53 protein-coding genes and 3 pseudogenes (1 of these 56 running past the window's edge) are annotated in these 55715 nt (G+C 73.3%); 30 read left to right on the top strand and 26 right to left on the bottom strand.

All coding sequences use genetic code 11. The annotated features are described in order from the left end of the window. Together ABD832_RS19155 and ABD832_RS19150 are read right to left on the bottom strand one after the other, a co-directional pair. Window positions 1-154, bottom strand: the 5' end (the start) of a protein-coding gene (locus ABD832_RS19155; protein ID WP_344896981.1) for a LacI family DNA-binding transcriptional regulator. The gene continues 878 nt to the left of window position 1, outside the view; only the first 154 of its 1032 coding nucleotides appear in the window; the start codon lies at window positions 152-154; its stop codon lies off the left edge, out of view. A gap of 413 nt (window positions 155-567) precedes the next feature. Then, the gene (locus tag ABD832_RS19150) at window positions 568-1173 is read right to left on the bottom strand and encodes a TetR/AcrR family transcriptional regulator (protein WP_344896978.1); all 606 of its coding nucleotides are present in this window, start codon (window positions 1171-1173) and stop codon (window positions 568-570) included. Window positions 1174-1258: 85 nt separating this feature from the next. Here ABD832_RS19150 and ABD832_RS19145 point away from each other — a divergent pair, with 85 nt between their 5' ends. The 4 genes from ABD832_RS19145 (at window position 1259) to ABD832_RS19130 (ending at window position 4758) form a co-directional block, all read left to right on the top strand. Further along, on the top strand, window positions 1259-1900 hold the full coding sequence (locus ABD832_RS19145; protein WP_344896975.1) for an NAD(P)-dependent oxidoreductase: 642 nt from the start codon (window positions 1259-1261) through the stop codon (window positions 1898-1900). Window positions 1901-2046: 146 nt separating this feature from the next. After that, window positions 2047-3564, top strand: a complete 1518-nt coding sequence (locus tag ABD832_RS19140; RefSeq protein ID WP_344896971.1) for an FAD-dependent oxidoreductase — start codon at window positions 2047-2049, stop codon at window positions 3562-3564. Between the two features lie 218 nt (window positions 3565-3782). Continuing rightward, the gene (locus ABD832_RS19135; RefSeq protein ID WP_344896968.1) at window positions 3783-4058 is read left to right on the top strand and encodes a DUF2795 domain-containing protein; all 276 of its coding nucleotides are present in this window, start codon (window positions 3783-3785) and stop codon (window positions 4056-4058) included. Window positions 4059-4173: 115 nt separating this feature from the next. Continuing rightward, window positions 4174-4758, top strand: coding sequence for a hemerythrin domain-containing protein (locus ABD832_RS19130; protein ID WP_344896965.1), 585 nt, complete (start codon window positions 4174-4176; stop codon window positions 4756-4758). A 262-nt stretch (window positions 4759-5020) separates the two neighbouring features. On the opposite strand, the gene ABD832_RS19125 is transcribed toward ABD832_RS19130, so the two are convergent. The 6 genes from ABD832_RS19125 to ABD832_RS19100 form a co-directional block, all read right to left on the bottom strand. Next, the gene (locus tag ABD832_RS19125) at window positions 5021-6196 is read right to left on the bottom strand and encodes a zinc-dependent alcohol dehydrogenase (RefSeq protein WP_344896962.1); all 1176 of its coding nucleotides are present in this window, start codon (window positions 6194-6196) and stop codon (window positions 5021-5023) included. After that, the gene (locus tag ABD832_RS19120; RefSeq protein ID WP_344896959.1) at window positions 6193-6600 is read right to left on the bottom strand and encodes a hypothetical protein; all 408 of its coding nucleotides are present in this window, start codon (window positions 6598-6600) and stop codon (window positions 6193-6195) included. Before ABD832_RS19120 ends, ABD832_RS19125 begins: the two co-directional genes overlap by 4 nt. 152 nt (window positions 6601-6752) lie before the next feature. After that, complete coding sequence (locus ABD832_RS19115) at window positions 6753-7193, bottom strand: DUF4383 domain-containing protein (RefSeq protein ID WP_344896956.1); 441 nt, start codon at window positions 7191-7193, stop codon at window positions 6753-6755. Window positions 7194-7857: 664 nt separating this feature from the next. Continuing rightward, on the bottom strand, window positions 7858-9012 hold the full coding sequence (locus ABD832_RS19110) for a class I SAM-dependent methyltransferase (RefSeq protein WP_344896953.1): 1155 nt from the start codon (window positions 9010-9012) through the stop codon (window positions 7858-7860). A gap of 392 nt (window positions 9013-9404) precedes the next feature. Continuing rightward, entirely contained in the window at window positions 9405-10577 is a 1173-nt protein-coding gene (locus ABD832_RS19105) for a UDP-N-acetylglucosamine--N-acetylmuramyl-(pentapeptide) pyrophosphoryl-undecaprenol N-acetylglucosamine transferase (protein WP_344896949.1), read from the bottom strand. A 657-nt stretch (window positions 10578-11234) separates the two neighbouring features. Beyond that, on the bottom strand, window positions 11235-11357 hold the full coding sequence (locus ABD832_RS19100; protein ID WP_344896946.1) for a hypothetical protein: 123 nt from the start codon (window positions 11355-11357) through the stop codon (window positions 11235-11237). A 104-nt stretch (window positions 11358-11461) separates the two neighbouring features. Here ABD832_RS19100 and ABD832_RS19095 point away from each other — a divergent pair, with 104 nt between their 5' ends. From ABD832_RS19095 to ABD832_RS42190, 4 genes and pseudogenes are all read left to right on the top strand, one after another. Beyond that, window positions 11462-12031, top strand: a complete 570-nt coding sequence (locus tag ABD832_RS19095; protein ID WP_344896943.1) for a leucine-rich repeat domain-containing protein — start codon at window positions 11462-11464, stop codon at window positions 12029-12031. A 235-nt stretch (window positions 12032-12266) separates the two neighbouring features. Beyond that, window positions 12267-13112, top strand: a complete 846-nt coding sequence (locus tag ABD832_RS19090) for an NAD(P)H-binding protein (RefSeq protein WP_344896940.1) — start codon at window positions 12267-12269, stop codon at window positions 13110-13112. A gap of 114 nt (window positions 13113-13226) precedes the next feature. After that, window positions 13227-14048, top strand: coding sequence for an aminoglycoside 3'-phosphotransferase (locus ABD832_RS19085; RefSeq protein WP_344896938.1), 822 nt, complete (start codon window positions 13227-13229; stop codon window positions 14046-14048). 199 nt (window positions 14049-14247) lie between these two features. Next, window positions 14248-14709, top strand: a pseudogene (locus ABD832_RS42190) (ketopantoate reductase family protein); the annotation flags it as partial. A gap of 11 nt (window positions 14710-14720) precedes the next feature. On the opposite strand, the gene ABD832_RS19080 reads toward ABD832_RS42190, so the two are convergent. Next, the gene (locus tag ABD832_RS19080; RefSeq protein ID WP_344896936.1) at window positions 14721-14960 is read right to left on the bottom strand and encodes a hypothetical protein; all 240 of its coding nucleotides are present in this window, start codon (window positions 14958-14960) and stop codon (window positions 14721-14723) included. A gap of 2 nt (window positions 14961-14962) precedes the next feature. Between ABD832_RS19080 and ABD832_RS19075 the strand changes: the two genes are divergently transcribed. Beyond that, window positions 14963-15262: a ketopantoate reductase C-terminal domain-containing protein gene (locus ABD832_RS19075; RefSeq protein WP_344896934.1), complete on the top strand. Its 300-nt coding sequence runs from the start codon at window positions 14963-14965 to the stop codon at window positions 15260-15262. 128 nt (window positions 15263-15390) lie between these two features. Here ABD832_RS19075 and ABD832_RS42185 read toward each other — a convergent pair whose 3' ends face one another. The 5 genes and pseudogenes from ABD832_RS42185 to ABD832_RS19055 form a co-directional block, all read right to left on the bottom strand. Continuing rightward, the gene (locus ABD832_RS42185) at window positions 15391-15969 is read right to left on the bottom strand and encodes a winged helix DNA-binding domain-containing protein (RefSeq protein ID WP_425582613.1); all 579 of its coding nucleotides are present in this window, start codon (window positions 15967-15969) and stop codon (window positions 15391-15393) included. A gap of 88 nt (window positions 15970-16057) precedes the next feature. Then, a pseudogene (locus tag ABD832_RS42180) lies at window positions 16058-16372 on the bottom strand (DNA glycosylase AlkZ-like family protein); the annotation flags it as partial. Window positions 16373-16659: 287 nt separating this feature from the next. Further along, window positions 16660-17391 (bottom strand): GNAT family N-acetyltransferase, encoded by a 732-nt coding sequence (locus ABD832_RS19065; RefSeq protein WP_344896931.1) that lies wholly within the window; start codon window positions 17389-17391, stop codon window positions 16660-16662. Window positions 17392-17732: 341 nt separating this feature from the next. Then, a complete protein-coding gene (locus ABD832_RS19060; RefSeq protein ID WP_344896928.1) occupies window positions 17733-18278 on the bottom strand; it encodes an MOSC domain-containing protein in 546 nt (181 codons plus the stop codon). A 306-nt stretch (window positions 18279-18584) separates the two neighbouring features. After that, the gene (locus ABD832_RS19055) at window positions 18585-18881 is read right to left on the bottom strand and encodes a hypothetical protein (protein WP_344896925.1); all 297 of its coding nucleotides are present in this window, start codon (window positions 18879-18881) and stop codon (window positions 18585-18587) included. Between ABD832_RS19055 and ABD832_RS19050 the strand changes: the two are divergent. The 3 genes and pseudogenes from ABD832_RS19050 to ABD832_RS19040 all read left to right on the top strand — a co-directional run. Further along, a pseudogene (locus ABD832_RS19050) lies at window positions 18793-19044 on the top strand (tyrosine-type recombinase/integrase); the annotation flags it as partial. The gene ABD832_RS19055 and the pseudogene ABD832_RS19050 overlap by 89 nt on opposite strands. A 187-nt stretch (window positions 19045-19231) precedes the next feature. Further along, the gene (locus tag ABD832_RS19045; protein WP_344896922.1) at window positions 19232-19366 is read left to right on the top strand and encodes a hypothetical protein; all 135 of its coding nucleotides are present in this window, start codon (window positions 19232-19234) and stop codon (window positions 19364-19366) included. A 168-nt stretch (window positions 19367-19534) separates the two neighbouring features. Next, a complete protein-coding gene (locus ABD832_RS19040; RefSeq protein WP_344896920.1) occupies window positions 19535-20236 on the top strand; it encodes a hypothetical protein in 702 nt (233 codons plus the stop codon). Between the two features lie 219 nt (window positions 20237-20455). Here ABD832_RS19040 and ABD832_RS19035 read toward each other — a convergent pair whose 3' ends face one another. The 3 genes from ABD832_RS19035 to ABD832_RS19025 form a co-directional block, all read right to left on the bottom strand. After that, window positions 20456-21565, bottom strand: coding sequence for an ABC transporter permease (locus tag ABD832_RS19035; protein WP_344896917.1), 1110 nt, complete (start codon window positions 21563-21565; stop codon window positions 20456-20458). Then, entirely contained in the window at window positions 21555-22577 is a 1023-nt protein-coding gene (locus tag ABD832_RS19030; protein WP_344896914.1) for an ABC transporter permease, read from the bottom strand. The genes ABD832_RS19035 and ABD832_RS19030 overlap by 11 nt, the downstream gene beginning before the upstream one ends. 162 nt (window positions 22578-22739) lie before the next feature. Continuing rightward, window positions 22740-24245 carry a sugar ABC transporter ATP-binding protein gene (locus tag ABD832_RS19025; RefSeq protein ID WP_344897803.1) on the bottom strand — a complete coding sequence of 502 codons (1506 nt, stop codon included), beginning with the start codon at window positions 24243-24245 and terminating at the stop codon, window positions 22740-22742. 293 nt (window positions 24246-24538) lie between these two features. Between ABD832_RS19025 and ABD832_RS19020 the strand changes: the two genes are divergently transcribed. The 3 genes from ABD832_RS19020 to ABD832_RS19010 all read left to right on the top strand — a co-directional run bounded on the left by ABD832_RS19020 (window position 24539) and on the right by ABD832_RS19010 (window position 28010). After that, the gene (locus ABD832_RS19020; protein ID WP_344897800.1) at window positions 24539-25156 is read left to right on the top strand and encodes an NUDIX hydrolase; all 618 of its coding nucleotides are present in this window, start codon (window positions 24539-24541) and stop codon (window positions 25154-25156) included. A gap of 491 nt (window positions 25157-25647) precedes the next feature. Further along, window positions 25648-26298: a lysophospholipid acyltransferase family protein gene (locus tag ABD832_RS19015; RefSeq protein ID WP_344896911.1), complete on the top strand. Its 651-nt coding sequence runs from the start codon at window positions 25648-25650 to the stop codon at window positions 26296-26298. Between the two features lie 239 nt (window positions 26299-26537). Next, a complete protein-coding gene (locus tag ABD832_RS19010) occupies window positions 26538-28010 on the top strand; it encodes a penicillin-binding transpeptidase domain-containing protein (RefSeq protein WP_344896908.1) in 1473 nt (490 codons plus the stop codon). A 58-nt stretch (window positions 28011-28068) separates the two neighbouring features. Here ABD832_RS19010 and ABD832_RS19005 read toward each other — a convergent pair whose 3' ends face one another. Together ABD832_RS19005 and tuf are read right to left on the bottom strand one after the other, a co-directional pair. Further along, the gene (locus ABD832_RS19005; RefSeq protein ID WP_344896905.1) at window positions 28069-28353 is read right to left on the bottom strand and encodes a DUF3040 domain-containing protein; all 285 of its coding nucleotides are present in this window, start codon (window positions 28351-28353) and stop codon (window positions 28069-28071) included. 412 nt (window positions 28354-28765) lie between these two features. Then, window positions 28766-29938, bottom strand: a complete 1173-nt coding sequence (gene tuf / locus ABD832_RS19000) for an elongation factor Tu (protein ID WP_344896902.1) — start codon at window positions 29936-29938, stop codon at window positions 28766-28768. A 454-nt stretch (window positions 29939-30392) separates the two neighbouring features. Here tuf and ABD832_RS18995 point away from each other — a divergent pair, with 454 nt between their 5' ends. Both ABD832_RS18995 and ABD832_RS18990 read left to right on the top strand, forming a co-directional pair. Then, entirely contained in the window at window positions 30393-30584 is a 192-nt protein-coding gene (locus ABD832_RS18995; protein ID WP_344896899.1) for a hypothetical protein, read from the top strand. Window positions 30585-30639: 55 nt separating this feature from the next. After that, on the top strand, window positions 30640-34002 hold the full coding sequence (locus ABD832_RS18990; protein WP_344896897.1) for a S41 family peptidase: 3363 nt from the start codon (window positions 30640-30642) through the stop codon (window positions 34000-34002). A gap of 62 nt (window positions 34003-34064) precedes the next feature. Here the strand turns inward: ABD832_RS18990 and ABD832_RS18985 are convergent, their stop codons facing one another. Beyond that, window positions 34065-34523: a winged helix-turn-helix transcriptional regulator gene (locus tag ABD832_RS18985; RefSeq protein WP_344896894.1), complete on the bottom strand. Its 459-nt coding sequence runs from the start codon at window positions 34521-34523 to the stop codon at window positions 34065-34067. Window positions 34524-34654: 131 nt separating this feature from the next. Here ABD832_RS18985 and ABD832_RS18980 point away from each other — a divergent pair, with 131 nt between their 5' ends. Further along, entirely contained in the window at window positions 34655-35590 is a 936-nt protein-coding gene (locus ABD832_RS18980) for an NADP-dependent oxidoreductase (protein ID WP_344896891.1), read from the top strand. A gap of 264 nt (window positions 35591-35854) precedes the next feature. Next, window positions 35855-37291 carry a serine hydrolase domain-containing protein gene (locus ABD832_RS18975; protein WP_344896888.1) on the top strand — a complete coding sequence of 479 codons (1437 nt, stop codon included), beginning with the start codon at window positions 35855-35857 and terminating at the stop codon, window positions 37289-37291. 15 nt (window positions 37292-37306) lie between these two features. On the opposite strand, the gene ABD832_RS18970 is transcribed toward ABD832_RS18975, so the two are convergent. Further along, window positions 37307-38299, bottom strand: a complete 993-nt coding sequence (locus ABD832_RS18970; RefSeq protein ID WP_344896885.1) for a helix-turn-helix transcriptional regulator — start codon at window positions 38297-38299, stop codon at window positions 37307-37309. A gap of 73 nt (window positions 38300-38372) precedes the next feature. Between ABD832_RS18970 and ABD832_RS18965 the strand changes: the two genes are divergently transcribed. The 5 genes from ABD832_RS18965 (at window position 38373) to ABD832_RS18945 (ending at window position 42783) form a co-directional block, all read left to right on the top strand. Beyond that, complete coding sequence (locus ABD832_RS18965) at window positions 38373-39119, top strand: alpha/beta fold hydrolase (protein WP_344896882.1); 747 nt, start codon at window positions 38373-38375, stop codon at window positions 39117-39119. A 122-nt stretch (window positions 39120-39241) separates the two neighbouring features. Beyond that, complete coding sequence (locus tag ABD832_RS18960) at window positions 39242-40183, top strand: ABC transporter ATP-binding protein (protein WP_344896879.1); 942 nt, start codon at window positions 39242-39244, stop codon at window positions 40181-40183. After that, on the top strand, window positions 40183-40908 hold the full coding sequence (locus ABD832_RS18955) for an ABC transporter permease (protein ID WP_344896876.1): 726 nt from the start codon (window positions 40183-40185) through the stop codon (window positions 40906-40908). Before ABD832_RS18960 ends, ABD832_RS18955 begins: the two co-directional genes overlap by 1 nt. Before the next feature lie 269 nt (window positions 40909-41177). After that, complete coding sequence (locus ABD832_RS18950) at window positions 41178-42146, top strand: sensor histidine kinase (protein WP_344896874.1); 969 nt, start codon at window positions 41178-41180, stop codon at window positions 42144-42146. 31 nt (window positions 42147-42177) lie between these two features. Continuing rightward, complete coding sequence (locus ABD832_RS18945; protein ID WP_344896871.1) at window positions 42178-42783, top strand: response regulator transcription factor; 606 nt, start codon at window positions 42178-42180, stop codon at window positions 42781-42783. Window positions 42784-42830: 47 nt separating this feature from the next. Here ABD832_RS18945 and ABD832_RS18940 read toward each other — a convergent pair whose 3' ends face one another. Further along, window positions 42831-43466: a GDSL-type esterase/lipase family protein gene (locus tag ABD832_RS18940; protein ID WP_344896868.1), complete on the bottom strand. Its 636-nt coding sequence runs from the start codon at window positions 43464-43466 to the stop codon at window positions 42831-42833. A 456-nt stretch (window positions 43467-43922) separates the two neighbouring features. On the opposite strand from ABD832_RS18940, the gene ABD832_RS18935 reads away from it, so the two are divergent. Both ABD832_RS18935 and ABD832_RS18930 read left to right on the top strand, forming a co-directional pair. Next, entirely contained in the window at window positions 43923-45152 is a 1230-nt protein-coding gene (locus ABD832_RS18935) for an isochorismate synthase (RefSeq protein WP_413224856.1), read from the top strand. A gap of 143 nt (window positions 45153-45295) precedes the next feature. After that, the gene (locus tag ABD832_RS18930; RefSeq protein ID WP_344896862.1) at window positions 45296-45850 is read left to right on the top strand and encodes a GNAT family N-acetyltransferase; all 555 of its coding nucleotides are present in this window, start codon (window positions 45296-45298) and stop codon (window positions 45848-45850) included. A gap of 166 nt (window positions 45851-46016) precedes the next feature. Here the strand turns inward: ABD832_RS18930 and ABD832_RS18925 are convergent, their stop codons facing one another. Beyond that, window positions 46017-46427, bottom strand: coding sequence for a DUF6463 family protein (locus ABD832_RS18925; RefSeq protein WP_344896859.1), 411 nt, complete (start codon window positions 46425-46427; stop codon window positions 46017-46019). 171 nt (window positions 46428-46598) lie between these two features. Here ABD832_RS18925 and ABD832_RS18920 point away from each other — a divergent pair, with 171 nt between their 5' ends. From ABD832_RS18920 to ABD832_RS18910, 3 genes are all read left to right on the top strand, one after another. After that, a complete protein-coding gene (locus tag ABD832_RS18920) occupies window positions 46599-47231 on the top strand; it encodes a TetR/AcrR family transcriptional regulator (RefSeq protein WP_344896856.1) in 633 nt (210 codons plus the stop codon). A gap of 215 nt (window positions 47232-47446) precedes the next feature. Then, window positions 47447-48082 (top strand): TetR/AcrR family transcriptional regulator, encoded by a 636-nt coding sequence (locus ABD832_RS18915; protein ID WP_344896853.1) that lies wholly within the window; start codon window positions 47447-47449, stop codon window positions 48080-48082. Between the two features lie 61 nt (window positions 48083-48143). Further along, window positions 48144-48629 (top strand): DUF2867 domain-containing protein, encoded by a 486-nt coding sequence (locus ABD832_RS18910; protein WP_344896850.1) that lies wholly within the window; start codon window positions 48144-48146, stop codon window positions 48627-48629. Window positions 48630-48727: 98 nt separating this feature from the next. On the opposite strand, the gene ABD832_RS18905 is transcribed toward ABD832_RS18910, so the two are convergent. The 3 genes from ABD832_RS18905 to ABD832_RS18895 all read right to left on the bottom strand — a co-directional run bounded on the left by ABD832_RS18905 (window position 48728) and on the right by ABD832_RS18895 (window position 52353). Then, window positions 48728-49363, bottom strand: a complete 636-nt coding sequence (locus ABD832_RS18905) for a DedA family protein (RefSeq protein WP_344896847.1) — start codon at window positions 49361-49363, stop codon at window positions 48728-48730. 315 nt (window positions 49364-49678) lie between these two features. Further along, window positions 49679-50308, bottom strand: coding sequence for a YigZ family protein (locus tag ABD832_RS18900; RefSeq protein WP_344896844.1), 630 nt, complete (start codon window positions 50306-50308; stop codon window positions 49679-49681). Between the two features lie 122 nt (window positions 50309-50430). Further along, entirely contained in the window at window positions 50431-52353 is a 1923-nt protein-coding gene (locus tag ABD832_RS18895; protein WP_344896841.1) for a sigma-70 family RNA polymerase sigma factor, read from the bottom strand. 405 nt (window positions 52354-52758) lie between these two features. On the opposite strand from ABD832_RS18895, the gene ABD832_RS18890 reads away from it, so the two are divergent. Next, window positions 52759-54204, top strand: coding sequence for a DUF1996 domain-containing protein (locus ABD832_RS18890; RefSeq protein ID WP_344896839.1), 1446 nt, complete (start codon window positions 52759-52761; stop codon window positions 54202-54204). Window positions 54205-55715 lie beyond the last annotated feature (1511 nt).

The raw sequence follows: 55715 nt of genomic DNA, 5'->3' as shown, positions 1-55715 counted from the left end.
CCGCCATGACACGCGCCCGGGTCTCGGGGCGCACCCTGTCGGGAGCGTTCAGCGCCCGGGACACCGTCATGGCGGAGACCCCGGCCAGCTCGGCGACGTCGTCCAGCACCGCCGGTCTGGTCCTCGCCTTGCCGTTGTCGGCACTGGGTGTCATGGGGGTCCTCGTCATGTTTCGCTGGGGTTACCAGAGTGTTTGCGATAACACCGACCATGTCAATACCGACGAAGTCACCTTTTCTCCGGTTTTGCCAGGAAGGCGGAATCACCCCTTCCAGCCGGAGTTCTTCCCGAATCGTGATGTACGGGCCCCTTGACGCGCCTGCTGGTAGCGCTAACAATCGGAGCCGCGACCCGGCCGTCAAATCCTCACGTACGCATGCCCTTGACGCGCGCGCGGCCTCCCCGGGCGGGCGCGCCGTCACCCCTGGGCGATCACTCGGCGATCACTGGACGACCACACCGCACCGCCGCACGCGCCCGCGGAGACGGTCCGGCGGAAACGGCCCGGTGATCACGGACCGGCCGGTCCCGCGCCGATCCATCCCGCCCGGATCGGCGCGGGGCCGGTCACCGCAGGCCGTCCAGGAGCGTCCGGGCGAGCCCCGCGGCGAACTCGTCGACCGGCAGGGCGGCCGAGCCGAGGGGCGGGCGGCCCGAGGCGAAGGAGTGCAGGAACGCGCGCTGGAAGCAGGCCCCGAGGAACAGCGCCGCCGCCGCGGCCGGGTCGGCGTCGGAGCGCAGCCGCCCGGCCGCGCGCTGCTCGCGCAGGTAGGCGGTGAGCGCGTCGAGCGGCCGGTGCGGGCCGTTGCCGAGCCTGTCCATCTCCTCCCCGTGCCGTCGCAGCAGGGCCGGGTCGGAGAACAGGGAGGCGGCGATCGGGAAGCTGGAGGCGTAGAACGCCACGGCGTGCCGGGCGACCTCCACCAGCGTCTCCTCGACGTCGCGGCCGTCCAGGCCGCCGCTCTCCAGATCGGCCACGAGCGGGCCGAACGGGGGCAGGCGTTCCTGCAGGACGAGCACGAACAGCTCCTCCTTGCTCTCGAAGTGCTTGTAGAGGGCGGCCTCCGAACACCCCGCGGCGCGGGCGATCTCCTTGGTGGTCGTACGGGCCAGGCCGATGGTCCGCATCAGGTGCTCGGCGGCGTCCAGGATGCGGACCCGGGTCGGCTTCATGCTGGGCGCTCCCCCGGGTTGACGAACGGTGAGTGTTCACCCACCCTAATGGTTAGTGAGTACTCACCAACCACATGGAGGCGTCATGAAGCTGACCGTCTGCGGAGCGACCGGGGGCACCGGCCAGGAGGTGGTCCGGCAGGCGCTGGAGGCCGGGCACGAGGTGACGGCGGTGGTGCGCGACCCCGCCCGGCTGCCGGGCGACCTCGCCGGCGCGCGGGTCGTCACGGCCGACGTCACCGACCCGCGGTCGCTCCGCCCGGCGATCGAGGGACGGGACGCCGTGCTCTCCGGCCTGGGCGCGCGCAGCCGCGGGCAGGCCAAGGCCGGTGTGGCCGCCCCGGTCACCCGCGGGATCCTGGCCGCCATGGCCGGGTGCGGGGTGCGCCGCCTCGTCGTGGTGAGCGCCGCCCCCCTCGGCGTCTCGCCCCCGGGTGAGCCCTTCCTCGACCGGCGGATCCTCACCCCCCTGGTGCGGGCCGTCCTGAGCCCGGTCTACGACGACCTGAGGGCGATGGAGCGGGCGATCGCCGAGAGCGACACCGACTGGACGGTCCTGCGGCCGCCCCGCCTGTTGAACGGGCCGGTGACCGGGAGGTACCGGCTGGCGGTGGGCGCCGGCGTCCGCGCCGGCCGCACGATCGCCCGCGCCGACCTGGCCCACGCGATGCTCGCCGTGCTGGACGACCCGGCCACGATCAAGCGGACGGTCGGCATCGCCTACTGAGCCCGTCCCGTCCCGCCCCGTCCCGTCCCGGACACTCCCTGACGTGCGAGAAGGCGCCGGGCGGACCGGTGGCGGGCCGGGCGGCGCGTCGTTTGCACCCTGCCCGTCAGGGCACGCACCCGGGTATGACCATGCAGTCCTATTGGATGGAATCAGCCCCCGGAGTGCCCTATCCGGTCCTCGACCGTGACCTTCAGGTGGACGTCGCCGTGGTCGGCGGAGGGATCGCCGGCCTGAGCACGGCCTGGGAACTCGCCCGCGCCGGCCGGTCGGTGGCCGTCCTCGAGGCCGGTCGGATCGCGGCCGGGGTCACCGGCAACACCACCGCCAAGCTGTCGGCCCTGCACACCCTGATCTACGCCGACCTCGCCTCATCGGCCGGGCCGGAGGCCGCGGCCCTCTACGCCCGCTCGCAGCGGGAGGCGATCGCGCATCTCATCGCCACCGCCACCGAACTCGGCGTCGACTGCGACATCGAACGGGTGCCCTCGCTCACCTACGTCGAGTCGGCCGACGGGGTCGGCAAGCTCAAGGCGGAGGCCGAGGCCGCCGAGCAGGCCGGGCTGCCGGCCTCGTTCGTGACCGAGAGCTCGCTGCCCTTCCCGATCGCCGGCGCGGTGCGGGTGGAGGACCAGGCCCAGTTCCATCCGCGCGCCTACCTGCTCGCGCTGGCGGAGGCCATGACCGGGATCGGCGCGCTCGTCTTCGAGGGGACGCGCGTGGTGGGCCTGAAGGAGGGCACGCCCTGCCGCCTCACCACGTCCGAGGGACTGACCGTCACGGCGACGGACGTGGTGGTGGCCACCCACTACCCGATCTTCGACCGCTCCCTGCTGTTCACCCGGATGGAGCCGCACCGCGAGCTGGTCGTCGCCGCCGCGATCCCGGCCGGCCAGGACCCCGGCGGCATGTTCATCACCACCGAGCAGAGCACACGCTCGGTCCGCACCGCCCCGTACGAGGACGGGCAGCGCCTGCTGATCGTCACCGGCGAGTCGTTCCTCCCCGGGTCCGGCAACGTCGGCGACCGGCTGGAACGGCTGCGCTCGTGGACGATCGAACGGTTCCCCGGGGCCCGCCCCACGCACTGGTGGGCGGCCCAGGACAACGACACCACCGACGGCGTTCCCTTCGTCGGCCCGCTGCACCCCGGCGCCAAGCACGCCTACGTCGCCACCGGCTTCGGCGGCTGGGGCATGAGCAACGGCGTCATGTCGGGGCTGCTGCTGAGCACGCTGATCACCGGCGGTTCGTCACCCTGGGCGGGGTTGTACGACCCGCGCCGGCTGCGCCCGGTACGCGAGGCCGGGCCCGCGCTCAAGATGCAGGCCACCGTGGCCAGGCACTTCGTCGGCGACCGCCTGTCCACCGCGGGCACGGGCGCCCAGGACGCGATCGACCTGCTCCCCGGCGAGGGGACCGTGGTCAAGAAGGGCGGCAAGCGCTGCGCCGTCTACCGTGACGAGACCGGGACCCTGCACGCTGTGTCCGCCATCTGCACCCACATGGGCTGTGTGGTCGGCTTCAACGAGGCCGAACGCTCCTGGGAGTGCCCCTGCCACGGCTCGCGCTTCGGCGTGGACGGCGTCGTCCTGCAGGGTCCCGCGGTGGCCCCGCTGGAGAAGGTGGACCTCGCCTCCGGGGACGACGACACGTCCGGATGAGCCCGCCGGAACCGCCGCTGACAACGATGTTTGCTCATCGTGAAGAGGGTAAGGGGCTGTTCGCACGACGCGGGGATCCCGTCCTCCGGAACGAGAACCACCGGGACGGAATCACCGGACACATGACAGAAAAACAAAGAACTGAGCTTGTACGCCCGCCTTGAGCGTTTCCCGGCTGAAGCGCGGAAGGCTCCGTGATCACATCGAAGGAGAGCGACATGGCACCGATATCGCACGCCCCCGGTCACGAGCCGGGCACCCCGCACGGCATCGACCCGGCCGGTGTGGAGGCCCGCAGCGAGCTGGCCCGCTGGGTCAGCGGCGCCGGGGTGTTCCCCACCGACCGTGACACCCTGATCGGCCGTGCTCAGGAGCAGGGCGCGCCCGACACGGTGCTCGGCACCCTGCGGTCCCTGCCCGAGCGGACCTACACCAACATCGCGGACGTGGCCGAGACCCTCGGCTACGGCAAGGAGGAGACCGGGCAGGGCTGAGACTCCCGCGTACGGCGCCCCGTGCGGGACGGCACGATCACATCCGGTCTCCTTCCGGCACGGGTCTCCGTGCCCCGCGGGACCGGCCAGACCGTACTCGAAGGAGAGGGAGCAGATGACCGACCGTCAGACGACACCTGAGCTGATGGACGAGAAGGACGTGGTGGAGCTGCTGCTGGCCCAGCACTCGCTGATCCGGGACCTGTTCGACGAGGTCGAGACGGCCTCCGCCGAGGACAGGCCCGAGGCGTTCCAGCGCCTGGTGCGGCTGCTGGCGATGCACGAGACCGCCGAGGAGGAGATCGTCCACCCCTATGCCCGCCGCAAGATCGAGGGCGGTGACGCGGTGGTGGACGACCGCCTGGCCGAGGAGAACGAGGCCAAGCAGCTGCTCACGACGATGGACAAGGCCGGTGCCGACGACCCGGAGTTCCTGACGAACCTCGCGGTGCTCCGGGCCGCGGTCATGGCCCACGCCCGCAGCGAGGAGCGCTACGAGTTCACCCAGCTGCGCGCCCAGACCAGCCAGGCCGAGCGCCGGGCCATGGCCGCCGGGGTGAAGGCGGCCGAGGCGATCGCACCGACCCACCCGCACGCCGGGGTGGAGTCGGCGACCAAGAACCTGCTGGTGGGGACCCCGGTCGCGATGATGGACCGGGCCCGCGACGTGATCCGCCAGGCCATGGGCAAGACGGGCTGAGCGCCCGCGCACGGCGAACGGCCCGCTCCTCCTGAACCACGGGAGGGGCGGGCCGTTTCCTCGTCCGGTGGGGGCACAGGACGGTGGGACCGCGAGACGGTGGGGCCGCGAGACGGTGGGGCCGCGAGAGGGACGGGGGCCGTAGGAGGGACGGGCCGTGACGGGAGGGCCGTCTCGTCCGGCGGAGGACGACGGGTGCCGGATCCCCGTGCACGGCGAAGGGCCGGTCCCCCTCGACGGCGGACCGGCCCTTCGCCGCGTCCTACCGGTCCGGGTAGAAGACGGCCCGCACGCAGCCGTCCTCCTTGCGCTTGAACATCTCGTACCCGCGGGGACCGTCGTCGAGGCCCATCGGGTGCGTCTCCAGGTGGGCGGCGTCGATCTCGCCCTTGGCCATCCGGTCGAGCAGCATCGGGATGTACCGCTGGCCGTGCTGCTGGCCGCTGCGCAGGGTGAGGCCCTTGTTCATCACCGCGCCCATGGGGAACTTGTCGACGAACCCGAGGTAGACGCCCATCACCGAGACCGTCCCGCCCTTGCGGCAGGCGTGGATGGCCTGGCGCAGCGGCAGGCCGCGGTCGGTCTGCAGCCGCAGGGCCTGCTTGGTCCGGTCGAAGGCGTACTGCGCGCCGGTGCCGTGACCCTCCATGCCGACCGCCTCGATGCACACGTCCGGGCCGCGTCCGCCGGTCATCTCCTTGAGCGTGCCGAGCAGGTCGGTCTTCTCGTAGTCGATCGTCTCGGCGCCGATCCGCTTCTCGGTCATGGCCAGGCGCTCGGGGAAGCGGTCGATGCCGATGACCCGCTCGGCGCCCATCAGCTTGGCGGCGAGCATGGCCATCTGGCCCACCCCGCCGCAGCCCCACACCGCGACCACGTCACCGGGGCCGACGCCTGCGATGTCGGCGCCCATCCAGCCGGTGGGAACGGCGTCGGAGGCGAACACCGCGTTGGAGTCGCTCACCCCCTCCGGCACCGGGAAGGCGTTGACGTCCACGAACGGCACCCGCACGTACTCGGCGTGGCTGCCGGCGTACCCGCCGAGGGCGTGGGAGTAGGCGAAGATGCCCGCGGTCGCGTGACCGATCAGCGTCTCCAGGAAGCCGGGATTGGGGTTGCTGTTGTCACACAGCGAGTACATCTCCTGGCGGCAGTAGTGGCAGCCGCCGCAGCCGATGATGGAGCAGACCACGACCCGCTCGCCGACCCGGCGGTCGCGCACGTCCGGCCCGACCTCGACGATCTCGCCGAGGAACTCGTGGCCGAGGATGTCGCCCGCCATCATGGTCGGCACGTATCCGTCGATCAGGTGCAGGTCGGAGCCGCAGGTGGCGCTTGCGATGATCTTGACGATGGCGTCGCGGCGGTTGAGCAGCCCCGGCTCCGGGACGTCCTCCACCGACACCTCGTTGATACCGGTCCAGCACACGGCCTTCATCGGATCCCCCTCCTCATCAGCCGCTTGGCCCCCGGCAGCACGGTCCGCCCGACCAGGGTCCTGTGGCCTTCCGTCTGGCCCTCGACGCGGAGCACCTCTCCGGTCTCGATGAGCTGCTTGACCGCGCGCAGCCGTTCCCTGGGGGCACCTTCCGAGGTGCGCACCGCCACCTCGGTCCCGCGGCCACCCGGGGCCTCGCTGAAGCGCACGTCGTGCTCCTCGACCAGCCTCGCCAGCTCTCCGGGGCGGTCGGGCCCGGTGAGGACCTCCGGGGCGCACTCGATGGTGAGCGCGTACCACTCGGCGGGGTTCGGCGTGGCCCTGCGGGACAGCAGGCGCCGGCCGATCGCCGCGGCCGCCAGACCCGCCGACGCCGCGGCCACGCTCTTGATGACCGAGGTCATGTCAGATTCCCTTCGTGTGAGGACGCCCGGTGTTCGCACGGGAGATCCGGCGGCCGGGCGGGCCTTCGCCCCCGGACGGGGGCGGGGGACGCTCCCGTCCGGGAACGTCCCCCATCACCGCCGTGACCCCGACCGGGCCGGGGGTTCGTCCCCTAGTGGTGGGAGACGTTGTTACGACGGGAGAGCAGCACGCCCAGGGCGATCATGCCGATGCCCAGGAGCAGGTGCAGCCAGTTGTCGGCGCCGTTGAGCGGCACGAAGTTGGCGTCGCTCTCGTGACCGACGAGCATGCCGTACACCCACAGCAGCAGGTAGACGACGCCACCGCCGATGAGGTAGTTACGGGCGCCTCCCCAGGTGCGGGAGAGGACGATACCGGCGATGCCAAAGAGCAGGTGGACGATGTTGTGCAGGATGGACACCTGGAAGATGCCCAGGAGCATGGCCTCGGACTCGTGCCCGGCGAACTCCATGCTGTCGTAGTTGGTGGTTATCCCCGGAATGAATCCCAGTACTCCCACCAGCAGGAAAACCACCCCGACGGCCATCGCGGCCGTCTGGAGACGGGTCTTGTTACGTGTGGTGGCGTTCATGATCTCTCCTTGGGTACGGCGTGGCGGCGTCCCGGCCCGGACCGCAGTCCGGGAAGCGGGCGCGCATGGGGGGCGGTCATGACCTCTGTGGAGTCCACGAGGATCACACCGGGCCCGGCCGGTCGAGAGGCACGCCGTCCCGTGGCCGCGACGGGGAGGTCACCCGGGCCGGTGACGGCGGCGAGGTGGGCCTCACCGCGCGCCACGGCGATGTGACCGCCGACGCCTGGACACGATCTCAACTCACGATCCCTTTCGAGTACGTCGCCGAAGAAGCGCGTGCCGCTCTCCTGCCGAGCCGCTCCAGTACCCGGGCGTCGCGTGTCAAACCTGCCGGTTCGAACGGGTGAGATCCCCGCCGGGCACGTTCCAGGGCACGTTTCCGAATTCGCGCCGGTCAGGGCCATCGCGCCGGGCCGGTGGGACGCCGGGACAGATCAGCCGCATTCGATAAAAAGGTGCCATCGCGGTCTCCGCGGCCTTTCACGTGCAAGTCTCGTGATCAAAAATTATCGCTATTGTCACTATTGATTGGGATTAATGCGGACTTTTGAATTGCACGGCGACGTCCCCTGCCCTCCGGGTCCCGGGTCCCGGGCCGGAGCGACCCGGGAGCGGCCCCGGCGCGGCCGGGAGCGACGGTCGCGCCCCCGGTTCCGCGCGCTCAATGGCGGACGGCCGTGAACAGGGCGTAGCTGATCTGCGGGATCTGGCCGAAGCGCCGGTACATCTCCCTGCGGGCGGTCGGGCGTTCGGCGTCCTCACCGGCCGGGCCGGTGGCGGCCATGGGGAGGACCTCCTCCACCTGGCCGAACGACCGGCTGATGTTCGCCCATATGTCATGAAAAATCTCGATCTTCAGTCCGGCCTGGTCCATCCGCCGGTAGAGGTCGTCGGCCGTGGGCAGGAACCGGACGCCGAAGCTCCGCGCGAAATGCTCGATCTCCTCACCCGGCAGCGGCTCCAGCAGGTACCACTCCCCCACCACGAACCGCCCGCCCGGCCGCAGCACCCTGGCGATCTCGTCCAGGGCGGCCGACGGGTTCTCCAGGTGGGCCAGCGACTCGATGGCGTACGCCGCGTCGAAGGAGTCGTCCTCGAAGGGCAGCCACATCGCGTCGGCGAGCTGGAAGTCGGCCTGGCCCACGCCCTCGCCCGCCTCCGGGCGTGACCGGGAGAGCCGCACCTGGTACTCGCTGAGCGTGACCCCGGTGACCTGCACGTCGCGAGCCGTGGCGATGCGCACCGCTGGCCTGCCCGTCCCCGAGCCCACGTCCAGGACGCGGTCCCCGGGAAGGACCTCCAGCCGCTCGGCCACCAGGTCGGTGAGACGGTCCGTCGCCTCGCCCGCGGACGCCTCGTCGTACTCGTCGGTCCAGTAACCGGCGTGCAGGTTCCCGCCGAACGGGTCCGCCGGGACGTCCGGCTCCGCGGTCCCGGGGCTCGCGGCACCGGTCCAGGCCCCGGACGTGTCCGCCCAGAAGCCGGACACACTGTCATGGGCGCCGGACGTGCCGGACCACACGCCCGTCACGCCCGGCACACCGGGCACACCGGGCACACCGGGCACGTCGTCGCGGACGTCGGACGCCTCGGCCCACACGCCCGACACGTCGTCGCGGGAACCGGACGTCTCGGCCCACACGTCGGACGCGTCCTCATGAAAGTCGGCCGTCTCGGCCCAGGAACCGGACGTGCCGGCCCACACCCCGGTCACGTCGGGCGCGTCCAGCGCGTCGGGCCCGTTGTCGTGGGTGCCGGCGAAGCGGTCGTGGGTCTCGCCGGTCCCCTCGGGCGAGGGTCTCTCCTGCCGGGTCATAGTCAGCTCAGCCTGCCTCTCCGGGGCGGTCCGCATGAGATTCCGTGACGGGAGGGCACGGCGAGAGGCACGCCCTCCCGGCCTCACCCGGCCACCCGGCCGCCGATCGCGACCGGGCGGGGCCGCGTGCCCCCGCCCGGGACCCTCCATGAAGGATCACGGGACGGGCGCCCGCCGTACCACGTTCCCGGCGTCACCGCGTCGCACGTGGCGCGGTCGCCAGATTACTCAGCGTGCACACCGGGAGCCACGGCACAGCCGGGGCATGTTCGGTAAATCTTCGTTCACGGGATAGGGCGGGTCAGAGCACCCCAGGTCTCCCCGGCGGGGCAGGGCCCCGCACCGGCCGGGCGCGGGGACGTCCGCGCGCGGACCGGGACGTCACCGGCGCCTCACCGGACCCCGGCGCCGGCCCCCGCCTCCTCCAGGAGCACCCGCGCCAGCGTGTCGGCCGCGTCGACGCGGCCGAGGGAACCGGCGGCTCCGGCCATGGCGGCACGGGCCCGCGGGTCCCTCAGCAGCGCGTCGAGCTCGGCCATCAGGTGCTCGGCGGTGGGACCGTTCTCCAGCAGGGCCCGGGCCGCTCCCGCCTCGGCCAGGTAGCGGGCGTTCTGGCGCTGCTCGTCTGCGGCCGAGGGCACCAGCGGGACGAGGACGGACGCCTTGCCCACCGCGGTCAGCTCGGCCACGGTCCCCGCGCCGCTGCGCGAGACCACGACGTCGGCGACGGCGAACACGTCGGCCAGCTCCGCGCCGACGTAGGGCACCGGGCGGTAGCGCTCGCGCAGCCACCCGGGCAGGGCGTCCGCGGTACGGGTGAGCTGGTCGATCCAGCCGGGCCCGCACTGGTGCAGCACCTGCGCCCGGCCGAGCAGGTCGGGCAGGATCTTCTCGATCATGGTGTTGATCTGCCGGCTCCCCTGGGCGCCGCCGGTCACGTACACCACCGGCAGGTCGGGCGTGAGCCCGAAGTGGCGCCGCGCGGCGTCGACGTTGCCGCGCAGCAGCTGGGGACGGACCGGGTTGCCGGTGACGACGGCCCGGTCGCGCACCCCGGCGGGCAGGTGCTCGATCGAGGAGGGGTGGGTCAGCGCGATCCGCCGGGCGAAGCGCGACAGGATGCGGTTGGCCAAGCCCAGGGAGGTGATCTGCTCGTGCATCACCAGCGGGCGGCCCAGCACCCGCGAGGCCACCCCCAGCGGCACGCAGACGTACCCGCCGGTCGACAGCACCACGTCGGGGCGGTAGCGGGCGGCGATGCCGAAGGCCTGGAACACGCCCACCGGGATGCGGAACATGTCCGCCAGGTTGGTGAGCAGCTCGCGCGGGTTGGGCGAGCGCCTGAGCTTGCCCGCCTTGATGGCCCGGAACGCGATGCCGTGCTCGGCCGCGACACGGGCCTCCAGGCCGGTCGCCGTACCGACCCAGAGCACGTCCAGGTCCAGGCCGCGCGCGGCGGCGTGGTCCCGCAGGGCCGTGACGGTGGTCAGCGCGGGATAGGTGTGACCACCGGTCCCGCCTCCGGTGACGAGCAACCGCAGGGTCCGGTGATGTCCGGCCTCCATGTCTGTCCTTCCTTCGCTGTCGCGGCGGTGTCCCGCCGTCGTGACGGTCGTGCCCGAGGGGCCGCGCCGGAGTGCTCCGGAACCCCGGGCACGGTACCCGAGGCGCCCCTGAAGATCCACTTCGCCCTCCGTCGTGGAACGGTCGCCTCCCGTACCGCCCGACACGCCCGCCGTCCGGGGCGTCGGCCGATCGGTCCTGTGGATTCGCCGCGATGAGTACGGTATGTGAATGGATCTGACGGAAGAGCATTTCTTCGGGGCGTCGGAGCGTCTCGGTGACGCGCTGGCGGTGCTCCAGAAACAGGCCGGGGCGGGCGCGGAGGCGCTCGGCTACTTCGGCGACATCGCGCGGGAACTGCACTCGATCGGATCCTGGTTACGGCGCCCGGCTCAGGTCCGGGAGTGGCCGCAGCACATCATGCCCCCCGTCTACGGCCTGCTGTTCGCCCAGGCATGGGAGCTGGCGTTCCCCGACCTGACGCCCCCGGCCTTCCCCGACGGCGCGGAGCGGACCGAGGCCGGCTGGACCGTGCACCGGGCCACCGTCTGGTTCGGCGACACCCACGTCCCCGGATGGCTCGACCTCAAGGCGCCGCTCATCGTGATCGGCCACCTGTCGGTGGAGGGACTGCTCGACGACGGCGACGCCTCCGAGAGCTACCTCGCGGTGGCCGGTGACGTGCGGGCCCGCGCGATCCACAGCGCCGCGGACCACCTGGTGCTGGGCACCCTCTCGGCGGAGGTCGTCTTCTGCACGGGCAGCGACGGCGTCCTGGTCACCGGCGGGGACGTGATGGCGGACCTGTTCGTCCCCGCCGAGCACGCCTACGCGCACTACGGCAAGCTCCGGGCCGGGGTCGTCGGCGCCGGGGGACCGGGCCGACGTGGTGGCCGAGAGGCTGGCGCCGTGGCTGCCCTCGGGCTACGTCCGCCTCGGCGTGCCGGGCACCCCGGTGGACAGGTGGCGCGTCCTGCAGGAGGCGGCGGTGGGACGCTCGCCGGTGCTCGCCCAGCCCCGGCCGGTGGTGTTCCCGCCCCCGGCGCTGCTGCTCTCCGCCCTGGCCGCGCCCGCCGCGGTGACCGAGCTGGACCTGTCCGGCAGCCGCCTGCACCGCGTCCCCGAGGACATCTCGGCCCTTACCGCGCTGACCCGGCTGGACCTGGAGCAGACGCCGCTGACCGGCCTGGACGGCATCGGGGGCCTGCGCACCCTGGAGCACCTGTCGATCAGGAACACCCCGGTGCGGTCGCTGGCACCGCTGCAGTCGCTGAAGGACCTGCGCCACCTGGACGTCTCCTACTGCGAGGACGTCCAGGACTGGGCCGTCCTGCTTGACCTGCCCGCGCTGGACACGCTCGTCGCGCACGGCTGTGCCCTACCGCCCCAGGTACGCGCGCAGCTGCTCACCAGGCTCGGCGAGCGGATCATCGGGCAGGGACCGCTCCCGGCGTGACGGCCTGACGATGCGACGCCTGCCGATGTGACGGGCCGATGCGACGGGCGGACCGGCGTGACGGGCGGACCGGCGTGACGGGCGGGCCGATGTGACGGGCGGGCCGATGTGACGGGCCGATGCGACGGGCGGACCGGCATGATGGGCGGGCCGACGTGAAGGCCGGGCCGATGTGACGGGCGGGCCGGCGTGACGAGGCGGGTTTTTGTCGGTGGTGACTGGTTGGGTGGCGGGCATGACTGAGCGACCCGTCCTCGTCCTGGGAGCCACCGGCTCCACCGGCCGCCGGGTGGCGGCCCTGCTGCGCGCCGCCGGGCATCCGGTGCGCGCCGCCTCCCGCGAAGGTGAGGTGCGCTTCGACTGGACCCTGCCGGAGACCTGGGGGCCCGCCCTGGACGGTGTGTCGAAGATGTACCTCATGGCGCCCGACGGGGTGGCGGTCGACCCGGCCTTCGTCGCGCAGGCGGTGGAGCGGGGCGTCAGGCGCATCGTGCTGCTGTCCGCCACGGCGATCGAGGCGATGGGCGACGAGCGCCTGATGGCCGCCGAGCGGACGGTGCGCGCCTGCGGCACGGCCTGGACCATCCTGCGGCCGACCTGGTTCGCCCAGAACTTCGACGAGGGCCTCTTCCGCCAGGACGTCATGGCCGGTGAGCTCGCGCTCCCGGTGGGTGACCTGCGCCAGGCGTTCGTCGACGCGGACGACGTCGCCGCGGTCGCGGTGAAGGCCCTGACCGTGACCGGCCACGCCGGGCGGAGGTACGAGCTGACCGGTCCCGCCGCCCTGTCGTTCGCCGAGGCGACGGCGATCGTCGGCCGCGCCGCCGGGCACCCGGTGCGCTTCCTGGGAACGCGGGAGGCGTATCTGGACGCGCAGGAGGCGATCGGCCGTTCCCCTGCCGAGGTGACGGCCGAGATCGAGGCGTACGCCGCGCTGCGGAACCTGGGCGACGCCGAGCCCGGCGACGTGGTGCGCCGGGTGACCGGGCGCGCACCGAAGAGCTTCCGGAGGTACGCCGCCGAGGCCGCCGCCCGGGGCGCCTGGCGCGACCGGGCGACGGCCGGGTCACGCGGGGCCTGAGATCGCGCCGACCCGGGGCCCTCGCGGCGAGGGCCGGTCCCCGCAGCGGGGAGCCGGTACCCCGCGGCGGGGAAACCTGTCGCCCGTCCGGCCCGCTGAGGGGATCATGTACGCGTGAGCGATCCCGTCCTCCCCGTCATTCCCGAGATCCCGACCGGCCCGGTGACCGTCCCCGCCGTCGTCCTCGCGCTCGCCGGTGACGACACCGTCACCCCGGTGTGGCGCAACGAGCTCGGCGGGCTGACGTTCCGCCTCGATGACGGGCACGGCCGGGCCAGGTACGCCAAATGGGCCGCCACCGGCACCCCGGAGATCGACCTCGCCGCCGAGGCCGAGCGCCTGACCTGGGCGCGGCGCTGGGTGACCGTCCCGCCCGTCGTCGAGCACGGCCGGGACGCGGACGGCACGTGGCTGCTCACCGAAGCGGTCCCCGGCCGCCCGGCGGTGGACCGGCGGTGGCTCGCCGCCCCGGCGACCGCGGCGGCGGCGATCGGCCGGGGGCTGCGCCTGCTCCACGACACGCTGCCCGTGAAGGGGTGCCCGTACGACTGGAGCGTCGAGCGGCGGCTCGCACACGCCGACCTGCGCATCGCCGCCGGTGAGGGCACGGCCGGCCTGTCGCCCGAGCACCGGCACCTCGACCTTGCCGAGGCCCGGGCGCGCCTCGGCGAGCCGCCCGCGATCGACCGCCCGGTCGTCTGCCACGGCGACGCGTGCGTCCCCAACACGCTGCTGCACGACGACGGCACGTTCGCCGCGCACGTCGACCTCGGTTCGCTCGGGGTGGCCGACCGGTGGGCCGACCTCGCGGTCGCGGCCTGGAGCACGGAGTGGAACTACGGCCCCGGCTACGACGGCGTCGTGTACGACGCCTACGGGATCGCCCCGGACCCGGAGCGCATCGCCTACTACCGCCTGCTGTGGGACATGAGCTGACGTTCCGCGCGGGTCTTCCGGCACGTCCACGACGAGGCCGGGAACGGCACGGGTGAGGCCGCCCGGCCCGCGGGACACCGTCCCGGACGCCCACGCCGGACCGGCGTGACGGTCCGGGGACGGCACCCGCCGACGCGGACGTCCCCTTGAGGCGGGGGCCCGGTTGGATCCGCGGCACCGGCTGTGCGAGGGTCGGCCGATGCGATACATCATCATCGGAGCGGGGGCCGTCGGCGGTGCGATCGGCGGGCGGCTCTTCGCCGCCGGGCACGAGGTCGTGCTGGTGGCACGCGGTGCGCACCACGCGGCCCTGCGCGACGGCGGGCTCCGGCTCACGGTCCCCGACGGCTCCCTCACGCTGCCCATCCCGGCCGTCGACCGGCCGGAGGCCCTCGAACTGCGTCCCGGTGACGTCCTCGTCATGGCGGTGAAGACCCAGGACACCAACGGCGTGCTGGAGAGCTGGGCCGGCCGGCCGGTGGCCGGTGGCGGCACCGCCTGCGAGGAGCTCCCGCTGGTCTGCGCGCAGAACGCGGTGGAGAACGAGCGGCTGGCCCTGCGGCGGTTCCGGCATGTGTACGGGATGTGCGTCTGGCTGCCGGCCACGCACCTGGAGCCGGGAAAGGTCGCGGCCTTCGGGTCGCCGCTGACCGGGATCCTGCACATCGGCCGCTACCCCTCGGGCACCGACCGGACCGCGGAGCGGATCTCGGCGGACCTGGAGACGTCGGCGTTCCTCGCACCGGTCGTCCCCGACGTCATGCGCTGGAAGTACGCCAAGCTCCTGGCCAACCTGGCCAACTCCCTGGAGGCGGTCTGCGGCCCGGTCGACGGGGACGACCTGCTCGGCCTGTACCGGCGCACGGTGGCGGAGGGCAGGGCGGTGCTCGACGCGGCCGGGATCGCGTACACCGGTGAGGAGGAGGAGAAGCGCGTGCGGGGGCGACAGGATCCGGCTGCTCGAGGTCGAGGGCACCGAACGGGGCGGCGGATCGTCCTGGCAGAGCCTGGCCCGGGGCACGGGGTCGATCGAGGCCGACCACCTCAACGGGGAGATCACCCTGCTGGCGCGGCTGCACGGGACGGCGGCACCGGTCAACGAGACCCTCCAGCGGGTGGCGAACGCGTTCGCCCGCGAACGCCGGGCGCCGGGGAGCATGCCCGTCTCCGAGCTGCTGGACCTCATCGACCGGCGGGCCCGGGACCGGGACTGAGCCCCGGCCCGGAGCGGAGACCGGGACCAGAACCGAGACCCGGCCGGAACGGAGACCGGGACCGGAGCCGAGACCCGGGAACGGACAACCGGACCGGAACGGACACCCGGACCGGAGCCGAGGACCGGTCAGGCGTCGTGCAGGCGCACCTCGCGGGAGGGCGACGCCGGGGCGAGGACGTCGAGCAGGCACGTCCCCTCCGCCTCCAGGTCCGCCCGTTCCCGCTCGCTCACCGGGGCGAACAGCTCCACCTCCAGGGTCGCCTCCCGCCGCTCGCGCGTCACCTTCCAGATGCCCCGCACGAAACCGTCGACGAGCACCGTCGCCTTGACGATGCCGTTGATCGTGAAGATCCGCCCCCGGTACTCCTCGTCGCAGATGCGGGTCCTGGTCCGCCGGTCGAACGAGATCAGCATGTTGTCGTACTCCGACAGGTAGCGGACCGGGACCGGGGTGTCCGGGCCGGGGCGTTCCGCCTCGGGCAGGTCGAACAGCTTCGCGCCGTCCTCGGTCGCGAAGACCCGCAGGTCCATCTCGCGGACGACCTCTCCCAGCCGGGTCAGGCCCGACCACTGCTGGAGGTCCATCACCGTGGCGGGTCCGTAGGCGGCGAGGTAGCGGCGGATCGCCTCCTCGGCGCTGGGCCGCTCCGCCAGGGGCCGGCCCAGCCATGCCTCGGCGGTGGTGTGGGCGGCCTGCCCGCCCACCCCCCCAGATCCCCCGGGGCGGGACCTGGACCAGCGCCAGTGTGTTGCGCACCACGGCGACCAGATCCGCTGCGGGAACCTGCGGCCACCGTTCCCGCAGCAGTTCCCCCAGCTCGCGGAAGGTCAGCGGGCGCTCCTCCACCAGCTTCCGCCCGACGGCGGTCACCTCCTCCAGGTCCATCCCGGCCAGGCTCCTGCCGCGCAGGGCCCGCTCCAGCACCGGCCGCATCAGCGGCCGCAGGGCCAGGCAGTCGTCGGCGGTGACCAGGTGGATGGTGGAGCGCATCAGCACCAGCCGCACCACCAGGCGTTCGTTGATCAGCCGGGCGAGGTCGTCGGGGACGAACCCGGCCAGCCTGCTCCACAACCCGATGTAGGGAGGGTCGGGGGCCTGCGCCTGCATGCCGTACAGGTGCTGCACCGCCTCCAGCGCGGACAGCTCGGCGCGGGCCGACAGCAGCTGTCTCTCCAGCGTGGCCCTGTTCAGCGCGCGCCGGCCGAGTACCTCGGGCATGCCTCTCCTTTCAACGCGTGTCCTCGCATGTCCTCACGTGTCCTCGGGTGCCGTCGTGCCGTCGTGCCGTCCTCCGCACCGTGGCCCGGTCGTGCGCGTGGCCGCGCACCCGCGTCCCGCACGGGCAGCACGGCGGGCAGGACGACGCGCAGGCACGGGGGTCGCGGAGGCGGGCCTCAGAGGGTCGGTGGCACCCACACGTACGGTGTCATCGTGGTGATCGCCTCCAGGCCCAGCCTGGCCAGGATCGGGCCGCTGGCGCCGGAGGCGTCCACCCGTACGAAACGGAAACCCCGCGCGACCGCCAGGCCTGCCCGGTACGACACCATCGCCCGGTAGACGCCCCGGCCGCGCCACTCCTTGAGGGTCGAGCCGCCCCAGAGGGAGACGAAGTCCGTGCCCTCGTGGAACCGCACCCACGCCGCGCACACCATCCGCCCGTCCGCCTCGGCGACCACCACCGTGCAGGGGTCCCCGGGACCGGCGATCTCGCGCTCCAGCATGCCGGGCAACCAGCCGTGGTCGGCGTTCCAGACCGTCTCCTCCAGCTCGCGGATGCGTTCCAGGTCCTCGCGCCCGGCCGCCTCCCGCAGCCGCACCCCGGCGGGCGGGGGGTGGGCGCCGGCCGGCTCGGCGGCCTGCCCGACGAACAGCGTCTCGCGCTCCAGCGGCTCGAACCCCGCGGCTTCGAGCCGTTCGGGCAGGTCGGCGGGCAGGTCGTAGGCGTGGTACTGCCACTCCACCTCCCGGCCCACCCGGGTGAAGAAGTCCCGCTGGCGCGCGATGACCCCGTCCAGCTCGGCACCGTCGAGCCCGCCCAGGTCACGGTAGGACAGCAGACCCTGGCCGTGGCCGGTCGACACGGTCCGCAGCAACGGCCCGAATCGCTCGGCGGTGCGACCCGGCATCGGCCGTCCACGGAGCTGGTCGTGATATGCCCGTAGGTAGGCGGAGGCCCGCGATGAGTTGTCCATTACGGACAGCCAACCACAGACTCACCGCCTCCGACATGGCGTTCCGCCACCCCCGGCCCACCCCGGCCCGCCGTGAGCCGTCCCCGGCCGACCCCGGATCTCCGCGAGCCGTCCCCGGCCCGGTCGCGGCCCACCTCCGGCCTGTCCGACGGCCCGAGCTCGGCCCGCCCCCGTCCGATCGAGGGGCCGGGGTCCGAGGGCCAGAGGCCAGGGTCCGAGGGTGGGCGAGAACGGGGTCCCAGAGCGGGCCGGAACGGGGGCCGGTCGGAACGGTGTCAGACCCGCTTCAACCGGCGGTGCGGGGGCGGCGGCAGCTCCACCTCGATCCGGTCACCGGGACGCACCTCGCCCCCCGAGGTCACCACGCCCATCACCCCGGCCCAGCCGACCCGGTCGCCCTCGGAGGTCCGCGCCGTCATCCGCTTGAGCAGGCCCGTCCGGAAGCGCTCGATCTGCACGCACGGGTTGCGCAGGCCGGTCACCTCCACCACGGCCTCCTCCCCCAGCCTCAGCAGCGTCCCGGCCGACAGTTCCAGCAGGTCGACGCCCCGGGTGGTGATGTTCTCCCCCAGCTCTCCGGCGCCCACGGAGAACCCCTCCCGCCGCAGCTCGTCGTGGAACTCGGCGGGGATCAGGTGGACCTGGCGGAGGTTGGGCCGGGTAGGGTCCTGCGCCACGTGGAAGCGGTGCTTCACCGTGACCCCCAGGTGCGCGTCCCCCTCCACGCCCAGCCCCGCCAGCAGCCGGATCGCGGGTTCGACGGCCTTGCCGAAGGTGTGGGTGGCGCTGCGGCCGACCGCGGTCACTTCTCCGTACGTCATGATGTGATCCTGCCCGGTCGCCCCGCCTCGCAGAACCCCTCCACGGCCGGTTCTGATCACGTGCCATCTCCTTTACGATGTAGATTCACCGAGCGCGGTAGGGTCGGCACGGTGAGCGTGCCAGCCGTCCCCCGACTCGCCGAGCCCCGTCCTCGAACCCGCCCGTGACCCCTACCGGGTGTACCTGGACTCGCTGACCAGCGCGGAGTCCCGCCGTACCATGCGCGGCTGCCTCGACAGGCTCGCGGCCCTCGTCTCCGGCGGTGAGGTCTCCTCCGGCGCGGGACGGCCCTGGCATCTGCTGCGCTACGAGCACACCGTGCGCCTGCGCGCCCTGATGACCGAGCGCGGCTGGTCCCCCTCGTACGTCAACAAGCACCTGGTCGCGCTGCGCCGGGTGCTGCGCGAGGCCTGGCGGCTGGGCCTGATGACCGCCGAGGAGTACCAGCGCGCGGCCGACCTGCCGACCGTCGAGCACACCCGGCTGCCCACCGGCCAGCACGTCCCGCCGGAGGTGGTGGGAGCCGCGCTCGCCGCGTGCGACCGGGACGACTCCCCGGCCGGGGCCCGGGACGCGGCCCTGCTGGCGGCCTTGTACTCCACCGGTTGCCGTCGCGCCGAGATCGCCGGGCTCGCGCTGGGCGACTACGACCCGGGGTCGCGGTCGCTGCGGGTACGCGGCAAGCGCGACAAGGAGCGGCTGGTCTACCTCACCACCGAGGCCGTGGCCAGGATGGAACGCTGGCTGGCCGTACGAGGCCGTCCCGCCGGCGCCCTGTTCTGCCCGATCAGCAGGCTCGGCCGGCTGCGGACCCGGGACGGCGGTCCCGCGCCGATGACCGGGCAGGCCGTGGCCGACATCCTGGCCCGGCGGCTGGCCCAGGCGGGGGGCCGCGGCCCGTACCCCGCACGACTTCCGGCGGACCTTCATCGGCGAGCTGCTCGACGCCGGGGTGGACCTGGCGACCGCGCAGGCCCTCGTCGGCCACTCCTCCCCCGCGACCACGGCCCGTTACGACCGGCGCCCCGAACGCCGCCGCCGCGAGGCGGTCGACAGGATCACCCTGCCCGCTCCCAAGCCGCTCTGACCGCCGCCGCACGCCCGTGTCCCGGCCCGGATCCGGTCCCGGACCGCCACCTGGACGACCCCCGGCCGGTTCCGGATCGGCCCCGGATCTCACCATGGTCCGCCGGGTACGCCGTAACTGTCGGTGGCGACCTTTACCATGAGCCATCTCGAGGAGGGATAGCCGCTCATGGTGGACGCGCTCAGGGTTTCGCTGCTGGTCACTACCGATCTGCCGCCCGACACCGACCTGACGGAGTTCGGGGAGTTGCTGGTCGATTCGGTGCGCACGCTGCAGCGGGGCGAGGTGACCTACCCCGCGCTGCTGCGCGGCGGGGTGTTCTGGCTGGATCGGCCGCTGCCGCCGTCCGACGACGACGGGCTCGCCGTCGTGGCGACCGAGGAGCTGCGGTTCGCGGCGCTGCTGGGCCACCTGTCGGCCGCCCACCCGCCGGGCTCGGCCAGGGAGACGGTGGCCGACGCCGGCCGGGCGATCACCGCCGCCGTCACCGCCCGGTACGGCGACCTGGGCAGTCCGCCCGCCGTGATGGCGATCCGCGGCGAGGACGTGCGCGAGCGCACCCCGGAGTCGGCCGTCCGGGTCGGCCCCGGCACCTCCACCGTCCCCGTCTCCGCCCCCCAGGGGCAGCCCGTCCAGGAGACGCGGCCCGGTTCGCCCGTCCCGCACGCGCAGCCTGCCCTGCCCGTGCAGCCCGTCCCACAGGAGCAGCCCCTTTCGCAGGTGACGACGGGGCCCACGGCGCGGACGTCGGCGGCGTCAGCGTCGGCGTCGACGGAGGGCCGGGCGACGCAGCCCGCGGCGCACCCGGTCCCGTCCGCGGCTCCTCGGGAGGAGACGCCGGACGCGAGGGCTCTGAGCGGCCGCTCCTGAGCCTCCCCGGGCGCCGCGCGTGCGGCCCCTGTACGGCTTGACGGAGGTGTGAACGAAGGTGTGATCCGGCCGGGCCGGAGCGACGGCCGCGTTCGCGCGGTCCGTCGACGGAGCCGTCAGGATGCCACCAGGTCGTCAGGTCACCAGCGCCGCCAAGCACCACCAGGTCACCAAGCACCACCGGGCACCAAGCCGCCGGGCCCCAAGACCCTCGGCCCCTCAGGAGGGGGCGGGCGGTGCGGGATTGCGCCTGCGCCGGGCGGACACCGCCAGGAGACGAGGGGTGATCACCGAGACGATCAGCAGCAGGCCGGTGACGATCGACTGGATCTCGGTCGCCACGTCGTTGAGCATGAGCAGGTTACGGAGGAGCCCGATGAGCAGCACCCCGGCGATCACCCCGCCGAGGGTCCCCCTGCCCCCGTCGAAGTCGACGCCCCCGAGCAGTACCGCGGCGATCACCGCCAGCTCCAGCCCGACGCCGTTGTCGGCCCGGGCGCTGCCGTAGCGCAGGGTGAAGATCACCCCGGCGAAGGCGGCGACGGTGCCCGAGACCACGAACAGGATCAGCTTGATCCGCTTGATCCGGATCCCGGCGAACCGCGCGGCCTCCTCCTGGGCGCCGATCGCGTACAGCGAGCGGCCGAAACCCGTCGCGTGCAGCACCACGCCGGTCACGGCGGCCAGCAGGACGAACAACGCCACCGGGTACGGGACCGGCGTGCCGGGCACATTGCCCACCACGAGTTCCGTGTGGCCCCGCGGGAACTCGGCCACGGCCCGGTCCCCCAGCACCACGTACGCCAGGCCCCGGTAGAGCGCCAGCGTGCCGATGGTGACGGCCAGCGAGGGCAGCCCGAGCCGCGTCACCAGCAGGCCGTTGACCAGCCCGCAGACCGCCCCGATGACGACCACCAGCGGGATGATCGTCTCGATCGCCCAGCCGGCGTCCCAGAGGGCTCCGAGCAGGGCGCTGGACAGGCCCAGCACCGAGGCCACCGAGAGGTCCACCTCCGCGGCCACCACCAGCATGGTCATGGCGAGCGCGATCAGCGCGATCTCCCCCAGGTCGCCCAGCGCGAACGACAGGTTGCCCGCGCTCGCGAAACCGGGCGACCCGGCCGAGCCCGCCAGGAGGACGAGGACGAGCAGCAGTCCCACGAACACGTCCCAGCGCAGCAGACGGCCGAACGAGCCGCGGTCCGCCCGCGCGGTGAAGGGCCGGCCTGCGGCGTCCCCGGTGTCCCGGGAGTCCCCGGGGCTGTCAGGACCGTCGAGGCCGTCAGGGCCGTCGGGGCCGGAGCGTGCGGTGCTCGCCTCAGGAGCCATGCCGGGCGTTCCTCCTCCGCAGCACCCGCGCGACGCGCAGCGCGAGCAGCCGGTCGACGCTGATCGCCAGGAGCAGCAGCACCCCGGTGATCGCCTGCTGCCAGAACGGGCTGACCTTGAGCACGACCAGCGCGCCGGTGATGGTGGTGAGCAGCAGCGCGCCGAGCGCCGCGCCGTACACGGTGCCGGCCCCGCCGGTGATCGCCACCCCGCCGACCACGACAGCGCCGACCACCTGAAGCTCCCAGCCGCCCGCGGCGTCGGCGACCACCGTGCCGAACCGCGACAGCCAGAGCACCCCGGCCAGTCCCGCCAGCGCGCCGCTGAACAGGTAGGCCCCCATCACCCGTCGCCGCACCGGCACGCCCGCCAGGCTCGCGGCCTCGGCGCTGGAGCCGATGGCGTAGAGGTCACGTCCCGAGGGGTAGGAGCGCAGGTAGAGGCCGACGGCCAGCATCACCGCGACGGCGATCACCGGCAGGTACGGGACCCCGAGCACCGAGCCGTTGCCCAGCGAGAGCAGCGAGCGCGGCAGGTCGACGGCGTTGATCTGCCGTCCGTGGGCGATGTAGTGGCCGACGCCCTGGATCACGTACAGCGTGCCCAGGGTCACCACCAGGGCCGGTACGCGGCCGAAGCCGACCAGCAGGCCGTTGACCAGGCCGCAGAGCGCGCCGATCGTCACGCCCGCGACCACCGCGAAGGCGACGCCCCTGCCGTGGCCGGCGGAGAGCAGGTCACCGACGGTGAAGGCCACCAGGCCGACGACCGAGCCGACCGACAGGTCGATGTTGCCGGTGATGACGACGACGGACTGGCCGACGGCGAGCAGCACCAGGATCGAGGCGTTGAGGAAGATGTCCGTCAGGCCCTGCCCGGACAGGAAGTTGGCGTTGGCGCTCGCGGTCACCGCCACCAGGACGGCCAGCGCCGCCACGATGCTCAGCTCCCGGGCCCGGAACACCAGGTCGACCAGGTCGCGGGCGCTCCGCTGCGCGGTGACGGCGCTCACCCGTCCTCCCCCGCCGGTGGCGCGTCCCGGCCGGCGCGGTTCAGAAGGCCCTTCCCCGCCGGCCCGCCGTCGTCCGCGGCGTGCTCCCTGGCCGGCCGCGCCTGTGGCCCGTCGCGGTTCACGAGGCCCTCCCCGTCCGCCGTACGTCCCCGCCGCGGTCGTTCACGAGGCCCTCCCGGTCGCCGCCGACATGACGTTCTCCTCCGTGGCCCGCTCCCGCGGGATCTCGGCGACGAGCCGTCCCTCCTGCATGACCAGGATCCGATCGGCCATGCCGAGCACCTCGGGCAGGTCGGAGGAGATCATCAGGACGGCGAGCCCGTCGGAGGCGAGGCGGGACAGCAGGCGGTGCACCTCGGCCTTGGTGCCCACGTCGATGCCCCGGGTGGGCTCGTCGACGATGAGCACCTCGGGGCCGGTGGAGAGCCACTTGCCCAGCACGACCTTCTGCTGGTTGCCGCCGGAGAGCACGTCGACCGCGTCCGACAGCCGGCCGAACCTGAGATGGAGCCTGATCGCCCAGTCGCGGGCCCGGTCACGCTCGGCGGAGCGGGAGATCACCGGGCCCCGGCGCAGGCGCTTCAGACCGGTGATCCCGATGTTGCGCTCGATGGAGTGCTCCATCACCAGGCCCTGCCGGCGCCGATCCTCGGGGACCAGGGCCAGACCGGCGGACATCGCGGCGGTCGGGGACGCGGCGGGCAGCCGCCTGCCGTTCACCTCGACGGTCCCGGCGTCCCGGCGGTCCACCCCGAAGATCGTGCGGGCGACCTCGCTCCGGCCCGCCCCGACCAGCCCGGCCAGGGCGACGATCTCACCCCGCCGCACCTCGAAGGAGACGTCGGTGAACACGCCCTCGCGGGTGAGCCTGTCGACCCTCAGCGCCACCTCGCCGACCCGGGCGTCCTGCTTGGGATAGAGGGTGCCGAGGTCGCGGCCGACCATCCGGCGGACCAGCTCGTCGTGCGTCAGCCCGGCGACCGGCTCACTCGCGATCCAGGTGCCGTCGCGCAGCGTGGTGACCCGCCCGCAGAGCTCGAAGATCTCGTCCAGCCGGTGCGAGATGAACAGCACGGCGCATCCCTGCTCGCGCAGCGCCTCGGCCACCCCGAACAGCCGGGCCACCTCGTTGCCGGACAGCGCCGCGGTCGGCTCGTCCATGACGAGCACCCGCGCGTCCCGCGAAAGGGCCTTGGCGATCTCCACGAGCTGCTGGTCGGCGATGGACAGGCCGCGGGCCGGCTGCTCGGGGTCCAGGGCCACGCCGAGCCGGGCGAACAGCTCCGCGGACCGGGCGCGCATGGCCGCCCGGTCGATCCGGCCGAGCCTGCCCCTGGGGTGGCGGCCGATGAAGATGTTCTCGGCGACCGACAGGTCCGGGAACATCGTGGGCTCCTGGTAGATCACCGCCACGCCCGCCCGCTGGGCGTCGGCCGGGCCGGAGAACTCCATCGGCTCGCCGTCCAGCAGGACCTGCCCGGCGTCCGGGCGGTGCACCCCCGCCAGGATCTTGACCAGCGTCGACTTCCCGGCGCCGTTCTCCCCGGCCAGCGCGTGCGCCTCACCGGCGTACAGGCCGAGCGAGACCTCGTGCAGCGCCCGTACGGCGCCGAAGGCCTTGCTCACCCCGGCCAGCGCCAGCACCGGGGGAACCTCCGGGGAGGACAGGGAAGGCGGCCCGGCGGGCGGTCCGGGAGAGGGTCCCGCGGAAGGCGGTCCGGGGAGAGGGACCTCCTCACCCGGTGCGGTCACCGCACCCACCTCCTCCGCGTTAAAAACGTTTTAGAGTAATGAACGGACGCTAATCCCGTACGCCGAGGACTGTCAATGGGGGTGAGGTGCTCGTCTCCGAGGGGTGGGGCCGGTGCTGCGCGAGCACGGCATCGGCGTGGTGTTCCCCGGCCATCCCGCCCACCGGCCCGGCCCGGCCCGGCCCGGGAAGGTGTGCCATCGTGGCGCCCATGGCTCTTCCCGGCTACGACGAGCTCCGCCCGCGCATCGCCGCCAACCTCTCCGCGTTCCGGCGGCGGAGCGCCCTGCCGCTGACCGAGGGACTGCGGCACGCCGCGGTCACCGTCTGCGTGCTCCAGGACGGGGCGGGGCGGCCGTACACGATCGTGATCAGGCGCTCCGCGCACGGCCGTAACGCCGGGCAGTGGGCGCTGCCCGGCGGGCGCCTCGACGACGGCGAGGACGCACTGGCGGCGGCCGAGCGGGAGCTGGAGGAGGAGGTCTCGGTACGGGGGGTGGAGGTGGCCGGGGTGCTGGACGACTTCGTCACCGACTCGGGGTTCGTGATCACTCCGGTGGTCGCCTTCGGGGGGCGGCAGCGGCCCCGCGGGGATCCGTACGAGGTGGCCTCGGTGCACCGGGTGCCGCTGGAGCGGTTCCTGGCGCCGGGGGTGCCCCGCTGGCGGATCGACGAGGAGGGGCGGAGCCTGCTGCAGATGCCCCTGGGACCCTCGATCGTGATCCACGCGCCCACCGGGGCGATTCTCTGGCAGTTCGCGGAGGTGGCCCTCAAGGGCCGTGACCTGCGGGTGGCCGGGGTCGCGCAGCCGCACTGGACACGCCGATGACCCCGAAGCGGAATAACCGGCGGTGAGGGTCGGTTAGAGTAAGCGTGCCGATGTGGTTTGTGTCCCCCGGGCCGCAAATTACCGCCTTCACGGAATACCGTTCGGCTGGAGCCGTGTTGTGCCTCTCGCCGAGGAGGCGACCGCCACATCGGCACTAAACGTCACGCCCCGCGAGCGCTCGTACAGGCTCGCGGGGCGTTTCCTTTTCCCGCCTTCTGCCTCCGGTGGCCCTGCCCAGCGCACCCCGGGCCGTTCTCCGGCTTCTTGAGGGCTCCCGTAGGCCCCTGGATGGCCCAGGGGTCTCTGTGGCGGGCCCCCGGCCTCGCCCGTGGGGTTCCGGCCGACAGGGGGTTTCGCCCTGCTCGCCCAGGTTGGGGCCGGGGCGTTGGAGGATGGCCACAAAGCCGGGAGCTCCGCTTGTGCGGGTACGCACAACCGTCCCCCGCAGGACCACCGCTTAGGGTTGTGAACCCGTCCCATGAGGAGAGCCTGTGCTCTATCGCCTGACCAAGACCGTCAGCGCTCCGGTCCTGCACCTGCTCTGGCCGACCACGGTCACCGGGCACGAGCACGTTCCCGTCACGGGCCCGGCCATCATGGCCTCCAACCACCTCTCGGTCCTCGACTCGACCTTCCTGCCGCTGGTGCTCAAGCGCCAGGTGCGCTTCGTCGCCAAGTCCGAGTACTTCACCGGCAACCCCGTCACCGCGCTGTGGATGCGCGCCACCGGTCAGATCAGCATCGACCGGCAGAGCCCCACCTCGGCCCAGGACATGCTGGACGCGGCGGCGGCGGCGCTCGGGAAGGGCGAGCTGTTCGGCATCTACCCGGAGGGCACCCGCTCCCCCGACGGCCGCCTCTACCGGGGCAAGGTCGGCGTCTCCTGGCTGGCCCTGGCCACCGGCGCGCCGGTGATCCCGGTGGCCATGGAGGGCACCGACAAGGTGCTGCCCATCGGCGCCACGAGGCCCAGGCTCGGCAGGGTGAACGTCCGCATCGGCAAGCCGATGACCTTCAGCGGCTCCGAGCGGAGCGCGCGCGACCGGCGCGCCGTCACGGACGAGATCATGGCGGCGATCCAGGAGCTCTCCGGCCAGGAGTACGTGCCGAGTTACGCACCGAGTCGCACACAGGGCAAATGATCATCTAACGGCGGATGTCACACCGTCACGCTAGGCTGCCCCCTTCGGAAAACCGAAGCGCGACGAACGGGGGGATCAGGTGGCGCGGGGCAGAACGATCGCGATCACGTCGGCGGCCGTCGTGCTGGTGGCGGGGGCCGCGGGGGGGCGGCGCATGGTGGTACCTGCACACCAGGGGCACCCCCCAGGAGACCGCGGAACTCTTCGTCCGGGCCTGGCAGAGGGGCGACCTGGCGGGCATGCGCGCTCAGCTGGGGACGCCGGCCCCGGCGTTCGACACGACGTACGAGAACATGCGCAAGGCGCTCGGCGTGCAGGGCACCGCGGTGCGGCTGGACGGGGTGCGCGAGACCGGGGACGGCGCCGGCCAGGCCGCGTACACCGCCACGCTGAAGCTCAAGGACGTCGGCGAGTGGAGCTACTCCGGCACCGTGGACCTGGCGGTCGTCGACCGGCACTGGCGGGTGAAATGGTCACCGAGCGCGGTCCATCCCGACCTGACCGGGACGACCGCCTTCGCGCTGAGGACGAAGTGGCCGGAGCGGGCCGCCATCACCTCCGCGGACGGCGACCGCATCGACGGCACCGACGTGGGCGGCTCGGTGCAGCAGCTCGCCGGTTACCTGGAGAAGGCCACGGCCAAGCACGTCGCCAAGCTGGGGGCCCCGTACCGGGTGGGCGACGCGGTCGGCGCGAGCGGGTTGCAGCAGAGGTTCCAGAAGCGCCTGGCCGGCACCCCGGACACCGGGATCGAGCTGGTCGGCGCGGACGGCAAAACCGTCAAGACCGTGGGCGAAATCGACGGCGAGGCGGGCGAGGCACTGGCGACCAGCCTGGACATGCGGGTCCAGCGGGCCGCGGTCGAGGCGGTCCGCGACCTGAAGAAGACCACGTCGCTGGTCGCGGTCAGGCCCTCGTCGGGTGAGATCCTCGCGGTGGTGAACAACGTGGGCGGCTTCAACCGGGCCCTGGACGGCAACTACCCTCCCGGCTCGACCTTCAAGGCGGTCACCGCGGTGGCGCTGCTGGGCGAGGGGATGAAGCCCGGCGACCGGGTCACCTGCCCCAAGGACGTCAAGGTCGGCGGGCTGCCGATCCGCAACTCCAACCACGCCGCCTACGGCTCGGTGTCGCTGTCGGACGCCTTCGCCCACTCCTGCAACACCACCTTCGCCCCCCTGACCAAGGAGCGGCTGGACGCCGACAGGCTGGTGGAGACCGCGGAGCTGTTCGGCTTCAACACGCCGCTCGACATCGGCGTCCCCGCCGCCAAGGGCAGCTTCCCCAGGGCCGAGAGCGACGCGGAGCTGGCCGCCGAGTCCTTCGGGCAGGGCCGCATCACGGCCAGCCCGCTGCTGATGGCCTCGGTCGCCGCCGCGCTGGCCGACGGCACCTGGCGCCCGCCGACCCTGGTGCCCTCGCTGAAGCAGCCGGTGGAGCCGCGGGCGCTCCCCGAGGGGGTGCTGCCCGACATGCACCGCATGATGTCCGCCGTGGTCACCAAGGGCACCGCCGAGGACGCGGGCCTGCCCCGGGGCACCCGCGGCAAGACCGGGACCGCCGAGTACGGGCCCCAGGACGACCTGAAGACCCACGCCTGGTTCATCGGCTTCCGCGGGGACCTGGCCTTCGCGGTGATCGTGGAGGAGGGGTCGGGCGGTGGCGCGGTCGCCGCTCCGGTGGCGGCCGACTTCCTGCGCGCCCTGGGCTGAGCCCGAGGGCCGTGCGTCGTGCGCGGTCCCGCCGGTGGGGCGATGGGGAAGCGGGCGGTCAGAACGGAAGGGCCGCGGCCTCGTGACGCAGGACCATGATCAGAAGCGTGGCGATCAGGGTGGCGATCAGCAGCCAGCTGAACATGATGATGACGGTGGACCGGCGCAGGCGCGCCGACGAGCGTCCGCGCCGCTTCCTGGGGGCGCGGGCGCGTCCGCCGCGCTCGTTGCGCTGGACGCGCTCGTTGAACGACTCCAGGCGCGCCGCGAGCCGCGGATCCTCATCGACGAGGTAGCGCTCGATCTGCAGCAGCATCCGCTCTTCGTCTTGCGACCAGGCCATGCGGCACCTCCCCGGAACGCAAGCCGTGTGCGGACGTTCTGCCCAATCGTGAAGATCGTTATCCGTTCCGAGGGCCTTGATTTACCCCTTCTTTTCCTGGAGGCGATCAGAACACGCGATCATGCCCGCTCCGGGAGCCGGAAGGGCTCGTGACGGTGGTTCGGGCGATTCCCAGCCTTCGGTACGATCTCGACATTCCAACGGGCCGGTAGATCCTGGACGGGCCCGCATGCCTCCCCTCGGCGCCGTCGTGAACCGCGCCGTCGTGAACCGCGCCGTCCCCCCGAGCCGGTACGACCCGGCACGAGGAGACGGCACGGCGCCGGGGAGACGACCCGGCACGGAGCGGTGACCCGGCACCGGGAGGGCGACCCGGCGCCGGGGAGACGGCACGGCGCGCGAGGGCGGCCGTTCAGTCGAGCGGGGCCGTCACCGTGCCCGCGCCGACGGTCCTGCCGCCCTCGCGGATCGCGAAGCCCAGCCCGGCCTCCAGCGCCACCGGCCCGCCCAGCTCGACCGTGACCTCCACCGTCTCGCCGGGCAGCGCCGGGCCCGCACCGCCCAGGTCCATCCGGCCCGGCACGTCGGTCGTCCGCAGGTAGAACTGCGGGCGGTACCCGGTCGTGACGGCGGTGCTCCGCCCGCCCTCCGCGGCCGTCAGCAGACGGACGGTGGCGGTGAAGAGCCGGTGGGCGCTCTGGCTGGCCGGCGCGGCCAGCACCTGTCCGCGCCGGACCTGCTCGCGGCGGATCCCGCGCAGCAGCAGCGCCGCGTTGTCCCCGGCCTCGCCGCGCTCCATGGTCTTGCCGAAGGTCTCGACCCCGGTGACGACCGCAGTGAACCCCTCGCCGAGCCCGACGGCCTGCACGGTGTCGCCGACCCCAACGGTGCCGCGCTCGATCGCCCCGGTGACGACCGTGCCGCGGCCGGTGACGGTGAGCACGTTCTCCACCGGCAGCAGGAACGGGGCGTCGGTGTAGCGGACCGGCACCGGGACGTGGTCGTCGACCGCCTGGAGCAGCGCCTCGATCGAGGCCGTCCACTCCGGGTCGCCCGCCAGCGCCCGCAGCCCGGAGACCCGGACCACGGGCACGTCCCGGTAACCGTGCTCGTCGAGCAGGTCGCGCAGTTCCAGCTCGACGAGGTCGGCCAGCTCCGGGTCGGCCCCGTCGGCCTTGTTGAGCGCGACCACGACGTGCTCGACGCCGACCCGGCGCGCGAGCAGCACGTGCTCGCGGGTCTGGGGCATGATCCCGTCCAGCGCGGAGACCACCAGGATCGCCCCGTCGAGCTGCGCCGCCCCCGTGATCATGTTCTTCACGTAGTCGGCGTGGCCGGGCATGTCCACGTGCGCGTAGTGGCGCGTGGCCGTCTCGTACTCGACGTGCGAGATGTTGATGGTGATGCCCCGGGCCGCCTCCTCGGGGGCCCGGTCGATGCGGTCGAACGGGACGTAGGCCGCCCCGCCCCGCTCGCTGAGCACCTTGGTGATCGCCGCGGTCAGCGTGGTCTTGCCGTGGTCGACGTGTCCCATCGTGCCGATGTTCAGGTGCGGCTTGGTCCGCACGTAGGCCTGCTTGGCCATGATCGTTGTCTTTCCCGACGCTCGTCCGTGACGGCGACCCGTGCTCGGCCGACCCCTCCCCGCCGGGTCACCTGGGACGAACGGGAAAGGGTCGGCGCTCCGCGCCGTCGAGCCGCCGGGCGGCGGGAGTCAGGGCACGCCCGGACGCGCCCGCGGTGGCGGGCGTCGCGAGAATGGCGTGCCGGAACATGCCTTCATGCTGTGACATGTCCACGTACGTCGGCAACCGGATTTCCGGCGGTCCCGGACGGCGCCCCCGGGCCGGGTCTCGGGCCGGGCCCCGGACCGCGCCCCGGACGGCGGGCCCGACGGCGGACCTGACAGCAGATCCGACGGCAGGCCCGGCGGCGGACCGGCGAGCGGCGGGTCGCGGGTGGCCGATGCCCGGAAGGGGTATCTAACGCTCTGTATGCCTGGTCATGGGCATCATCCGTCGAGCATCACGGGGGAAACGATGACGGACAGCAGGGATTCCAAGGACTCCGGCAAGGCCGCGAAGGTCTCCGGGAAGAGCAAGAAGGCGGCCATGAAGGCGTCGCGGTCGGCCAAGCAGGCCAAGAAGCAGGCGGACGGGTCCGACACCAGGATGCCGGAGACGGGGCCGGCCCACTCCCAGGGACGGGCCGGCCGGCCTCCGGGAGCGTGAAATCATGATCGGGCGACCGAGGTGACCTCCCGTCGCCCGATCATGGAGTGACACGATGCCCGCCTACCTTCGCTTTCCGACGATCTTCGGTGACGTGGTCGTCTTCGCCGCTGAGGACGACCTGTGGATGGTCACCGCCGAGGGCGGGCGGGCCTTCCGGCTGACCGCCGGGGTCGCCGAGGCGGGCTATCCCCGCTTCTCCCCCGGCGGTGACCGCCTCGCCTTCGTCGGCCGCGAGGAGGGGCCGGAGGAGGTCTACGTGATGCCCGCCGACGGTGGCGCCGCCCGGCGGGTGACCTACCACGGGGCCCGCTCCACCGTCACCGGCTGGGACCCGACCGGCGGCATCGTCTACGCCAGCGACCAGGGGCAGCCCTTCGACGGCCGCAGGTGGCTGCACCGGGTGGAGCCGGACGGGATGCCCGAGCGCCTGCCCTACGGCCCGGCCAACACCATCTCCTACGGCCCGCGGGTCGTGCTCGGCCGCAACACCGCCGACCCGGCCCGGTGGAAGCGCTACCGCGGCGGCACCGTGGGCGACCTGTGGATCGAGACCGTTGGCGGGCGGTTCCGTCGGCTCACCTCGCTGCCCGGCAACCTGGCCTCGCCCTGCTGGGCCGGGGAGCGGGTGTACTTCATCTCCGACCACGAGGGCGTCGGCAACGTCTACTCCTGCGACGCCGAGGGAGACGACCTGCGCAGGCACTCCGACCACGCCGACTACTACGCCCGCAACCTCTCCGGCGACGGCCGCAGGCTGGTCTACCACGCCGGGGCCGAGCTGTACCTGGTGGAGGACGGGGAGTCGCGCCCGATCGAGGTGCGGCTGCGCAGTTCCCGTACCCAGCGCAACCGCCGGTTCGCCCCGGCCGAGGACTTCCTGGACGGCGCCACGCTCAGCCCCGACGGCAGCGGCCTGGCCGTCACCACCCGCGGCAAGGCGTTCTCCTTCGCCGCCTGGGAGGGGCCGGTGCGCCAGCACGGGTCGCTGTACGGGGTCCGCTACCGGTTGCTGAACTGGCTCGGCGACGGGGAGCGGCTGGTGGCGGCGGCCAGCGACGAGGGCGACCGCGAGGTGCTGGTGATCCTGTCCGCCGACGGCTGCGCCGACCCCGTCCGGCTCGACCACCTCGACACCGGCCGCGCCGTCGCCCTGGAGGTCTCCCCCACGGCGGACGTCCTGGCGGTGGCCAACCACCGCAACGAGCTGATCCTGGTGGACCTCGCACCGGACGGGACCGGCGGGACGGACGGCCGCGACCGTGCGACCGGCGCGACCGGCGCGACCGGCGCGACCGGCAGGGCACCGGCGGCCGGCCGCCGTACCGGCTCCGCGAGGGGCGCCGGCCGGGACGGGGACGGCCGGGCCCGCGCCCGGGTGGTGGACTCCAGCAGGTTCGGCGCGATCGAGGACCTGGCCTGGTCCCCCGACGGCCGCTGGCTGGCGTACGCCTGCCAGGACACCGCGCAGACCACCGCGGTGAAGCTGTGCCGGGCCGAGACGGGCGAGACGTTCCCCGCCACCCGGCCGCTGCTCTGGGACGGCCGTCCGGCCTTCGACCCCGGTGGCGACTACCTGTACTTCATCGGCCGGCGCGTCTTCAACCCCGTCTACGACGAGCTGCAGTTCGACCTCGGCTTCCCGCTGGGCTCGCGCCCGTACGCGATCGCGCTCCGGGCCGACGTGCCCTCCCCCTTCGTCCCCGCGCCCCGGCCGCTCAGGGACGACGACGACGACACCGGCACCGGCGGCACCGGTCACGAGAACGGGGAGGGCGGGGACGACGACGGTGACGGTGACGAGGGGGTGCCCGAGGTGGTCATCGACCTCGACGGCATCGAGGACCGGGTCGTCGTCTTCCCCGTGCCCGAGGGCCGCTACGAGGGCGTCGCCGCGATCGAGGGCAAGGCGGTCTACCTGACCTTCCCGGTCGAGGGGAGCATCGGCGACGACTACGCCGACTCCTCCGACGGCACCCTGCACGTCTACGACTTCGCCAAGCAGAAGCAGGAGACCCTGGTCGGGGACGTGTCGGAGTTCCGGCTGGGCCGCGACGGCGACACGCTGCTCTACCGGTCCGGCACGCGGCTGCGGATGATCAGGGCCGGACAGGAGCCGGAGGACGACGACACGCCGGGCCGTACCAGCGGGTGGGTGGACCTGTCGCGGGTGAAGGTCTCCATCCGGCCCGAGGCGGAGTGGCGGCAGATGTTCCGGGAGGCGTGGCGGCTGCAGCGGGAGAACTTCTGGACCGAGGACATGGCCGGGCTCGACTGGGACGGGGTCTACCTGCGGTACCTGCCGCTGGTGGACCGGGTCACCACCCGGGGGGAGTTCTCCGACCTGCTGTGGGAGCTGCTGGGTGAATTGGGCACCTCGCACGCCTACGAGAGCGGCGGCGCCTACCGGCCCCGGCCGCACTACCGGCAGGGCAAGCTCGGCGTCGACTGGGCCTTCGAGGACGGGGTCCACCGGATCGCCGGGATCGTCGGCGGCGACCGGTGGGACCCCGAGACGACGTCGCCGCTCAACCGTCTCGGCGTGGACGTACGGCCCGGTGACGTGGTGCTGGCCGTCAACGGCCAGCGGGTGGGCCGGGACGTGTGCCCGGACGAGCTGCTGGTCAACCAGGCCGACCAGGAGGTGCAGCTCACCCTGCGGCGCGGGGACGACAGGCGGACGGTGACGGTCAGGGCGATCGGCGACGAGCAGCCGGGCCGCTACCGCGACTGGGTGGAGGCCAACCGGGTCCGCTGCCACGAGCGCGGCGGCGGCCGGATCGGCTACCTGCACATCCCGGACATGGGCCCGGAGGGGTACGCCGAGTTCCACCGCGGTTTCCTGGTCGAGTACGACCGCGAGGCCCTGGTGGTGGACGTCCGCTTCAACGGGGGCGGTCACGTCTCGGCGCTGCTGCTGGAGAAGCTGGCTCGGCGCCGCCTGGGCTACGACTTCCCCCGCTGGGGGGTGCCCGACCCCTACCCCGACGAGTCGCCGCGCGGCCCGATGGTGGCGATCACCAACGAGTGGGCGGGCTCCGACGGTGACATCTTCAGCCACACCTTCAAGCTGCTGGGCCTGGGACCGCTGATCGGCAAGCGCACCTGGGGCGGGGTGATCGGCATCTGGCCCCGGCACCGGCTGGCCGACGGGACGATCACCACCCAGCCCGAGTTCTCCTTCGCCTTCGACGACGTGGGCTGGCGGGTGGAGAACTACGGCACCGACCCCGACATCGAGGTGGACATCACCCCGCAGGACTACGCGGCCGGGGTGGACACCCAGCTGGAGCGGGCCATCGACGTGGCCCTGGAGCGCCTGGTCCTGCAGCCGCCGCACACGCCCAACCCGGCGGCCAGGCCCCGGCTGGCGGTGCCGCGCCTGCCGCCCCGCCAGACCGGGGGACGCATGCCCTGACCCGCGCGCCGTCGTGCGCGCGGGGCCCGGCGGGGCGGGCGTTCACCGGCCGGACGCCGTCTTCAGGGCGCCATGGTCAGGGCGCCGCCGGGGCCGGGGAGGTCCCGGGGAGGCTCCTGCGGTGACGTGCGCCCGTCGTAGGCGTCGCGGGCGGCGGCGACCTGCTCGATGTGCGTCTCGGCCCAGTCCTTGATGGCCCGCATCACCGGGAGCAGGCTGACGCCCAGCGGGGTGAGGGCGTAGTCGACCCGTACCGGGACCGACGGGGTGACCGAGCGGGACACCAGCCCGTCGCGTTCCAGGGTGCGCAGGGTCTGGGTGAGCATCTTCTGGCTGACACCGGCGACGGTGCGGGACAGGTCGCTGTAGCGCCGCGGGCCGTCGGCGAGCGCGTTGAGGAGCAGGCTCACCCACTTGTCGCTGATGCGGTCGAGCAGCCGGCGGGCCGGGCAGGCCGCGAGGTAGGCGTCGTAGGCGACACGCGCCTCCTCACGCTGCCGCGCGGCGGTACGGGTGGTCATGACGCTCCTGGGGGTACGGTACGCACCTCCGAGTGCGTACTTCCTGATAGAGAGTAACTCTCCATACGGTTGTCCCCACATCCATGAAGGCCTTTCGGAACAGATGGTCTTTCGGAACAAGGGGGAGAATCATGCGTGCAGTCGTCGTCCGCGCCTTCGGCGGGCCCGAGGTCCTGCAGATCGCGGAGGTGCCGGTGCCGGTCACCGGAGAGGGACAGGTACGGGTCCGGGTCGAGGCGTCCGCGGTCAACCCCGTCGACCTGGCCACCCGCTCCGGCGCGCTCACCGAGGCGGGCCTGCTTCCGGTACGGGACGTGATCGGCATCGGCTGGGACGTGGCAGGCGTCGTCGAGGAGACGGGCCCGGGGGTCACCGGGTTCGAGCGCGGGGCACGGGTGATCGGCCTGTCCGACCGGCTGGACGTGCCGCTGGGCGCCCAGGCCGAACAGGTCGTGCTGGACGCGGACGCGGTCACGGCCGCCCCGGCGGGCGTGTCCCCCGTACAGGCCGCGACGCTGCCCCTGAACGGGCTCACCGCCGTCCAGGCGCTCGACGGCCTGGGCCTGGAGCGCGGGGGGACGCTGCTGGTGACCGGTGCGGCTGGTGGCGTCGGCGGCTTCGCGGTCCAGCTGGCCGCGGCACGCGGGATCCGGGTGGTCGCGGTCGCCGGGGCCGGCGACGAGCCGCTGGTGCGCGAGCTCGGGGCCGACGTGTTCGTGCCGCGCACGGCACGGCTGGGCGAGGCGGTGCGCGCTCTCGTCCCGGGCGGCGTGGACGCGGCACTGGACGCCGCCGTGGTCGGGGCGGCCGCCCTGGACGCGGTCCGCTCCGGCGGGACGTTCGCCGCGCTGGTCGCGGGAGGGGCACCGGCGCCGTTGCGGGGCATCCGGGTCTTCAACCACTGGATCCGCGCCGACGGGGCGCGCCTGGCGGACCTCGTCGCCCTGGTGGAGGCGGGCACGCTCACCCTGCGCGTCGCCGGGACCATGCCCCTCGACCAGGTCTCCGCGGCCCACCACCGGTTCGCCGGCGGCGGCCTCCGCGGCCGCCTCGTCCTCACCCTCTGAGCATCGCCCTGCCCCGCGGGCCCGAAGGCGCGTCCAGGCTCCCGGGCCCGCGGGAACCGGGCCGGGCCGGTGAGGCCGAAGGCCGGCGGCAGGTGCGTCTCGTACCGGGGCGGCATCCGCGAGATCCTCCGGAAGCCCGTTCGTCATCCGGCTCCTCCCGGCGAGCGGGTCCCCTGCCCGCGTCCCGTGGTCTCGCGCCTCCTCCCTCAGGGGACGCCTCGTAAATCGATCGAACGGATGCGGTGGCTTCGTTAGGGTGTTCGAATGTCTTCCCAGCCCGCCCTGCTGCCGCGCTCGACACCGGCCGCCTCGGGGGTGTCGTCCCGTTCGATCTCCGCGCTGCTGGACCGGATCGAGGCGCAGCCGGCCGAGTGTCACTCCATCATGATCGTGCACCGCGGTCACGTCGTCGCCGAGGGCTGGTGGGCGCCGTACTCGGCCGGACGCCCGCACCTGTTGTACTCGCTGACCAAGTCCTTCACCGCGATCGCCACCGGGCTCGCGATCGCCGACGGGGTGCTGTCGCTGGAGGATCGGGTGGTGGACGTGCTGCCCGAGCACGTCCCGGCCGGCATCTCGCCACAGGCGCGGCGGCTGAACGTCCACCACCTGCTGTCGATGACGACCGGGCATCGCGGCGACAGCCTGGACGAGGCCTGGCGGCTGGAGCCGGGCGACCTGGTGAAGGGTTTCCTGCGCGTGCCGTTCCCCGACCCCGAGGGGACGCGGCACGCCTATGACAACGCGACCACCTTCGTGCTGGCCCGGATGGTGGAGCGCGTCACCGGACGCGGCCTGCCCGAACTGCTGCAGGAGCGCCTGTTCGGGCCGATGGGCATCGAGCACGCCGAGTGGGACCGGGTGGCTAGCGGTGCCGCCTTCGGCTTCCACGGGCTGCACCTGACGACCGAGGCCGTGGCCGCCTTCGGGGAGCTGCTGCTGCGCGAAGGCATGTGGGGCGGGCGACGGCTCGTCCCGCGCGAGTGGGTGCGGCTCGCGACCGGACGGCACGTCGACACCCGGCAGGTCGAGGGCTGGTCGGAGAACCCCGACACGCTCTGCGGGTACGGCTACCAGTTCTGGATGTCGCGCCACGGCTACCGCGGCGACGGCGCCTTCGGCCAGCTGTGCGTGGTCGTCCCGGAGCACGAACTCGTGGTGGCCGTGACCGCCGCCCTGACGCAGGGTGAGTCGATCCTCGGCCCCCTGTGGGAGTGCCTGCTGCCCGGCCTGGGTCAGGCGGCGGACGGCCGGGACGACGAGATGCTCGCCGATCGGCTGCGGCGGTCGTCGTTCGCTCCGGTGCCGGGATCGGCCGGCCCGGAGCGTCCGGCCGAGGCCGTCCTCGGCGCCTCCACCGAGGACTCGGCCCTGCCCGGCGGGACCACGGTGATCGTCGATCCGGTGCAGGGGGGATGGCTGGTGCGCTTCGGGTCGCCGTCCGAGGTCGAGGTCGAGGTCGGCCACGGCGAGTGGCGCGAGAGCGCACCGCTCGGGCGCCCGGTCGTGGCGACCGGCGCCTGGCAGGGCGGCACGTTCGTCGCCGAGCTGTACGTCATCACCACCCCGCACCGGGTCCGGCTGGAGCTCGACGCCGACGCGGGCACGGCGGTGGCGACGTGGAACACCGTGCCCCTGACCGGTCCCGACCTGACGTTGCATCTGCGGTCACCGCTGATGACACGTCCCGACGTCGCGTAGGTCACACCGGCGCGGTCATCGTTCCCCGGCCGGCCCGTCCGCCCGGCCGGCGAAGGCCAGCAGGCGGGCGGCCAGGGACCTGACCTCGTCGCGCAGGTCGTCCGGGGTGAGGACGGTGAACGGCAGGCCGAGACCGGCGAGCATCTGCGCCATCCCGTCCAGCCGCTCGGCGCGGGCGGCGAGCAGCACCCCGCCGGGGGTCTCGCTCAGGGTCGCCGCGGTGGCGGGGATCCGCGCGGCGGCCTCCTCCAGGGTGGTCTCCAGCACCACCCTGACCTCGTGCCGGTACGGCACCGCCGCCAGCGACCCGACCACGTGCGCGACCGGGTCGAAGCCCTCGGGGGCGGCGAACGCGCGCTCGGTGCGCGCGACGTCCACCACCCGGTCGACCCGGAACGTCCTGACCTCCCCGCTGGCGTGGTCGAACCCCGCGACGTACCAGCGGCCGGAGTGGAAGACGATGCCGTACGGGTCGAGCTCGCGCATCGAGGCGTCGCCGCGCCAGGAGCGGTAGGCCAGCCGTACGGTGGCCAGGTGCCGGGCGGCACCGGCGAGGGCGAGCAGCGGGGCGGCCCTCGGGGCGGGTGTCCTCGGCGCCGCGCGTCCGGTGTGGTCGAGCGTCTGGGACACCGCGTCGACGCGCTCGCGCAGCGGGCCGGGGAGCACGCGCTGGATCTTGGCCAGTGCGCTCTCGGTCGCCGCCTCCCCCACCGCCAGGCCGGTGCGCCGCCCGGCCAGCAGGCCCAGCACCACGGCGGTGGCCTCGTCGTCGGTGAGCATCAGCGGCGGCAGCTTGTAGCCGGGCAGCAGCCGGTAGCCGCCGTAGCGGCCCCGCTCGGCCTGGACCGGGACCCCGAGGTCAGACAGCCGTACCGCGTAGCGGCGTACCGTGCGCTCGTCCACCTCCAGCCTGGCGGCGAGTTCGGGGCCGGTCAGGCCGGGTGCGGCCTGCAACAGCTCCAGCAGCGCGAGAACCCGGGCGGCCGTCACGACAAGACTTCTCCACATCTCCCTGCATATCCGGACCGGTACTGTCCGGATTCGATCCTACGGTGAGACCAGGCGAACGAAGGAGAAAGACATGAGCACGTACGTCCTGGTCCCTGGTTTCTGGATCGGTGGATGGGCCTGGGAGAAGGTCGCCCGGCCGTTGCGCGAGGCCGGGCACGACGTCCACCCGGTCACGCTCACCGGGGTCGGCGACCGGGCCCACCTGGCGGGTCCCGGCGTCGACCTGGAGACCCACGTCCAGGACATCGTCAACACGATCGTCTTCGCGGACCTGACCGGGGTGATCCTCGTCGCCCACAGCGGGGCCGGGTCCCCGGTCACCGGGGCGGCCGACCGGATCCCCGAGCGCGTCGCCCGGATCGTCTACCTCGACAGCGGGCCGATGGCCGACGGCATGTCCCAGCTGGACATCAGGGAGCCCGAGGAGCGGGAGCTCGTCGAGAGGCGGGTCGCCGAGGACGGCGGCGGCGTGGGCTACCCGCCCCCGTCCTGGGAGGAGCACGAGCGGGCCGGGGTCAGCCTGGAGGGGCTGGGCGAGGCGGAGCGCGCGTGGTTCGCCTCCCGCGCGGTCCCGCAGCCGTACGGGACGCTGACCCGGCCCCTGAGGCTCGGCGGAGGCGCGGACGCGCTGCCCAAGACGCTGGTGACGTGCTCGTTCCCGCTGGAGCAGGTGCACGCCATGATCGCCTCCGGTCACCCGTACTTCGCGGCGCTCTCCGGGCCCGAGTGGAGCTTCGCGGCGGTGCCCACCGGCCACTGGCCGATGTTCTCCGAGCCGGAGAAGACCGCGGCCGCGCTCGCCGCGCTGTCGGCCTGATCCGGGACTCCTTCGCGGACGGTGTCCGGGGGCGCCGCGTCCGCGGACGGTGACATTTGTCCCGGCCGGGTCCGGATCGATGGATCTACCTGCGTCTTCGGGGTCTCCGTAGCGTTTCCCCCATGACGAGCACGACAGTGACAGCGAGCACGACGAGCACGACGAGCACGACGAGCACGACGGGCGACGCGGTGTCGCTCGGTGATCTGACCAAGCACTTCGGGACGGTACGGGCCGTGGACGGCCTCAGCCTGGACATCCCCGTCGGGCAGACCGTGGCCCTGCTCGGGCGCAACGGCGCGGGGAAGTCGACGGCCATCGGGCTGATGCTCGGCTTGCTGGCCCCGACCTCGGGCGGCGTCCGGATCTTCGGGGGGACGCCCGAGGCCGCGATCCGCGCCGGGCGGCTGGCGGCGATGCCCCAGGAGGGCGGCCTGGTCCCCCGGACCACCGTGGCCGAGCTGGTCGGCTTCGTCTCCAGGACCTACCGGACGCCGATCCCGGTGCCGGAGGTGCTGGCCGCCGCCGGGCTGGAGGAGCTGGCCGGCCGGCGGGTGGAGCGGCTGTCCGGTGGCCAGGCCCAGCGGCTGCGCTTCGCGCTGGCGCTGGCCGGGGACCCCGAGCTGATCCTGCTGGACGAGCCGACCGCGGCGCTGGACGTACGCGCCCGGCGGGAGTTCTGGGAGAGCATGCGCGCCTTCGCCGCGCGCGGCAGGACCGTGCTGTTCTCCACCCACTACCTGGAGGAGGCCGACGAGTACGCCGACCGGGTGGTCGTGATCGACAAGGGCCGGGTCGCGGCCGACGGCACCAGCCGGGAGATCAAGCGCCTGGTCTCGCTGACCACGGTCAGCGTCACCGCCGACGCCCGGCGGGCCGCAGCCATGGAACGCCTGCCCGGGGTCACCTCGGCGCGGGCCCGCGACGGCCGCGTGCACCTGCGGACCCGCGACGCCGACGCCACGGTGATGGCACTGGCCGGGACGGGAGCCGTACGGGACATCGAGGTGGCGCCCGCCGCGCTCGAGGACGCCTTCATCGCGCTGACGGAGGTGGACGCCTGATGTTCTCCTACATACGCCTGGAGGTCGTCAGGGTCCTCCGCGACCCGGCGTACGTGATCATGGGCTTCGTGATGCCGGTGGCGATGTACCTCCTGTTCACCAACCTCGGCGTCACGGGCGCCGACCGCGTCTCGGCCGCCGTGTACGTGATGGTCAGCATGGCCGCCTTCGGGGCGATCGGCTCGGCCTTCAACAACGGCACCGGCGTCGCCGAGGACCGTACGGCGGGCTGGCTGCGGTTGCTGCGCACCACCCCGCTGACCCCGGCGCGGGTGGTCGCGGGCAAGGCGATCACCGGCATGCTCGTGGTGCTGCCCGCGATCTGCGGGGTGTCCCTGGCCGGAGCGCTGCTGAACGGGGTGCACCTGCGGGCCTGGCAGTGGGCCTCGATCGTGCCGCTGCTCTGGGTCGGCTCGCTGCCCTTCATCCTGCTCGCCCTGGCCTTCGGCTACCTGTTCAGCGGGCAGACCGCCACCGTGCTCAACATCGCCGCCAACCTGGGGCTGGCGGTCGTCGGGGGTCTCTGGATGCCCGTCGAGGGCTTCCCCGGCTGGATGAGGACCCTGTCGGGGTGGACGCCGAGCTTCGGCTACGCCGACCTGCCGCGCCGGGTGGCGTTCGGCCAGGCGCCCGACGCGGGCACGGCGCTGATCCTGGCCGGCTGGCTGGTCGTCTTCGGCGCCCTGGCCGTGTACGCCTACCGCCGGGCCGGGCGCCTCACGTGAGCGGTGCACACCCGTCACCGGGCCGGGCGCCTCGTGCGGACCGCATGATAGGAGTCTCCAGGTGAGCGGAGGGCCTGCGGTGGGGAAGCGCGAGGGGCCGTGGGCCCGCCGGGCCGGTCGGGCCGGTCGGGGGCGCTCGCGCGCGGCGGAGCCGGACGGCCACCGGGACGCGGGAGGGCCAACGGGACGCGGGGGGGCCGGGGCAGCTGGCCTTCTACCCCTGGCTGCTGATCGCCTATCCCCCGCTCGTCGACGTGGTGGAGGGGGACGTGCGGCCGGTGCTCCCCGCGGCACTGGGCCTGGCGGCCTTCGTCGTCCTGTACGCGCTGTGCGTCCGGTTGTCCTTCACCGACCGGCGGCGCGCGGCGGCCGTGGTGCTGGCCGGGCTGCTGGGGGTGACCTTCCTGCTGCTGGCCGGGCTCGCCCACCACTGGTTCTTCCTCGCCCCGCTGATGACGATCGCCTGCGGGGTCGTGCTGCGCGGCAGGCTGGTCTACGTCCTGCTGGTCGTGCTGACCCTCTCGCTGGTCGCGGTGATGTGGCGGTCGGGGGCGAGCACGGAGGAGATCTCGCTGGTCAGCTGGGGGACGACCACCGGCGGCCTGGTGGTCAGCATCGTGCTGAGGCTGTTCTCGGTGATCGGCGAACTGCACGACACCCGCGAGGAACTGGCCCGCGTCGCAGTGGCCGAGGAGCGGCTGCGCTTCTCCCGTGACCTGCACGACCTGCTCGGGCACACGCTCTCGGTGATGGTGGTCAAGGCGGAGGTCGTACGGAGGCTGGCCTCCCGTGACGCCGAGGCGGCGGCCTCGCAGGCGGCCGACATCGAGGCCCTCGGACGGGAGGCGCTGCACGAGGTGCGGGCCGCGATCACCGGCTACCGGGGACGCGGCCTGGCCGCCGAGCTGGACGGCGCGCGCACGGTCCTGGCCGACGCGGGCGTCACCGCCACGGTGACCGTCACCGGGGACGTGCCCACGCCGGAGGCCGACGCGCTGCTGGGCTGGGCCGTGCGCGAGGGCGTGACCAACGTCGTCCGCCACGCCTCCGCCCGTACCTGCTCGATCTCCCTGCGGGGCACCGTGCTGGAGATCCGCGACGACGGCCGGGGGGCCGGGGAAGGGGTCTTCGGCAACGGCCTGCGCGGCCTGTCCGAGCGGGCCGCGGCGCTCGGCGGGACGCTGGAGGCCGGCCCGGCACCGGGAGGCGGTTTCCTGCTGAAGGTGACGCTGCCATGACCGGCCGGCTCCCGCACCGAAGGACGTTCCGATGATCAGAGTGTTGCTGGCCGAGGACCAGGGCATGATGCGCGGCGCGCTGGCCACGCTGCTGGACCTGGAGGACGACATCGAGGTGGTCGCCACCGTCGGCAGGGGCGACGAGGTCGTCGCCGCCGCGCTCGGCGCGCGGCCGGACGTGGCGCTGCTGGACATCGAGATGCCCGGGATCAGCGGCCTGGACGCCGCCGGCGAGCTGCGGGACCGGCTGCCGGAGTGCCGGGTGCTGATCCTGACGACCTTCGGCAGGCCCGGGTACCTGCGCCGGGCGATGGAGGCGGGCGCCTCGGGGTTCCTGGTCAAGGACGGTCCGGTGGAGGAGCTGGCCGCGGCGATCCGGCGGGTCCTGGCGGGCGAGAAGGTGATCGATCCCGCGCTGGCCGCCGCGGCGCTGAGCACCGGCACCAGCCCGCTGACCGAACGCGAGCGGGACGTGCTGTCCGCGGCGGCCGACGGCTCGACGGTCGCCGACATCGCGGACCGGCTGCACCTGTCGGAGAGCACGGTGCGCAACTACCTGTCCGCCGCCATCGGCAAGACCGGCACCCGCAACCGCATCGAGGCCGCCCGTACCGCCCGGCACAACGGCTGGCTCTGAACGGCGGCGACGGCTCCCCTGCCCCCGGGGGCCCGAGGGAGTGAGGGTCAGGGAGCGGACAGGGGTTCCACCACCGGTTCGGCGAGCCAGTCGCGCATCATCTGGAAGGTCCTCTCCGCGATCAGCCGCTGGCCGGCCGCGTTGGGGTGGAAGAAGTCCCACTTGCTGACGTGGCCGAGCGTGAACGGCTGCGCGAACACCTGGCCGCCGTCGTGGCGGCAGCCGGGGCCGTAGGCCGCGCAGACCCGGGCGAGCGCGGCGTTGTACCCGGCGATGCGGGCGCGTACGCGCTCGCGGCGCGCCCGGTCGGCCTCCGACGCCGAGGTGGGCCGCGCCAGCATGGTGGGGCAGATCCGGCCCACCGCCCAGAAGCCGCGCGCCACCGGGCTGTCCTTGCCGATCCGCCAGAGCCGGCCGACGTCGGGGACGCTCGCCAGGAACACCCGGCCGCCGGGCCGGCCGGCCCGGAACGTCGCCAGGGCCTGGGCGACGCGGCTCTCGTAGAGGTCCACCGGGGTCATCAGCCGCTCGGAGGACACGCAGGCGTCCTGGGCGCCGACCAGGATCGTGACGTAGTCGGCCCGGCGGTCGACCGCCCGCGCCACCTGGGCGGCGAGACCCGCGCTGGTGGAGCCGGGGACGGCGAGGTTCACGGTGCGCGGGGCGAGGCCGAGATCGCCCATCCTCAGGCGGTGGCTCCGGACGCTCGGGTGGTCCCCGGTCGACCAGGAGCGCGAGGCGCAGGGGGACGTACCAGCCGCAGGCGTTGAACCCGGCGCTGATGGAGTCGCCGAGCGCGGCCATGACCCTCGGCCGCCAGGGCTCGGCCGCCCGGGCCACCCCGGACACCCCGGCCGTCCGCGCCACCCCGGGCCCCTGGGCCGTCGGGGCCGTCGGGACGGCCCAGGCCGGGGCGGCCTGGGCGATCGTGAGGGCGGCCAGCCCTGTGAATGCCGTCACAGTCCTGCGAAGCATGACACCCCCGCTGCGAGATCTCGTCTGCTTCGGATGTATCACCGCAGGTCGGAGCGGCAGGCTCCGTTGACCGAGTGCCTTGGTTTTCTTGACACGGCGTGGCGGGTGTGCTGGGGCGTGAACGACAGTCGAACACGTTCAGTTTTACGCATAGAGTGGCGGAGGTGAGTGTAGCGCTCGGATCGATTCGTCCTCTCGTGGTGAGAACCACCCCCGTCGAGGACCCCGGCGACCTTTTCTCCCGGCTCCCCGACGCCGCCCCCTACGCCTGGGTCAGGCGCGGAGAGGGACTCGTCGCGTGGGGCGAGGCGGTGCGCCTGGACGTGCCCCCCGGCCCCGGGCGTTTCGACTGGGCCCGCGACCGCCTCGCGGAGATCTTCGGCGAGGCGCACGTCGACGACGACGTGACGGCCCCCGGCTCGGGCCCGGTCGCCTTCGGCTCGTTCACCTTCGACCCGGACGCCCACGGCTCGCTCCTGGTCGTCCCCGAGACGATCCTGGCCCGCCGTGACGGCCGCGCCTGGCTGACCACCGTCGGCGAGCGCCGGCTCGACGCCGTCACGCCGCTCCGCGACCCGGGCAGGATCCGGTACGGTGACGGCAGCCTGACCGCGCCGGAGTGGCAGCACGCCGTGGCCCGCGCGATCCGGCGGATCCGGTCGGGCCTGCTGGAGAAGACCGTGCTGGCCCGCGACCTGAACGCGGTCGCCGAGCGGGCGATCGACGTCCGCCTGCTGCTCGCCCGGCTGGCCGCCCGCTACCCCGAGTGCTACACCTTCTCCTGCGCCGGGCTGGTCGGCGCCACCCCCGAGCTGCTGGTCCGGCGTACCGGGGAGACGCTGGAGTCGCTGGTGCTGGCCGGCACGATCGCCCGGGGCAGCGGCCAGGCCGACGACATGGCGCGCGGCGCGGCCCTGTTCGCCTCGGAGAAGAACCGCCACGAGCACGCCTGCGCGGTGGCCTCGGTACGCCAGGCGCTGGACCCGCTCTGCGCCGAGCTGAAGATCCCCGAGGAGCCCGAGCTGCTGGTGCTCGCGAACGTCCAGCACCTGGCCAGCCCGGTGACCGGGCGGCTGCCGGCCGGGACCTCGGTGCTGGACGTGGTGGAGGCCATGCACCCGACCGCCGCCGTGGGCGGCACCCCGACCGGGCGGGCGCTGGACGTCATCCGCGACCTGGAGGGCATGGACCGCGCCGGGTACGCCGGTCCGGTCGGCTGGATCGACGCCCGGGGTGACGGTGAGTGGGGGATCGCGCTGCGCTGCGCGCAGATCCGGGGTCCCCGTGCCCGGTTGTTCGCCGGTTGCGGGATCATGGGCGACTCCGACCCGGCCTCCGAACTCGCCGAGGCCCAGGCGAAGCTGAGGGTGATGCAGTACGCCCTGGAGGGCTGACCCCGCCCTGGTCGACAGCGGTTCGATGGGCGTACCCTCACAAGGGCAACACATCGGACATTTCAGGCAAGGAATGATCCTTCTTCTGCTCCATGTTCTCTCATGCCGTACGGCCCGGCCTGCTCGTCAGGGAGAGGAAGATCATGACGTTATTGACCACCGACCGCCTCACGGTGCGTGACTGGAGTCCCGCCGACGCCGGCGAGGCCCTGGCCATCTACGGGGAGCCCGAGGTGACCCGCTGGCTCTCTCCGGCGATGAGCCGGCTGGAGGGAGAGGAGGCGATGCGGGCCACGCTGGAGTCGTGGGAGAGCAGCAGACCGGCCCTGACGCCCCCGCTGGGTCGCTGGGCGGTCGTCCGCAACTCCGACCAGCGCATCGTCGGCGGCCTGTCCCTCAGATACCTGCCGCCGGACGAGGAGGACATCGAGATCGGCTGGCAGCTCGCCCCCGACGCCTGGGGGAACGGGTACGCCACCGAGGCGGGCCGCGCCCTGGCGGGCTGGGCGTTCTCCATCGGCGCCCACGAACTCGTCGCGGTCGTCCGGGTGAACAACCAGCGCGGCGCCGGGGTGGCCAGGCGCATCGGCATGCAGTGGGCCGGGGAGACCGACAAGTACTACGAGACGCGCCTGAACGTGTACCGCCTGTGGCCCAGCGATCTCACCGCCGCCCAGGAGGAGGCCCTCCGGCTCTGACCGGTCTCCTCACGGGGGTCGCGTGAGGAAGCCCGACGAAGAGGCCCCACCGGCGTCCGCGATGCCCGGTCCCCGGATCAGGGGGCCGGGCATCGCGGTCGGCCCGCCCGGTGAGCGTGGCCGGACGCCGGGATCCGCCACCGGAAGGCTCCCGCGAGTCCTGACGTCACCGTGGAAGCCCGGCCCGGGGAGCGGGGGCGTCATGGCGGGCGGCGCGGCGGGTCCCGGCCAGCAGCAGGACGATCGCGAGCACGCCGAGCGGCCAGGGCGTGAACGGCTGGACCACGGCGTCGACCACGGTCCAGATCCCCAGCGTCCACGCGATGAACGCCGGTGGCGTGATGCCGCGGCGGTCCAGCCACACCACGATCAGGCCGATCACGGCGAGCGGCGGGCCGAAGCTGTCCATGCTCAGCCAGTACGCGCTGCCCGCCGGGCTCATCTGCGCCAGGTCCTCGTGCCACAGTCCCCCGCTGAACCACGTCCCGGCGTGGCGCGCGGCCTTCTCCACCGTCAGGGCGCCGAGCGTGTGCGCCGCTCCGCAGAGCACGAGGGTCCAACCGGCCCATTTGATCATCTGAGTTCTCCGTTCGTGTCGCGATGCCGTGCGGTGCGGCTCCATCGGCGATGGAACGGCCGCCGTCCAGGCCCGGACAAGTTACGGAACCGTGGTTTCGGTACCGATGTTCCGTATCATGCAGGCATGGCGGTGAGAAGGCAACAGGGCGGACGCCCCCGGGACGGTCGCGTGGATCACAAGATCCTGCAGACCACCCGGGAGCTGATCGACGAGGCGGGCTACCCGGCCCTGACGGTCGACCGGGTCGCGGCCCGCGCCGGGGTGGGCAAGGCGGCGATCTACCGCCGCTACGCCTCCAAGGCCGAGATGGCGTTCGCCGCCCTCGTGCACGGGCAACGGCTGCCACCACCGGCCGACACCGGCTCCCTGCACGGGGACCTGCTGGAGCTGACCCGCACGTTTCACGCCCGGATGGCGGCCCCGGCGGCCAGGCACGTGGCACCGGCCCTGATGAGCGAACTCGCCGCCAATCCCGAACTGGACAGCCGGTTCCAGGACACCTTCCTGGCCGCCGAACACGCCGGTCTCGCCGAGATCGTCGAACGGGCCGTGGCCCGCGGCGAACTGGCCGGACCCGTCGACCCCACGATCGTTCACCTGCTGCTGCTCGGCTCCCTCGCGGCCGGCCTGTACATCATCAACCTGCCCGTCGACGACGCGATGATCACCGACCTCGTCACCGCGACCGCGACCGGCATCACCGCCCTGGCCGGCCGGCACCACGGCGAACCCGGTGGCGAACCCCACGGTGACCCCCACGGTGCCGCCCGGCCGGGCCCGCCGTCACCGGATCGAGCGTGACGTCGGCGATTCAGCGCCGGGGCTCGTAGCCCCCGCGCAGGGCGACGACGCCCAGGTCGAGGCCGCGCCACGCCACCCGTTCCCGGCCGCCCCTGGACGGTGCCCGTGCCCGCACCTCCCGGACAGTCCGCGGGAACCGTCCGGCCGCACTTTCATACATGCACGTATGTATGTATATTGACGATGGAACCGGCGACGAGAGCGGGGGAAGCGGCATGAGCGGGACGGTCGCGCGTCGTACACAGGCCGACCGGCGCGCCAGGACGCGGGGGGCCATCCTGGCGAGCGCCGCGCGAGGACTGTCCACGTACGGGTACGCCAACCTGGTCCTGGAGCAGGTGGCGAGGGAAGCGGGGTACACCCGGGGGGCGCTCTACCACCTGTTCGCCGGCAAGGAGGAGCTCGCCCTCGCGGTGGTGGAGTGGGTGGGCGAGACGTGGGACGCCGAGGTGCGCCGGCCCGCCCTCTCCGAGGCCGATCCCCTGGCCTCGCTCCTGACCATGGCCAGGGGTCACACTCTCTACTGCCGTCGCGACGTGGCCAGGGTGATGCTCACCCTCAGGGTCGAGTTCGCCGGGCAGGATCACCCGGTCGGGCGTGCGGTCGGCGAGACCATCGGCCGGCTGGAGACCGAGTGTGCCGGGCTCGTCGCCGCGGGCCGCCGCAACGGCTCGATCCCCCCGGGGCCGCCGGCGCGCCTGACGGCGGCCGCCTTCGTCGGGATGATCGAGGCGATCGCGATCCAGGTGGCCGGTCAGGCCCCCCACGACGTCGAGCTCATGGAACGAGCGGTGCGCGGGATCCTCGGTGTCGCCCCCGTCGTGTCCCCGTCACCGGCCACGCACCACTGACGGCGGGGACCACGTGACCACGCCGGCACCCTGACCGATCGATCCGAACGGGAGAACCGAGATGCCGATCACGAAACGAGCCCGCGCCCATCCCGCCGTGGCGTCACCGACGACGTTGCTCACGGCCTCCGGGATCCGTGGCGACTGGACCGACCGCCAACGCCAGCCGGTGTCCGCGCACGCGTGCACGGATCCCGCCGAATGGGCGCGCAGGCTCTTCCACGATCCACCGGCGTGGGTCACCGCCGCGCTGTCGGTACGCGATCGCGCGGTCAGGCTTCTCGGGCTCCGGACGACCTCGCAGGAGAGCTTCCCCGTCCTGGCCCGCGACGAGAAGGAGGTGCTGGTGGGTGTCGACGACCGGCACCTCGACTTCCGGGCGGCCGTCCGGTGCGACGACGGCGCGGTGGACGTGATCACGTTCGTCCAGGTCCACAACACGCTCGGGCGGCTCTACCTCGGTCCCGTGCGTCTCGTGCACCCGCCGCTGGTCCGAGGGCTGCTCCGGCGCGCGGCCGGACATCTGGATCCGTCACCGGGCTCCTGAGGCCGGCACGAGCGCCTCGTCCCGCCCGCCGGACCCGGCCGGGGCTCAGGGGCCGGCCGTTCCCGCCGGCCCCTGAGCCCCGGTCGTCCCTTCAGCGGTCAGGCGTGGTGCCTGCCCTTGCGGCGGTCGGAGACCCTGACCACCACGAAGATCACGACGGCCAGGATCACGATGCCCAGCACCGCCTTCGAGACGATGCCCATGTAGCGCTCGACCAGCTCCCACTGCTCGCCGAGCAGGTAGCCGGCCATCACGAAGGCCGTGTTCCAGATGAGGCTGCCCGCCGTGGTCAGCAGCGTGAAGATCGAGATCGGCATCCGCTCGACCCCCGCCGGGATCGAGATGAGGCTGCGGAAGATGGGGATCATCCGCCCGAAGAAGACGGTCTTCTTGCCGTGCCGGGCGAACCACGCCTCGGTCCTCTCGATGTCCGCGACGTTGATCAGCGGCAGCTTGGAGGCGATGGCCACCACGCGGTTGCGTCCCAGCAGCGCCCCGACCGCGTACAGCGCCAGCGCGCCGATCACCGACCCCAGGGTCGTCCAGACCACGACGTCGAACAGCCTCATGTCCCCCTGGCTCGCGGTGAATCCGGCCAGCGGCAGGATCACCTCGCTCGGCAGGGGCGGGAACAGGTTCTCGAGCGCGATGGCCAGACCTGCCCCCGGTGCGCCCAGGGTTTCCATAAGGCTGATCGCCCAGCCGGCGATCCCGTCGGGATTCGGTGAACTCATGGGGACAAGGCTACGGAGAGCCGGAGTACGGCGTGGATGAGGAGCGCTCCCGATCCTGCCTGGCGCGCACCACAGGACGTCGGCTGAGGAAAATCGCACCCCCCGCGGCCGGGCCCGCCCCGACCGGCCGCCTCCCGGGGTTTCCGCACGTCAAAGCGATTTTCGAGGGGCCGCTCAAGGGGTCGTGCCGGGCCGGGCCGCCCCTTCCGGCCGCCGGGAACGGGCCGATCCACCCCCCGGTCCGCACCACCGTCCCCGGCCAACTGTGACCTATCCCACATTGACGCCGTCCCGGTCGTCCCTTTCCGGCCCCGCTCAGAGAGAGGCGAGGTGAACCGCCTCGCCCGGCTCGACCCCGGCCCGGCCGGCCGTCAGGGTGGCGACCCAGCCGGGAAAGGCCGCGAGGTCCCGCTCGCGCACCGCGACGCGGAAACCCACCTCGGCCCCGTAGGCGACCTCCCTGATCTCGTACGGGGAGGCGCGCAGGTCGTTCTCCAGCCGTCCGGCCCGGACGTGGTCCACGGTCACGGTCATCACCTGGGCGGGCACCATCTCGACCAGCGGTGTCACGTCCAGGGTCTTGCCGACCGAGGAGCCGTAGGCGCGGACCAGGCCGCCCGCGCCGAGCTTCACCCCGCCGAAGTAGCGGGTCACCACCGCCACCGCGTCGGCCACGCCCCGGCGCAGCAGGGTCTCCAGCATCGGGGTCCCCGCGGTGCCGCCGGGCTCGCCGTCGTCGTCGGCCCGCTGGACGCCCCGGTCACCACCGATCACGTACGCCGAGCAGTTGTGGGTGGCGTCGCCGTACAGCCGCCTGCGACCGGCGACGAACTCCCTGGCCGCCTCCTCGGACGGGGCCGGGCCGACCGCGCACAGGAAACGGGACCGCTTGATCTCGATCTCGTGTTCCACGGTCTCCCGGGGCGTCAGGTACGGTTCGGGCACCCGGCAAGGCTACCGGCGGGCCCGGATCCCCCCGGGCGGACGCGGCTCGCGGTTCGCGGCCCGCGGGTGCCAGTTTCCGGACGCCGGATGCCGGACACGGATTCCGGACAGGGTGCGGCGGGTCAGCGGGCCGCCTGGAAGGCGCGGCCCGCCCGGGTCACGGTCCCGTCGGCGCGGAACAGCCCGCTGCCCGGCTCGGTCTCCGAGGAGGGCAGCCCGAACCAGGCGTAGCGCCGCACGTACGGAAGAGTGGCCAGCATCCTGGTGGAGGCGGTGAGGAACGCGGCCTGCTGGGCGTCGGTGGCGTAGCGGGTCCCGTTCGAGAAGTCGATCAGGGCGTACTCGGTGAGCCAGATCGGCTTGCGGTAGCGCTCGTGCACGGCCTGGACGTACGACCTGAGCTGCGCGACCGCGGCCTCGGTGCGGAAGTCGGCGCCGTACCAGTGCAGCGCGATGAAGTCGACGCGGTAGCCCCGCTCCTCGGCGCCGGACATGAAGCGGTCCAGCCACCCGCCGGGGGTGTCGGCGCCGAACGCGACCGACGGGCTGCCGAGCACCCGCCCCGCGGACATCAGTTCGGGCCAGAGCGACAGCGCCTGCTCCACGGTCATGTTCGCCTGCGCGGGCAGGTCGGGCTCGTTGAAGGCCAGCAGGTACGGGCCCGCCTTCCTGGCGCGGGCCAGCTCGGCGGGGGTGACGCTGCCGGCCCCCCAGATCATCGGGACGAACCCGCTCCTTCCCGAGCCGGTGACGCCCTCGGGCCGGGTGGACCAGTTGTAGTACCAGCCGGCGCCGGAGGCGGCGAGCGCCGTGCCGAGGCCGGGCATCTTCCACACGCCGACGCCCTTCCTGGCGGAGGTCACCACGGCGGGCGGCGCGGACGGCCGGGGGGTCCTGCTCCGCCCGGGGGACGGGGTCGGCCGGGGCGTGGCGCGCGCCGACGGCGTCCGGGCCGGCGGTGCCGGGGACGCCGACGCGGCCGCCGCGGTCGAGATGGCGGTACGGGCCGGTTCCGCCTGCGGCGGTCCGGGGCGCGGGGGCGCGGGGTCGGGGGCGACCAGGCGGCCGACCACCAGCAGCGCCCCGACGACGACGGCCGCCACCCCGCCGAGGACGGCCACCGGGCCCGAGGACAGCTGCGACGCCAGGCCGCGCCCGCCGGACTCCGCGGCGTGGGAGCCGTGCGAGGCGTCCCAGAAGGTGGAGTGCGCCGCGGCCTCGGCCGCGGGCGGGACGGCCTGCAGGTGGTGCAGGGCGAAGCCGACCGGCAGCGGCAGCAGCGGCAGCCCGGCGAGCAGGCGGTCGATGGGCAGCAGGCCCGCGGTCCTCCCCTGGCACAGGTCGCAGTCGCGGATGTGCCGGGCGAAGCGCTTGCGCCACAGCGGGCTGGGCGTGCCGTTCCAGTTCGCCGCCAGGTCACGCAGCCCGGTGCAGCCGGACTCGGCGCGCGCCGCCCCGAGGGCCCGCACGATGGTCCGGGCGGCCTGCACCTGCTCCTTCATCCGCTGGACGCGCACGGCCGCGTGCCGCCCGGACAGGCCGAGGGCCCCGGCCAGCTCGGCGCGGCCGAGCTCGCCGGTCTCCTCCAGCCACCACAGCGCGAGCAGCGTCTGGTCGTCGCCGTCCAGCCAGCGGGTGGCCTCGGCCACCTCGCGGCGCTGGTCGGTCAGGCCGAGCCGCAGGATGGTCACGGCGGCGAAGTCCGAGGCCGGGTCGGGCAGCTCCTCGGCGGACTCCAGGTCGGCCCTGCGGTGCTGCGCGGACCTGCGGTCCTGCTCGTGGTCGCGTACCTGGCGGACCGCGATGGCCACCAGCCAGGACCGGTACGCCCCCGCGTCCCGCAGGCCGGGCAGGGAGCGCACCACCCGCAGCAGCGTCTCCTGGACCACGTCGTCGACGTCGCCGTGACCGTTCAGCGCCCGCCCGACGATGTTGTAGACGAGCGGGAGCGAGCCGGCGACCAGGGCGTCCAGGGCCCGCTGGTCCCCGGCGCGCGCCGCGGCCACCATCGCCGTGTCGGGTCCGTCCCTGCCGGTCTCCGGCATCCACACCCCTCGCTTCCGTCCGCGTCCGTGTCCGCCGCGCGCCGTGGCGCACAACGGACACGGACGATTCTCTCCATAACTCTCATAACGGGAGACCACGAGCCCCCTTCATGGAGACCGGAGGGCGGCCGGGCCGACAACGAAAATCCGGGCCGTCTTTTTTTGGTACGTCGTCGTTTTTCCGTTATCGCCGGCCGGGCCCGTGGTCTCCGGTACAGGAGCGGAACGCGCCCGGCCTCATCGCCGGACGCCACGACAGGAAGGCTCGCGGCGATGACACCCCCCACCCGGCGCGACCGGCCGCTCCCGCACGGGGCGTCCCGTGCCGGGCCTCGGAACGGCGAACGGCCCGGCACGGGACGCCACCCCCATCACCACCCGATCCCCCTAAGGACCTTCATCCACATGAGTGAGACCGCTCCGCGCACCACGGCACCTCGCCGGCGAACGCGCCGCCTCGCGCTCACCGGTGCCCTCGCGACCCTTCTGGGCGCCTGCCTGGTGAACGGCGTCCTGCCGGCCGAGGCGGCCGAGGCGCCGCTGTCACGGTCGGGCAAGGCCACCGCCTCCTCGTCCGAGAGGGGCGACCTGTCCCCCTCGGCCGCGATCGACGGCAGGGACGACACCCGCTGGTCGAGCGCCTTCGACGACCCCCAGTGGTTCCAGGTCGACCTGGGCGCCTCCGCGTCGATCACGAAGATCGTGCTGAACTGGGAACGCGCCCACGCCACCGCCTTCACGATCCAGACCTCCTCCGGCGGCGGCCAGTGGAAGACGATCCACGCCACGACCGCGGGCAAGGGCGGGACGCAGACGCTGAACGTCTCGGCCACCGGCCGCTACGTGCGGCTGAACGCCACCGCGCGCTCCTCGGAGTACGGGGTGTCGCTGTGGGAGTTCGAGGTCCACGGCACCGGCGGGAGCACCGCGACCCCCCGGCCCAGCGCCTCCCCCACCCGCACGTCCCCGAGCGCCTCCCCGAGTGCCACCCCCACCCGCACCACCCCGAGCGCCTCCCCGACCAGGCCCGTCCCCTCGCAGACGCCCTCCGGGCCCGGGGGCGACCTGCCCAAGGGCCCGGTGCCGCCGGGCGCGGTGCGGGTGGCGGAGTTCGTGGCCGAGTGCCCGTACACCCACCGGCTGCCCGACGACCCGATCGTGGTGCCGGGCCTGCCCGGCGGGTCGCACATGCACAGCTTCTTCGGCAACACCACGACCGACGCCGACTCCGACGTCACGAGCCTGCTCAAGGGCGGCACCACCTGCAGCCCGAAGACCGACCTGTCGTCGTACTGGGTGCCGACCCTCTACAGCGGCGACAAGCCGGTCGAGCCGACCGGCACCACGTTCTACTACCTGGGCGAGGGCGTGCGGGACGAGCTGATGGCCAAGACCCGGCCGCTGCCGCTGGGACTGCGGATCGTGGCCGGCAACGCCAAGGCCACCAAGCCCGACGCCTCCAGCAACGCGCGCTGGTCGTGCCTGCACGCCGGGCACGTGGGCTCCTCGAAGGACTTCGTCGAGTGCCCCTCGGGCACGATGCTGGAGTCCTACCTGGACTTCCCGCACTGCTGGAACGGCAAGGACCTGGACTCGGCCGACCACAAGAGCCACATGTCCTACCCGGTGAACGGCGCCTGCCCGGCCTCGCACCCGGTGATCGTGCCCAAGCTGCGCCAGGTGCTGCGCTACCCGGTCAGCGGCGACCCGGCGAAGTTCCGGCTCGCGTCCGGTCCGGGCTTCACCATGCACGGCGACTTCTTCAACGCCTGGCCCGAGGCCGAGATGGAGCGCCGGGTGCGCGACTGCATCCGCCCGATCGTCAAGTGCGGCGCCGACGGCACCCCCTGACACCGAGACGACGCCCGGAAGGCGGTGACCGGAGCACGGCCACCGCCCCACGGTTATCGCCCCACGGTGACCGGCCCATGGCGGCCGGTCACCGCCGGCCGTCCGGTGGCGATCGTTTGACATGACCGGTTGACGGCGGGGCATGCGGCACCGTACGTCTGTCTCACCCCCCACCCTCATCCGAACGGCGGGCGGGGCCCGGTCCCGGGCCCCGCCCCACACCCGGGTCCCCCCTCCGGCACGGCCCGGGTGAAGGGAGCGACATGATCGGAGCGTCCGTCGTCGTGTCCGGTCACTCGCTGTGGTCCGCTCACCGATCGACTGCTGGTCTCGCGCTGCATGAGCGGCCGGGCCCTGAGTCCCATCGGCCGCGGGTCACGCACGCGGGCCGGACGGCGTCGGCCGTGAGCTCCCCCTCCCCTCCACGGCGCCCTCCGGCACGCCCTCACACCGAGGCCGCCACCCCGGCCCGGTCGCGTCAACGCCACAGCGATGGGCCAGACCTGCCTGGCTACGCCGCCGGGTCGATGTCCCACGGCCGCGCGCTCGCGCGGTGATCCCCGTGACCACCGCGGCGAGGCCGCTCGCGATCAGTGCGACGACGAGGACGCAACGACGGTGGAACGGCGCCGGCGCGGACGCGTGCGCTGGTCCGATCATGGAGACAGCGTAGTGTCATTGAACCGTCCGGTGTGTTGTGAAGGGTCGCGGGTGTCCACCCGCCTCGTGACCGAGATACCGTGCTGTTCGGTCGGCGGGCGTCACTCAGGTACGCGAGAGGGCGAGTCGCTGTTGTCGCGAAAGCCGCCCTGGTGACCAGGCCCGGCGATCTGGCGTGCGCTCCCGCTCGAAGTGGAGTGTGGTCGTCGGCGAAGAACCGCGCGACGGTGGGCTCTGCGAGTGAGGAAGTCGCCGTTGACGTGGGCAGAAGCGCAGTGCCGTTGTAGAGGGTGATGCTCAGCGACAGTGCAGGTCGATGACCGGCGGGCGCGGTGCCCGCCGATCGTCGAAGGTCTCGGTACATGATCCCGCGGGCACTGGCTACGGCCGTGCCGCCGCTGTCATCTGAGGGCGGACACCGGGGTGTCACAGCGTGGAGGTAGGCGCCGCGCTGCTGGGCGGCGCGGACCATGAGTGCGTGAGCAGTTCGCGTTAGCGGGCGGAGCACGACGTGGCGCAGGTGGGACGGAGCGCTGTCGTTGAGTGCCGCACTGGATGAACAGGTGGTCGCCGGCCTTCATCCCGGTGGAGGCGCTCGAGCATCGCCTGCATGCGGTGTCGGAGTAGGCGCGTGGAGCTGAGCAACGCACTCCCGGCGGAGTTCTTGGTACGGTGACGGCGGACTGAGGTACAGCCAGGTCTGGACGCTGCGGCCGCCTATGGCGACTGTTGACCACGCATGCGTCGGCGGTCTGAGATAACCGCCGGAGTCCCTGCCCCGCCGACGATGGCGCCGCGGAGCTTCCGGCGACGGTGGACGTCCCCGGCAGCCAGACCGTGGTCCTGCCGGG

This window comes from Streptosporangium longisporum (genome assembly GCF_039534895.1).
Taxonomy (GTDB): domain Bacteria; phylum Actinomycetota; class Actinomycetes; order Streptosporangiales; family Streptosporangiaceae; genus Streptosporangium; species Streptosporangium longisporum.
The sequence above is the reverse complement of the archived record's forward strand: the minus strand, read 5'-3'. Positions and strand labels throughout refer to the sequence as shown.

Excerpts from the sequence above, each read along its gene's own strand:
- ABD832_RS19150 (WP_344896978.1), bottom strand. The coding sequence starts at position 1,173 with ATGAAGCCGACCCGGGTCCGCATCCTGGACGCCGCCGAGCACCTGATG.
- ABD832_RS19145 (WP_344896975.1), top strand. The coding sequence starts at position 1,259 with ATGAAGCTGACCGTCTGCGGAGCGACCGGGGGCACCGGCCAGGAGGTG.
- ABD832_RS19140 (WP_344896971.1), top strand. The coding sequence starts at position 2,047 with ATGGAATCAGCCCCCGGAGTGCCCTATCCGGTCCTCGACCGTGACCTT.
- ABD832_RS19135 (WP_344896968.1), top strand. The coding sequence starts at position 3,783 with ATGGCACCGATATCGCACGCCCCCGGTCACGAGCCGGGCACCCCGCAC.
- ABD832_RS19130 (WP_344896965.1), top strand. The coding sequence starts at position 4,174 with ATGACCGACCGTCAGACGACACCTGAGCTGATGGACGAGAAGGACGTG.
- ABD832_RS19125 (WP_344896962.1), bottom strand. The coding sequence starts at position 6,196 with ATGAAGGCCGTGTGCTGGACCGGTATCAACGAGGTGTCGGTGGAGGAC.
- ABD832_RS19120 (WP_344896959.1), bottom strand. The coding sequence starts at position 6,600 with ATGACCTCGGTCATCAAGAGCGTGGCCGCGGCGTCGGCGGGTCTGGCG.
- ABD832_RS19115 (WP_344896956.1), bottom strand. The coding sequence starts at position 7,193 with ATGAACGCCACCACACGTAACAAGACCCGTCTCCAGACGGCCGCGATG.
- ABD832_RS19110 (WP_344896953.1), bottom strand. The coding sequence starts at position 9,012 with ATGACCCGGCAGGAGAGACCCTCGCCCGAGGGGACCGGCGAGACCCAC.
- ABD832_RS19105 (WP_344896949.1), bottom strand. The coding sequence starts at position 10,577 with ATGGAGGCCGGACATCACCGGACCCTGCGGTTGCTCGTCACCGGAGGC.
- ABD832_RS19090 (WP_344896940.1), top strand. The coding sequence starts at position 12,267 with ATGACTGAGCGACCCGTCCTCGTCCTGGGAGCCACCGGCTCCACCGGC.
- ABD832_RS19065 (WP_344896931.1), bottom strand. The coding sequence starts at position 17,391 with ATGCCGGGTCGCACCGCCGAGCGATTCGGGCCGTTGCTGCGGACCGTG.
- ABD832_RS19060 (WP_344896928.1), bottom strand. The coding sequence starts at position 18,278 with ATGACGTACGGAGAAGTGACCGCGGTCGGCCGCAGCGCCACCCACACC.
- ABD832_RS19040 (WP_344896920.1), top strand. The coding sequence starts at position 19,535 with ATGGTGGACGCGCTCAGGGTTTCGCTGCTGGTCACTACCGATCTGCCG.
- ABD832_RS19035 (WP_344896917.1), bottom strand. The coding sequence starts at position 21,565 with ATGGCTCCTGAGGCGAGCACCGCACGCTCCGGCCCCGACGGCCCTGAC.
- ABD832_RS19020 (WP_344897800.1), top strand. The coding sequence starts at position 24,539 with ATGGCTCTTCCCGGCTACGACGAGCTCCGCCCGCGCATCGCCGCCAAC.
- ABD832_RS19010 (WP_344896908.1), top strand. The coding sequence starts at position 26,538 with ATGCGCGCTCAGCTGGGGACGCCGGCCCCGGCGTTCGACACGACGTAC.
- ABD832_RS19005 (WP_344896905.1), bottom strand. The coding sequence starts at position 28,353 with ATGGCCTGGTCGCAAGACGAAGAGCGGATGCTGCTGCAGATCGAGCGC.
- tuf (WP_344896902.1), bottom strand. The coding sequence starts at position 29,938 with ATGGCCAAGCAGGCCTACGTGCGGACCAAGCCGCACCTGAACATCGGC.
- ABD832_RS18995 (WP_344896899.1), top strand. The coding sequence starts at position 30,393 with ATGACGGACAGCAGGGATTCCAAGGACTCCGGCAAGGCCGCGAAGGTC.
- ABD832_RS18990 (WP_344896897.1), top strand. The coding sequence starts at position 30,640 with ATGCCCGCCTACCTTCGCTTTCCGACGATCTTCGGTGACGTGGTCGTC.
- ABD832_RS18985 (WP_344896894.1), bottom strand. The coding sequence starts at position 34,523 with ATGACCACCCGTACCGCCGCGCGGCAGCGTGAGGAGGCGCGTGTCGCC.
- ABD832_RS18980 (WP_344896891.1), top strand. The coding sequence starts at position 34,655 with ATGCGTGCAGTCGTCGTCCGCGCCTTCGGCGGGCCCGAGGTCCTGCAG.
- ABD832_RS18975 (WP_344896888.1), top strand. The coding sequence starts at position 35,855 with ATGTCTTCCCAGCCCGCCCTGCTGCCGCGCTCGACACCGGCCGCCTCG.
- ABD832_RS18970 (WP_344896885.1), bottom strand. The coding sequence starts at position 38,299 with ATGTGGAGAAGTCTTGTCGTGACGGCCGCCCGGGTTCTCGCGCTGCTG.
- ABD832_RS18965 (WP_344896882.1), top strand. The coding sequence starts at position 38,373 with ATGAGCACGTACGTCCTGGTCCCTGGTTTCTGGATCGGTGGATGGGCC.
- ABD832_RS18960 (WP_344896879.1), top strand. The coding sequence starts at position 39,242 with ATGACGAGCACGACAGTGACAGCGAGCACGACGAGCACGACGAGCACG.
- ABD832_RS18955 (WP_344896876.1), top strand. The coding sequence starts at position 40,183 with ATGTTCTCCTACATACGCCTGGAGGTCGTCAGGGTCCTCCGCGACCCG.
- ABD832_RS18945 (WP_344896871.1), top strand. The coding sequence starts at position 42,178 with ATGATCAGAGTGTTGCTGGCCGAGGACCAGGGCATGATGCGCGGCGCG.
- ABD832_RS18940 (WP_344896868.1), bottom strand. The coding sequence starts at position 43,466 with ATGGGCGATCTCGGCCTCGCCCCGCGCACCGTGAACCTCGCCGTCCCC.
- ABD832_RS18930 (WP_344896862.1), top strand. The coding sequence starts at position 45,296 with ATGACGTTATTGACCACCGACCGCCTCACGGTGCGTGACTGGAGTCCC.
- ABD832_RS18925 (WP_344896859.1), bottom strand. The coding sequence starts at position 46,427 with ATGATCAAATGGGCCGGTTGGACCCTCGTGCTCTGCGGAGCGGCGCAC.
- ABD832_RS18915 (WP_344896853.1), top strand. The coding sequence starts at position 47,447 with ATGAGCGGGACGGTCGCGCGTCGTACACAGGCCGACCGGCGCGCCAGG.
- ABD832_RS18910 (WP_344896850.1), top strand. The coding sequence starts at position 48,144 with ATGCCGATCACGAAACGAGCCCGCGCCCATCCCGCCGTGGCGTCACCG.
- ABD832_RS18905 (WP_344896847.1), bottom strand. The coding sequence starts at position 49,363 with ATGAGTTCACCGAATCCCGACGGGATCGCCGGCTGGGCGATCAGCCTT.
- ABD832_RS18895 (WP_344896841.1), bottom strand. The coding sequence starts at position 52,353 with ATGCCGGAGACCGGCAGGGACGGACCCGACACGGCGATGGTGGCCGCG.
- ABD832_RS18890 (WP_344896839.1), top strand. The coding sequence starts at position 52,759 with ATGAGTGAGACCGCTCCGCGCACCACGGCACCTCGCCGGCGAACGCGC.